The organism is Mucilaginibacter pallidiroseus, assembly GCF_007846085.1.
Taxonomy (GTDB): Bacteria; Bacteroidota; Bacteroidia; order Sphingobacteriales; family Sphingobacteriaceae; genus Mucilaginibacter; species Mucilaginibacter pallidiroseus.
Window position 1 is genome coordinate 1 of record NZ_VOEJ01000008.1, and the last position, 57,671, is coordinate 57,671.

A 57,671-nucleotide genomic window follows, 5' to 3' on the forward strand; every position below is an offset into this window, starting at 1 on the left:
CCCGGAAAGGCTGTCCGCGGTAAGCGGTAAAGCCCTCCAACTTGAATTGGGGGGCTTGGATATTGATTTTAAGACATAACATGCTTTGATCGCATGCAATCACGGCTTTTTAAACTAACTTCGGTCTTTACCGGACAACAGTGAAACAAGTTCAGCATGACATCCTTTTTTTGTTGTCAGCCACGCCTGTATATTAACTATAAGCTCCATTTTTCTTTCCATTCGATGATCATGTTGTCGCCGTCAAAGCGAATGGGCAGCCAGATGTATCTCCCGTCGATGGCATTTTTTGGTGCCCATTTATCGGCCATAAATATAAAGCTGTCGGGTTTGCCGGCTACGGGTAACACATAGGTGCTTTGCCCGCCAAAAGTGATGTTCGCTTTGTCGCCGATGCAAGGATTACCGTGGAATATCCAAGGGCCCAAGATAGATTTTGCCGATAGCCACCTTGCCGGGTTAGGTGCCCAGCCCGTAGTGCCCGAGCCGATAAGGTAGTAAGTGCCTTTACGTTTAAATATAGCCGGGGCCTCGGTTGCCATATCCGGGTACACGCGTACAAACTTGCCGGTGTGCCCGGTGTAGTCGGCCGTTAGCTCGGCTATGTGTAAGGTTGCGTTCTCTTCCGATGAAAATATATGGTAAGCCTTGCCGTCGTCATCAACAAAAACCGTCATATCGCGGGCCATTTGCCCGCCGGGCAGGTCACGGCAAAAAAAGGTTTCACTTTCATTTTTGGTGTTTTTGCAATCCAATTGCTCGCTTGCCGGTGTGCCAGCCGGGTAAAATGGCATAACACCGGGGTTGGGCCTGTAACTTTTAATATAGCGGAAAGGGCCGGTTGGCTTATCGCTCACTGCTACCCCTGCACGGGCGGCCTTGTAACCCTGCCCGCGCAGCTCCAGGTGAAACCACATTACATACTTGCGCGTTTTTGCATTATATACCACTTTGGGCCTTTCCAAAATGCATCCTTTTGCAATATCGCTGGTGCTATCATTTGATATGGGCAGGGCAATACCTTCGTCAGACCAGTTATACAAATCTTTTGATGAATAGCAATGCACACCCACCATGGCGCGGTTGCCCGCATCTCCTTCAACCTTGTGTTCGCCGTACCAGTAGTAAGTGCCGTTTTGGTATAACATGCCACCGCCGTGGGCATTGATGTGCACACCTTTGTTATCATACCATAAGCTACCCGGCTCAAACGCGGTAAGCTTTGTTTTCGGCACATTGCTGAAATGTTTTTGCAAGCGTTGCATTTCTGCAGCGGTAATAGGTATTACAGTACCATGCCTTGGTTTAAAATCCATGGTCACTTCCTGGTCAACCACTTTAAAATTTTCCAAATCGGTGGTTTTTGTAAACTGGTAGCGGCCTTTGGTGTAAACATCATACATCAATATGTAACCGCTGCCATCGTTCAGTTTAAACGTGCTTGCGCCCTCAACAGGGTCTTTGGTCTGCTGTATAAATTTACCGTTGGTAACATAACCGCTTGTAAGCTTGTCAGATTTTGCAATGCGTATGCCCAAACCATCGCTTTCGGTTTTATAAAAAAGGTGATACTTACCGTCTTTAACTACAATATCAGCATCAATGCAGGCACCGTTATTGGGTTCAAAGAAAAGCTGCCTGGGTTCGGTTTCCAACCCGGTAAAGTCTTTATTGGCGTAGCTATAGTATATAACATCGGGCCCTTTTCCAAAGCGCATCGACCAATATATCATGTACTTACCAGCCTGGCTGTCATAAATGGTTTGCGGTGCCCAAACACGGTTAACATCTGCAAACTTCTTAAACGTTTGGGGGATATTGACAACCGTTTTACGCCAGTTGATGAGATCGGTTGATTGCATTAACACCATAGCATGGTTAGCTTCCCAGCCATTTTTAACGGAGTTCATGTCCGTTGCAACCATATAAAATGTTTTGCCATCTTCGGCGCGCAAAATATGCGGGTCGCGCACGCCGCCAGAAGAGCTGCCAGTGGCAGGGACTATAATTGGCTTGTTTTGATTGATGGCATTAAAGTGGTATCCATCTTTACTAAGGGCAAAGCGAATGGCCTCCTGCTGGCTGCCCTCGCCGTTAAAGTAAGTGAATAAATATCCGGCGTAAGGTTGTTTTTTGTTTTGCTGTGCAATTGCCGTTGTGGCGGAGTAAATTGCCGTGATGACAAGTAGCAGTAAGCGGCGGTGCAGGTTTTTTAAAGTCATTTTGATGGTTTTGTAAAAACTGCCAAAAATTACACAAATAAATGTAATTTGCACATTTAATAACTCGCCCTGATGCACAAATTTCACTACCTGCCAATTTTTCTATTGTTGTTATCCGGTAATGCCATTGCGCAAACACCGTCTGCACCGGTTTTAACCATAACCATTAACGCACGGGATACTGCGCAGCGCATAGATAATATTGGGGCATCGGGCTGCTGGTTTTCTGAAGGGATAGGCAAGTACTGGCCGGTAGCAAAACGCGAAAAGATAGCCGAATTATTATTCAGCAAAAAAATGGATGCTCGGGGCAATCCGCTGGGTATAGGGCTATCGGCATGGCGGTTTAACATTGGCGGCGGAACAGCAGAACATGGCGATAGCAGCGGTATAAAAGATTTCAGGCGGCGTGCTGAAAGTTTTATAGCCGCCGATGGTACGTATGATTGGAACAAGCAGGCAGGCTATCAATGGTTTTTGCGCAAGGCCAGGCAATTTGGTGTTGAAAATTTGATTGCCTTTTCCAACACGCCACCTGTGCACTTTACATCAAACGGGTACGGTTATAAAACTGTTAAAAGCCCTGCATCAAATTTAAGGCCTGATAAATACGCTGCTTACGCCGACTTTTTAGCTACTGTAGCGCAGCATTTTGATAAAGAGGGACTTCATTTTAAATACATAAGTCCTGTAAATGAGCCACAGTGGGAGTGGTACGGCAAGCCCGGCCAAATGGACCAGGAAGGCAGCCCATGGACCAACCAGGAGATTCAGAAAATTACTATGGAACTGGACAAGGCGTTAACGGCAAAGAAACTTACAAGCAAAATACTAACTACCGAAGCCGGTATGCTCAATTATTTGTATGAAGGTAAATCGGCAGCGGGCAGCCAGATCCAGGAGTTGTTTAACCCTGCCGGGCGATACACCATTACCGGGTTAAAGCATGTGCCGCCAATTGTTGCCGGGCACAGCTACTTTACTGATGCTAACGACAGCACTATGGTAGTTACCCGTAAAAGATTGGCGGATACGGCTGCAAAATATAAAACTGCTTATTGGGAATCTGAATACTCCATGCTTGGCGACGGGTTTAGAGAAGGTACAAAACAATCGCGCATTGCTATAGATTGCGCCCTGTTTTTGGCCAAGGTAATAAACCGCGACCTTACCATCGGCAACGCAGCCGCCTGGCAACTATGGAATGCCTATGAGCCGGGCAAGGAAGATGTAGATACACGTTACTACCTCATTGCCCTCAAGCCCAATGAAGCCTACACCGACGGCGACTTTACCGCGACCAAAAACCTATGGGCAATGGGTAATTACAGCCGCTTTATAAGGCCGGGAATGCAGCGCATCAAAACAGGCAGAAGTGATGGCTTATCTGACATTCAGGCGGGCCAGGATGTAATGGTATCGGCATTTAAAGGGAAAGATGGCGTGGTAGTAATTGTGCTGATTAATTACACAACCACAGGCAGGCAAATACAGCTTAAGCCCGAGAACTTTAAGCTGCCACGAAAGATAAGAAGCTACACAACATCGGCACAAGATAACCTTGCCGCCGCACTTGTAAATAAGTGGGAAGAGCCGTTTACCTTAAAACCAAGGTCAATAACTACGCTGGTTTTTAAAAACTGATAATGTTGCTTAGCGCGTTGCGGCTATTTGTTTAGCCTTGGGCGTTTACTACGATTGCCTGTATCATTATTGCTGCTGCCGCTACCCCGGTATGATGATGAGCCAGGTTTGTTGTATGATGACGATGATGAGCCCGACTTGTTGTAACCGCCGCCACCCATGGGTTTGCGTTTAAATGCAGGTTTTGCCGGTGTGGCATCGGCTATTTTGGCATCAATGGTTAAATCGCCATATTGCAGGCCGTTCACACCCTCAATAATGGCTTCGGCAACCTCATTATCCTGCACTTCAATAAATGCGTATCCTTTTCCAATTTTTGTGGCCCGGTCCCTAACTATGGTCATGGTTAAAACATCACCGTACGGAAAAATGATCCGTGCCAGTGATAACTCATCTACGTTTTTTGGAAGCCCTCCAATGTACAGCTTTGTTGTCATAAAGTGTGGGCAGTAAAGTTATCAAATATATTGGCCGTAATACTAAATTATATTAAACGGCCTCAACCCAAACTTATACCAACCCTTATATTTAATGTAATGCATACTATACATAATTTGTTTAGATATGTTTCATTGACATAAAATAAACTCAAACTTAGTTACCGGCGCAGGCCTATTATTTGTTACACTGCTCAAAATTAATTAACCTAACTTTGCCAACGTGGAAAATAAAGACGAAAAGGTAAGGCAAAAAATATTGGCCGCCGCTAAAACTGCTTTTCTTAAAAGTGGGTACAACAAAGTATCCATGAATGATATTGCTATTGAAGCAGGTATTGGCCGCAGTACGCTTTACTACTATTATTTAAACAAGCAAGACACCTTTAACGCGCTCATGGTAAAAGAGAGCAAGCATATTTTTGAAGGCACCTACCAGCGCATTAGCAATAAAAATTCATTTCATGATAACCTGCATATTTACAACCGCTTCAAGCTCGATTGTATAGACGGTATTATTAAAAAATACGAGTTACTTATGGCCGATTTGCACAACAAGCCTGAAAATTTTGACGGTTTTAAGCAAGAAATAAGGGTAGAAGAAGAAGCTATATTTAAGCAGTTGCTAATATGGGGAATTCAAAACCATGATGTGGCTCCCGTAAGCGACGAAGATATAGACCATCTTGCATCCACCTTGAATACAGCGGTTAATAGCCTGCAGGAAGAAACTTTTAAAGGTGAGGGAGTTGATACCGCAAACCGCCTGGCCTGGCTCATCAGGATTTTATCTAAGGGCATCAAGTAGCTTCAATTCTTTCCTTCGTAATTTAGCGTATTAGAGACAGCACAGAAATAACATGCTCGTAAAATGTACCTTAAAAGTGCCGTTCTGCCGATTTTAACGCGTATTTAGTCTATAAAAGCAACACTTAGCGTATTATGAGGCGTGTTAAAACGTAACAGAAACCTAATTTTGTTGTCATAGTGTCATTAAAATTTATTTAAAGATGCGGAGTTTATAAAATTCGACATTTTGAATAGATTTGTCGAAAATTAAAAATTTGGCAAAGTTTTCTTTTCTTTTAAAAGGATATTCAGGGCGAATTATACAATAGCTTACACTAACATGCTTTATCATCCCAAATCAATCTACATCATGAAAACCAGGGCGTTAATTTTAACATCCATCAGTTCGGCCGTGTTGTTGTTGGCCTCATGCGGGGGCGGCAACCAGCAGGCGGGCGGCGCTGCGGCAGGTGGTGCACCACCTGTACAAAGCTATCCTGTGTTTAAAGTAACACAACAAACAGCAACAATAAATAGCCAATATCCGGCCACTTTGCAGGGTCAGCAAAACATCGAGATCCGCCCGAAGATTGACGGATATATCGAGCAGATTTTTATTGATGAGGGTGCTGTTGTAATAAAGGGTCAGTTGCTTTTTCGTATAAATGCACCACAGTACCAGCAAGACGTGAATAATTCTGCCGCGGCAATAAGCAGCGCACAGGCAGATGTTAGCGCAGCACAATTGCAGGTAAACAAGGTAAAGCCACTGGTTGAGAAGGATATCATCAGCAAGTTCGACCTTGAATCGGCACAATATACACTGCAGGCACGCAAGGCAGCTTTGGCACAGGCAAAGGCCAACCTCAATAATGCCAAAACCAATTTGGCGTATACAAACGTTACCAGCCCGGTAAACGGCGTGGTGGGCACCATTCCTTACAAGTTAGGAAGTTTGGTAAACAGCAATACAGCGCAGCCGCTTACAACGGTATCAAACATTGGTAATATCTATGCATACTTCTCGCTCAACGAGAAGCAATTGCTTGATTTTGGCCGCAAGTACGAAGGTGAAACAATAGCAGCTAAGCTTAGCAAACTGCCCGAGGTATCACTTATTTTGAGCGATGGCAGTACTTTTTCTGAAAAAGGCAAAGTGCAAACTGTAAGCGGTCTTATCAATACCCAAACAGGTTCCGCAAGTTTTAGGGCTTCATTTCCTAATCCGCTGGGCATATTGCGCAGCGGCGGTAGTGCTAAAGTGAGCATCCCTGAAACCATCAAAGACGCTATACTGGTTCCGCAAAAATCAACCTACGAGTTGCAGGGTAAGCGTTTTGTATACGTAGTTGATGCAAATGGCAAAATAAAAAGCACCGAGATTGAGATAGTTGACCAGCCCGCGGGCCAATACTTTGTAGTTACCAAGGGTATTAATGCAGGCGATACCGTAGTGTTTGAAAGTACCGCCTCATTGATGGATGGCACGCCGATTAAAGCTGATATGCAACCCGACAGCAAAGTGTATCAGGACTTAAAATAATTGTATCTACAAGTTGCGCTTCCGCCCGGCTTGTTTACAGTAACAATAAACAATCATGTTAAAAATATTCATAGAAAGGCCGGTACTATCTACTGTAATATCGGTCATCTTAGTTATACTTGGTATACTGGGGTTAACCACGCTGCCCATATCCCAATACCCCGAAATTGCACCGCCAACGGTGCTGGTTTCTGCCTCATACCAGGGTGCCAACGCCGACGTGGTTATGAACAGCGTTGTTGTTCCGCTTGAGGAGCAGATAAACGGTGTAGAGAACATGACCTATATGACCTCGTCTGCAGGTAATGACGGCTCTGCAAGAATCACTGTTTATTTCAAACAAGGTACCGACCCCGATCTGGCTGCGGTAAACGTGCAAAACCGGGTATCAAAAGCAACCCCTTTGTTACCTGCCGACGTTACTAAAGCAGGTGTATCTACCACCAAACAGCAAAGCAGTATGGTTATGGTATTTACGCTAAACAGCACAAATAAATCATTCGATGAGACCTTTTTGCAAAACTATGCCAACATCAACGTGCTGCCGCAGGTAAAACGTATTAGCGGTGTGGGCGAAGCTACTGCATTTGGCTCGCGCGATTACTCGATGCGTATATGGCTTAAGCCCGATGTAATGGCCACTTATGGCCTGGTGCCCGATGATGTCAATGCCGCATTGGCCGAACAGAATATTGAAGCCGCACCGGGTAAGATTGGTGAAAATAGTAATCAGTCGTTCGAGTATGTAATGAAATACAAGGGCCGCCTTAAAACCCAGGCCGAGTACGAGAACATCGTAATACGCTCGGCAGCCAACGAGCAAATATTGCGCCTTAAGGATGTAGCCCGTATCGAGCTTGGCTCATTAAGCTATTCGGTTGAAACTGCAACTGATGGTAAGCCATCTATAGCCATAGCGGTTTACCAATCGGCCGGTTCAAACGCCCATGAAATGATCAAGAATTGCGAAGCTACGTTAAACGCAGCCGCAAAAGCTTTCCCTCCGGGGGTAACATGGGCGCCTATATTTACCGCCAATGAATTTTTGGATGTGTCTATTGAGAAGGTAATCCACACGCTCATTGAAGCATTTATCCTGGTGTTTATAGTGGTATTCATCTTCCTGCAAGATTTCCGCTCAACGTTGATACCCGCAATTGCGGTTCCAGTGGCCATTGTGGGTACATTCTTCTTTTTACAATTATTTGGCTTCACCATAAACCTGCTCACGCTGTTTGCATTAGTGCTTGCCATAGGTATTGTTGTGGATGATGCCATTGTGGTGGTTGAGGCCGTACACGCCAAGTTGGGCAACGGTGTAAAGAATGCCAAAAAGGCAACTATGCAGGCCATGAGTGAGATAAGCGGCGCAGTGGTATCAATTACCCTGGTAATGGCTGCAGTGTTTATTCCGGTTACTTTTATTACAGGTTCGTCGGGTGTATTTTACAAGCAGTTTGGTTTAACGCTTGCCATCGCCATCATGATATCTGCGGTAAACGCACTAACACTGAGCCCTGCACTTTGCGCCCTGTTGTTAAAGCCTCATGCAGAAGGCGAGCATCACAACAAAAGTTTTTTACAGCGCTTTTATACCGCCTTTAACGTAGGGTTTGATTCGATAACCAATAAATACAAGCGCTCGGTTGGCTTTTTGGCCGCCAAAAAATGGATAGCCGTTGCAGGTATTGCCGTTTTTGGTGTGATATTTTGGTGGTTATTAAAAACCACGCCAAGCGGTTTCGTGCCTAACGAGGATCAGGGCTTTATTATAGCTGATATTACCCTGCCACCAGCATCTTCTCTTGAACGGTCAATTGCTATTGCAGACCAGGTTACCGAAATGGCCAGGAAACTGCCCGAGATGCAATCTGTAACACGCGTAGGTGGGTCGGGCTTATTAAGCGGCGGCGTTGGCGGATCATACGCTATCTTATTTATGAAGCTAAAACCCTGGGACCAGCGCGAAGGTAAAGAGCACGATGTAAATACAGTTACAGGCAAACTGTTCGGCATGACAGCCGGAATAAAGGGAGCGAGTATTATATTCCTGGTGCCGCCAACACTGCAGGGTTTTGGTAACAGCAGTGGTATCGAGTTCCAGGTGCAGGATAAAACCGGCGGCGACATGAACAAGTTTGCCCAGGTAAACGGCAAGTTTTTGGCTGCCCTCAACAAACGCCCCGAAATACAATATGCTACTACATTCTTCAATACCAACTTTCCGCAGTATAAGGTAGATGTAAACGTTGAGAAATGTAAGGAGGCCAATGTGCCTGTAAATGCCGTGCTAAGCACCCTGCAGGGTTACTATGGTGGTTTATATGCATCAAACTTTAACGAGTTTGGTAAGCAATACCGCGTTATGATACAGGCTGATGCTGCTTATCGCGGCACACCCGAGAGCATGAATAACATATACGTGCGTACCAACAACAACGTTATGGCACCTGTATCAGAGTTTGTAACACTAACGCGCGTTTACGGCCCCGAGTCTATCAGCCGTTTTAACTTATACACATCCATTTCGGTGACGGGTGCGCCAAAACCGGGTTACAGTACCGGCGACGCTATCCGTGCCGTGCAAGAAGTGGCTGCTAAAGAATTACCTAACGGATACGGTTACGAGTTTTCGGGACTGAGCCGCGAGGAGATCTCGAGCGGAAGCCAAACGATATTCATTTTCGGGCTTTGCCTTGTGTTCGTGTTCTTCTTGCTTAGTGCACAGTATGAGAGCTACATATTGCCATTCGCAGTATTATTATCTCTTCCGATAGGTTTGGCGGGTGCTTTTATATTCGCCAAAATCTTCGGTATCGAAAATAACATTTACCTGCAAATCACGCTCATTATGCTCATTGGTTTGTTGGCCAAAAATGCCATTCTTATTGTGGAGTTTGCGGTGATGAGGCGCAAAAGCGGCCTTGGTATAGTCGAATCAGCCATTGAAGGTGCGGTGGCTCGTTTGCGCCCAATCCTGATGACATCGTTTGCCTTTATACTTGGCCTTGTGCCTTTAATGCTTGCATCGGGTGCTGGTGCGGCAGGTAACAGATCTATCGGTACGGGTGCTGTAGGCGGTATGCTTATAGGTACATTGCTGGGTGTGTTTGTGATCCCGGCACTGTTCATCATCTTCCAGTCGTTACAGGAACGCATTAGCGGCAAGCCAAGAATAGAGGAAGAGTTAGAAGCCGAGCTACAATAGTTTTTAATCAACCATTTACAATCATTTAACCATGATAACACAATATAAAAAGCAAACTTTAGCCGTGCTGGCAACAGCACTGCTGTTTGCTTCGTGCGTTACCAAAAAGTATCAGCAACCGGGCCTGGCCGTACAAGGCAAGCTTTACCGCGATACTACGGTAACCGATAGTACAACAATCGCTGCCTTGCCTTACAGTCAACTTTTTAGCGACACTGTTTTACGTAGCCTCATCAATGAAGGCATTAAGCAAAATCTTGATCTTAAAACGGCAGTGCAACGCATCAATGAGGCCCAGGCAACATTGGGTGAAAGCAACGCAGCATTCTTCCCCAGCCTAAGTGTTGCGCCACAGGTTACGAGGGTTAAACAATCAAGGGCTGCTTTGAACTTTCCGGCAGAGTTTGTTGGCGCGTTTCCGTTAAGCACAACTACATACCAGATTGGCCTTAACATGAGCTGGGAAGCCGATATCTGGGGCAAACTAAGCAGCGCTAAAAGAGCCGCCTTGGCCAGCCTGTTACAAAGTGACGCAGCAAGGCGCGCCGTGCAAACACAGTTGATAGCCAATATTGCAAACAACTACTATAATCTGCTTGCGCTTGATCAGCAGCTGCGTATCACAGAGCAAACACTAAAAAACCGTATAGCCGACGTGGAAACCATGAAGGCGCTTAAGGAAAGTGCCGTGGTTACAGGCGCTGCCGTTGTGCAAAGCGAAGCCAACCGTTATGCCGCCGAGGTTACCATCCCCGACCTTAAACGCAGCATTCGCGAAACCGAAAATGCGCTGAGTATTTTACTGGCCCGCAGTCCGGGTTCCATTAACCGATCGACACTTGAGGCGCAGATGCCGTATAGCGATTTGAAAACCGGGGTGCCTTCGCAGTTGCTGAAGAACAGGCCTGATGTGCAACAGGCCGAGTTTGCCTTCCGTGCATCTTTCGAGAATACCAACCTGGCGCGTACTTATTTTTATCCATCATTAACTTTAACAGCGCAGGGCGGGGTATCGTCATTGCATATCAAAAACCTGTTCGATCATTCGATATTTTATAACATCGTTGGCGGTTTAACACAGCCTATATTTAATAAGGGCCAGAACAAGGCACGCCTGCGCATTGCCAAAGCACAGCAGGAAGAAGCTTATTATGCTTTCCAACAATCGCTTTTAACGGCAGGTGGCGAGGTATCAAACGCGTTATATGCCTATCAAACGGCTATTGAAAAGCAAGGCAGCCGTGTAAACCAGTTAAAGGCGCTGCAAAAATCTGTTGAGTTTACCAAAGAGTTGCTGCGCTACAGCTCGGCAACAAACTATACCGATGTACTAACATCTGAGCAGGCCCTTTTGGCTGCGCAACTGAGCAGTGTTAACGATAAACTGCAGGAGCTGCAATCAATAGTAAACCTTTACCGCGCCTTAGGCGGCGGCTGGCAATAGCCTTACAAATTCGCCCTACAATCACACATATAATTAATGCATGCCGGTGCTCCAGATTTTTCTGCAGCGCCGGTTTTGTTTTAATACACTACTATTATAAACTGTATTTTTGAAGTGGTAATATCCTTTCTAATTTCATGACTAAGCTTTTCTTATCCGTAGCCTTTGTATTATCAACAATAACTTTGCAGGCACAAGTGCTGCGCAAGCGCACTACGCTGCTTATGGGTGGCCGTTTTGATATTACTATAGTGGCTGCAGATTCGCTTACGGCAGAGCAAAACATCGATACCGTGATTGCCGAAGTGACGAGGATAGAAAACCTGATATCCGACTGGCGCAGTTATACCCAGGTTTCGCACGTAAATCAAAATGCAGGCATCGCCCCGGTTAAGGTTGATAAGGAAGTGTTTGATCTGGCTAAACGGGCTATTCATCTTTCCCAGGTTACAAATGGAGCTTTCGATATCAGTTTTGCCGCCATGGACAGGATTTGGAAGTTTGATGGCTCCATGACGGCTATGCCAACGGCCGAAGCAATAAAGCAATCGGTAGCCAAAGTTGGTTATAAAGACATTGTGCTCGACTCAGTAAACTCTACCATTTTTTTGCGTCGGCCCGGTATGAAAATAGGTTTCGGTGCGCTGGGTGAGGGCTACGCCGCTGATCGTTGCCGCGACATGATGGTTGCCCGGGGCATTAAAGCCGGCATTGTAAATGGCTCGGGCGATATGCGCACCTGGGGCACCCAGCCCAACGGCAAACCTTGGACCATTGGCATAACCAACCCCAAGCATAAAGATAAGCTGCTGGCCATTGTGCCCCTGCACCATGGGGCGGTGGTGACATCAGGCAATTATGAGAAATTTGTGGTGTTTAACGGAAAGCGTTATTCCCATATCATCAACCCAAAAACTGGTTACCCCGCAACAGGGCTTACCAGCGTAACTGTTTTCGGCCCAAGTGCCGAGGTTGCCAACGGTTTCAGTACGTCAATGATGGTATTGGGAAAAGATGCCGGGTTGGCTCTGCTAAAAAAATATCCTGCATATAGTTGTATCATAATCACGGATGATGGTAAAGTGATTACAACAGCTAATTTTGATATCAAAAAGTAGAAGTTGTAGATGTTCAAGGGCATATTGGGTAGCCCCTAACGGGGCAAAAACATTGGCCGGGTGTTTTCTACAAAGCGGTTTTCCCTACGGGAAATGAAATCGATTGAAACATTGAAGGATTTATTATTTATCTTCCGCAGCTTGCTCCGTAGGAGCTACCGCTTTATAGAAAGCTAACAAGTTGTTTTTATGTTCCGTTAGGAACAACCCTTTAACAAAAACAATTAATAGCAATCCATTTTAACCTGCCCGTGCGATTGATAATGACTTATGCTTTTGCCCGTATGTTTGCTGCAGATACTTTCGAGCGTATCAATCACATCCGTTTGCATGGCTAATGATCCGCAAATCATGATGGTGCCGCCGCCTGTCAAAACTTCCGCCATTAACGCCGCATCGCGCAATATTAACTGGTTCACGTATTGCTTTTCACCTTCGCGTGAGAAAGCAACGTTAAGCTTTTGCAATTTGCCGACAGCTTCGCTCTCATCAAGGAAACGCTTATAAACACCGAAAGATGCGCTGCTGCGGAAGCCGCAATACAAGTAGCAGGTTGATTTTTTGTTCTGGGCAATCATCCCTAAAAACGGAGCTATACCCGTACCGTTTGAAATCAAAACTACGGTTCCACCATTTTTAGGGAAATGAAAATGACTGTTACGCACAATGCGGGCATTGATAGTTTGCCCAATGGTGAGTTTATGCAGGTAGCCTGACCCAAAGCCGTTGTTATGCAGCTTTACACTTAATTGAACATTCCCATCTATTACGCCAATAGAGTACAGGCGTTCTCGGTGGTCATTTGCCGGGTATATAGCAAGCAAATCGCCGGACGTGACCTTGCTGCCCCGGGCGGGCTGCAATTTTAGGATAAATGTATCTTGGTTTGGCGTCGATGTATTATCAACTATTTTAAACTTTTGCAGCTTGCCCGGCAGTGTTGCCAGTGAAGCAGGTGATACATCAAGTTCTACGCCGCTTTGCTGTGACCAGGCTGCTGTCCACAAAGCAAAATCCTCCGGAGATTTATCGTTGATGGTATGAATTTCAGTGAGAGGTGTTGCCCACGCTTGCTTTTCCAAAAGGTTATTAACTTCAAAAGCAAATTTGCAAAAATCAGGGTAGGAGTGCGAACCAAAACCTACCACAGAAAACTTCAAGCTATTAGGCTGCTGGTACTTTGCTAATAAACCTTCGAATTTCGACGCATTGGTGGGTGCATCGCCAATGCCATAGGTAGCGGTCAATATTATCAAATGCTCGGCATTTTGGTAAGATCTATAGTTGTTAAGTTCAGTCAAAAAAACCTTTTCGCCTTGCTTTACCAATTCCTGCTGTACCGCTTTTGCAAAGCGAAAAGTACTGCCGTTTTCCGAACCCACAAGTATCACAAACCGCGCCTCATCAGCCTTAGATTTATTATCAAATTTGTTTTGCCTCCTTTTAAAGGTGATTACAAAGCCCGAATAGATAAAGAACAGGATATTGCCCGAGGCTATAATTAGTACAATGGCCCAAACTATTCCAATCCGCCCGGTATGCAGACTCAAGCTTAGGTTGCTGAGTATTTGCGTAGTGGGATAAAGTTGCTGGGTTATCACATCGCCTGTTATTTGGTTTACTGTCACCTCGCGGTCGGTAAGTTTCAGGGTGTAATAATCTTCCACATCTTCCGAGAATGGAAACTCTACACTTTGCACTTGTGATAGCATTGTGTTGTTGAAAACTGCAAAATCGGCGGCCTTGCGCTCGGGCTTTGATTTCAGTGCATCAAAATCAACGTCATGTTTTATTTTGATGGTTTTAATGATATTAAACCTGCCAAGCGACATGTACGTCCCCGTAACCGCAATCACCAATATAGGTATCAATGATAGCCTGCCTAACACAACATGGTAGTACTGCGCAAAATTTTCCTTCACTATTTTAGCGAAAAAGCGCTTCAGGCTACGTTGCCGCTGGAGTATCAATGCCGTACCGGATATGGTTATCAGCATCAGCAAAAAAGCGGTTAGGCCCATAAAGAACCGACCGATCTCATGCAGAAAAAGCGACCGGTGCAATGTTGTCATCCACTGAAAAAACTCGCTTTGTTTGGTGGGTTTTCCCAATACCTTGCCTGTACGCGGGTCGATGTATGCAGTAAGCCCTTTGCCCTCATCATCTGTAGCCTTAATGGTCACAAATTGGTTGGCGTCAACGGTAAGTTCGCTTATATCAGGATAGGCTTTGCGTAGTGCAGGCAGGGTTTGTGCAAGGGTGATCTGATCAAAATTGTCGGCACGGTAGGGCAGTGTCTTTTGAGAAATCGGCTCAAAAGCCAGGAATATTCCGGTGATGGAAGCAAGGGTAAGCAGTAAAAAAGAAGATACAGCTAAGGTTAAGTGGCTGTATCTCCATATTGAAATTGTCATTAATACGAACTGATGTTATATGGCGCTGAAACGTACGTAACGGATATAGCCTGTGCCTTCGCTTTTGCCTGCCAATGCTTCTGTAGTTAGCGGAATTTCCAAATCTTTAACGTTGTATTTTTGATCCTCAACGGCACTTTCAAACCTGATTTTGTAACCTGCGTTGATCTTTGCATTATCTATTTCAATAACGCCAACACTGCGGTCACCACCTGTTACGGACGCGCCTGTAATTGCGCTGATATTGTCAGTATTTTTCGATTGAAATTTGTGCCACTCTTTTAGGTCGTGATACCATTTTTTATTCTGACCCAATATGTAAAGTGTTTTTACATAGGCGTCTTTGCTATCAATTAATGACACGGCTATGTAGGCGCCTTCGCCCATATAGTTGGTCATCTGTATCATGCATTTATATTTAGATGTGCCGGTTTTTTGGGCAAAAAGGGTAAGCGGACTGGTTAGCAACACTGCCAATACCAGCATATATAATTTACGCATATTATTATTTTAGGAAAGTTACTGATACCTTGTTTTTTGATAATGATTCGTTTTCGCTGGCCAGGTCAAAGGCGGTTTCTTTAAAGTCGGTAGCTATTTCTTTCTTGGCACCTATCGAAACAAGGTACTTTAAAATGGCATCGTCTTTTGATAACATGGCTGCTTTATGCAGGGCGGTAAAACCTTCTTTGTTTTTGGCGTTAACATCAACATTGAGGCTTTCAATACGCCTTAGCAAGGCCAAATCATTTTTAGCAACGGCCATGTGGTACAATGTATTCCCATTTTTTTGAGGCGCATTTACGGCAAAGCCTTTATCCTGTAACACTTTCAATTTGGCTTCAAAAGATTCTGCGCGCTGCGGCGAGTAAGACTGCATGAGATAGGCAGCAAGGTTATCGCCGCTGGCGTCAGTTACGTTTACATTAGCTCCTTTGCTGATCAGGTAACTTACAACCGCAGCCGAGTTACCGCGCACGGCATAAGCCAAAGCAGTTACACCTTTTTTATTGGCCAGGTTTATATTTTTTACTGATGATGCAAGTAATGCAATGGTAGCCGTATCGCTGTTTGATGCTGCAGCAAGCATAAATGGCGTGTTTCCTTCGTCATCGGCCTGGTTCACGTTAACACCTTTGCTTAAGAAGTACTTAATAATATCCAACTGCCCCGGCCTGCGCACAACTGCGTGCAAAGCGGTTTCGCCGTTTTTGCCTACGGCAGTGGGTTTTATTTTAAGGCTTTCCAGGTATTGGTAAACCTCGATGCCATTGGCGCCGCGACGGGTTCCCTGTGCCGCCATCAGCATGGCGTTGTCAGTATAGGGCACACCTTTTTCTTTTAAGGCTTTCATCATATCGATGTTACCTGCACGTGCCGCATAGTTGAAGGCCGTGTTACCTGCGGCGTCAACACTTTTAATATCAAGTCCTTTTGATACAAAGTAATTGGTTAAAACCATGTCTTTATCATTGGCTACGCCAAGTAACAAGGCATTGGCACCATCGGGCGTAAGGCTGGTTTTTGCGTTTACGCCATTAGCAAAGCAGAGGTCGTAAATTTTGGTATTGGTTTGCCCGGCGGTGGCGGCAAAGTTTAGCACACTATAACCGTGCGCATCATCAATATTGATTTTGGAGCCTTTGCTAAGCAAGTATTCTATGATCTCGACATTGCCGCGGTAAGCCGCCCAGTGCATGTAAATTCGGCCGTCGTGCGTTATTTTATCTACCGGGTTACCAGGCTGGTCAATCAGATATTTGATGGTTTCATTTGGTGCGTCGGCATTAATAGCCATAACAACCGGGTCGAAGGCGCTCCCATTTTTTTGAGCCGGATCAGCACCCTTGTCAACCTCGGCCTTTACAGCGGCAGCGCTGGGTTTGCTTTTCCAGAAAGATTGATCGAGCAGCGGGTTTTGTTGCGCCTGCGCGGACAGTGTAACCATCACCAGTATGGCAATTAATATTCTTTTCATTTTTGACCGTTATTAAACTAAGTTGCCTGCTTTTGCAATGCATGGCGAAGTTAATAAGAATCATTCTAAACAAAAATAGTTGGTGCAGTAATAGTTTTGCTATAAATCTGGCGAAGATATTTTTTGGGTATCTACATTGCCTGCAAACTTTTCAAGCAAAATGGTAAGCTTTGGATTGATGATGTTTTGGCAAAAAGGCTTATTGGGATTGCTGTAATAATAATCCAGGTAGTTTGATGTGTTGAGTTTGAATGATACCAGCGAAAGTACTTTAGTAATTACAGGTGCAGCAAATTCTGCCTGTAAGGTTTCAATGATTGCGGCTGCTTGCTCAGCCTGACCATGTGATGTGGCGTACACAGCCGAGCGGTACTTGCCCCGCATACTATGGATAGCCGTACAGCTATGTGTGTAAAGGTGTATGCTGATGAGCGTTTGCAAAGAGATAACTTGCGCATCAAAGTGAACAACCACGGCTTCCGAAAAAGCGTCATCAGGCTCAAAAGAAGCAATCCAGCCTTGTTCAACCAGGCTTACACCTTTAAGCGATTGAAAGATGGCCTCGGTACACCAATGGCAGCTGCCGCCAAACCCAATAGTATCCATGATATGTATTTAACAAAACACAAGCCAAGTACTTTAGAATAAGCTAACCTGCTCGGCGGTATCGCCCTGCTCATAGTTACGTATTAGCATAATAATGTCCGCTCCATAGCTGTTTACCTTATGCGGACCAACGCCTTTTATGCCGCTAAGGGTCTTAAGCGTGGCGGGTAATTTTTCGGCAATGGTCGCAAGCGCTTTTTCGGTAAGTACCATATTTGGCATAACCTGTTCTTTGGAGGCAACTTTGTCGCGCCAGGTTAGTAGCTGCTCATAAAGTTTCTCATTGGGCAGGGCGTTAAGCGCTTTAAGGTAAGAACCCTCGTAATTGTTAATCTTATTTTTGATGGCATCAAGGTATGCCATTGTGCTAAATTCATTTGCGGAAAAATACTCCATCAATTTAACCCGGTTCATGAGCCAAATAATAAGTTGATCGGCCTTGCCGGCTTTTTCTTTTGATTGCGCAACTATGGTGGGCAGTTGCCTGTGCGCCTGCTCAACGGCTTGTGTAAGTTTATCCCGGAAATATTTAGCTGCTTGCGTGCTCCGGGCGGGATTAAGCTGGCGGTTGAATTTTTCGGCAACTTCAAAAACGTCTTTTGGTAGTTCGGGAAGCAAGTAGGCAAATCCTTTCAATTTATCTTTCAACTGCTCAAAGTTGAACAACTCGCTTAACAGGAACTGGCTGTAGCGTTGCTGGTCATGGCTTAGCCGGTCGGCGTTCGGCAGCAGGGCCTCAGCCTGTCGGTTGAAGCGAGCAACGGCCGGGTCGCCAATAATGTTACGGGCCGATACCGGATTGCGCAGCACCATGCCCGGTAAACTGCGGCAGCGGCTAAGTGCCACGTATGCCTGCCCATGAGCAAATGATTCGGACACATCAATAATCGCTTTTTCGAAAGTAAGGCCCTGGCTTTTGTGTATAGTAATGGCCCATGCCAGCTTTAAAGGTACCTGTGCAAAACTGCCCGAATTACTTTCGTTGATGTCTTCGCCATCCATCTGATATTTGATGTTGGTCCACTCAACTGCTTCGACGGCAATTTCGCGTTTGTCGCCGCAATCAACATAAACAGTACCTTCGTTTATAAGGCTTACCCTGCCTATTTTACCATTGTAATAAAGCTTTTCGGCCGAGCTATCGTTTTTAACAAACATTACCTGCGCGCCAGCTTTTAATTTCAGCGTGGTTTCGGTAGGGTAGGCATCGCGCGGAAAGTCGCCACGCACAGTAGCCTTAAACTCAATCTCGGTGCCTTGCAGGTTGTTTAGCATTTCATCATTAACGGTTTGGGCAATGCTGTTATGCGTAGTTAGGGTTATGTACGGGTCATTTTCGTTTGGTCGGAAGTTGGGTATATAGCGTTCGTTCAACAAGGCCAGGCTGTCCGGGCTGATCTGCTGGTTTCGTACTTCGTTCAGGATATCAACAAAGGCCTGTTCCTTTTGCCTGAAGACATGATTTAATTCGATGCGCACGTAATTGGCCCGCTGCATTACATGGCTGCTAAAAAAGTACGGCGTTTGGTAGTAGGGGCGCAAAATGTTCCACTCATCGTCTTTAATAATGGGGCTTAACTGCGACAGATCACCTATGAGCAGCAGTTGTACACCTCCAAAGGGATGTTTGTTGCCTTTTACGTTGCGAAGGATAAGATCGATCTGATCCAGCACATCCGGCCGCACCATACTTATTTCATCGATGATGAGCAGCTCAAGGTTGGCAAGCAATTCTTTTTTTTCAGGATTGTAGTGTGCCTCGGGCTGTTCGTCGCCGGATGGAATTACAGGTGCGAACGAAAGTTGAAAAAAGGAGTGGATGGTCATGCCCCCCGCATTGATGGCGGCCACACCTGTAGGCGCCACAACGGCCAGCTTTTTACCCGACGTTTTGCGCAGGTTTTGTAAAAACGTGGTTTTGCCCGTGCCCGCCTTACCTGTTAAAAATACAACTGTGTTGGTGCTTTCAAGGTAATCATAAGCCAATTGCATTAAAGGGTTTTTGTCTTCCATCTGTGATGCGAAATTACGAGAGTATGATGTAAATGAAAGACTATGGATATTTATTTGTCGGCCAGATTAAGCAGAAGCATTTTGTTAGATAAAGAGTGCTGCTAAAATTTTAATTTCGTACAAAATTCTATTCTTATGAATGAGCAAGTATCAGCACTTATCTCCGATCTTAAAAATGGTTCCATCACATTTGCGGATGTGATTAAGTTTATTGAAAGCCAGTATACACATACGCCAACTGCTTTTAAAAACGGTGAGGCCTACAACGAGGAAACCCAAAACCAGGGCAGCGCCAAAGTATTTGCCTTTGCGCAACTTAACCAGCTTGACCAGGAAGACACCCTACAGCTATTTGCCGAACATTATAAAGCCGTTTTTAATAGCCCTGATGGCACAGATCATCAAAACATAAGGCAGTTTATGGCCAACGGTTGGGCAGGCATTGCTTTTGAAGGTGAACCGCTTACTGAAAAGTAAAGGTTTTAACGGCTTGCTGTGATTAATGTATTACAGCAAGCTAATACTCCCACACACTTTCATATCCGCCTAAGTTTTCTACGTAAGCAATCATGTCTGCATAGAAAGGTGTTTGAGCAAGCGTAGCGCTATCGCCAATTAAAACCAACTTTAGGCGGGCGCGGGTCATGGCAACGTTCATGCGGCGATAGTCTGAAAGAAAGCCAATCGTACCGTCGGCGTTGCTGCGGGTAAGTGATATGTAGACCACATCACGCTCCTGCCCCTGAAAACCGTCGACTGTATTGACCTCCACCCTTTTACCTGAAAGCAACTCTTTCAATAGGTTAACCTGCTCCTTGTATGGGGCTATAACCGCTACGCTTACATCGGCGTAATTCATGGCTTCAATGTGGCGAACAACAAAGGCAGCCTCTTCGGGATTTATTGTACTGGTACCTTCGGCTTGTTCCTCGTACCCGGCACCGGCAGTGTCAATAAAAGTAATGGGCTTATCGTTTTCCTTTAAAGTACGATGCGCAACTGAAGCATGTGCAACCAACTTATCGCCATAAAACTTTAAAGACGAAAAGCCCATGATCTGAGTGTTCATCCGGTACTGCTCATTTAAAAGTGTTACTGCTGAGGGATGCAGAGCAACGGCCTTCTCGAGCAGGGTAGTGGTAAGGGCGCTCTTTTGAGATTTTACTGTTGGCGGTAATTGCAAATGATCACCAGCAAGTACAAGCCGACCGGCTTTTAAAATGGGGATCCATGCAGCCGGTTCAAGGGCTTGGCCGGCTTCATCCATGATAACAGTATTAAACTTTAATTTACTTATGGTGTGATGATCTGCACCAACAAGGGTGGCGGTAATTACCTGCGCTTTGCTTATCACGTCATCGCTCACAAACTCCTCTATCTTGGCAACATCGCGCATAATGCGGTGCGCTTCGTCAAATAGCGCTTTGCGTTGTTCGCGCTCGGCTTTGCCAAAATTACGCTTGTACTTATGGGCCATGTTCTTAAACTCGGCAGCCATTTTTTTAAGCTTTTTTACTTCTTTAATTTGTTGATGCCCGGCCATACGGCTATCAAGCGTGAGTTTTTGCAAACGCTCGGTTACCCGCACAGGATTGCCTATCCGCAAAACGTTCAGGCCGTTTTCTGATAGCTTCTCGCTTAGCAAATCTACGGCCGTGTTGCTTGGTGCGACAACTAATATCTGCGGCTCGCCGCATTCTACAAGGGCACTTATTGCAGCTACCAAGGTAGTGGTTTTACCTGTTCCCGGAGGGCCATGCACAATGGCCAGATCCTTCGCGCCTAAAATATGAGCCACTGCGGTTTGCTGAGATGCGTTGACCTTCGGGTTTTGATAATCAACTTGTGTAAACTGCGGGCTTTCATTTCCTGTTAAAACCTTAACCAGATGGCTATCGCTTTGCTCTGCTCTTTTTAAGGCACCACGCATTTGCTCGTAGCTGTAAACATCAAACAATAAATCGATGCCCAACTTACCGTTGCTTGCCCAATCGGGTAGCTCTTCTGTTTGTAGTGTTATGCGCATGCGGTCGCCGCCAACATAGGTTACTGTTCCCTTAATCCTGTCGTCGGCATCATGGTTGGAGAACAGTGCAACCTGGCTGCCAAAACGGATCTGATAAGAGATTTCTTTATGTGTGGTGCGCTCAACTTCAATGCTCAGGTAGTCGCCACGGGTGGGTTCGGTATTGCGTATAGCAATAGGGTACCATGCCAAACCGCCAGCCCTGCGTTGTGCTGCCAATGTGCCGTTTGTAAAGCTATTAAACTGCGCCTCGTCTGCAGCGCGTTCGGTATCAAGTTGATTTAAGAGCTGTTTAAAGTAGTCGGCCATTTACGCGTAGCTTAAAAGTGCAAGATTAATAAACATCGGTTTAAAAATTCGCTAAGTACCTAAATATTTAAACAGTGTTTGAAAGCAAAAAAAGTCCCGGAGCCATGTCCGGGACTTAAATCAGCATTATATGTTGGGGGTGTTTAGAACGAGTAACGTAGGCCAAACTGCATTTGCCAGCGTGATGCAAACAAATCTACAGAATATGGCAGGCCCGGGTCAGCAAAGGTGTACTTAGGATAAGTAGTTGCCGCTGCTGCAAATGCTGGTGTTGTACTTGGCGTTAAACCAATGCTTGCTGTTGAGTTGAAAGTGTTGGCCGAGAAATAGTACTGGCCCCACTTTTTGTTAAGCAAATTGGTAAGATTAACAATGTCATAAGTAAATGTCAAAACCTGTTTACGTTTGCCCTGGCCAAACTTAAAGTCCTGTGAGAAACGGAAATCAAGGTTATTGTTCCATGGTGTGTAAGCCGCGTTTCGCTCGGTGAACAAGCCGCGGCGGCTGCTCAGGTATTTGCTTTTGTCGATGTAGGCATCAAACGCAGCGGCTTGTTGTGCTGCGGTAGCACCGCCAACAATGTTATTAAAGAAATTGATGGTTTCGCCGGTCTTAGGGATGTAGGCTAAACTAACCTGCTGGCCGGTACCATCGATAGCACTAGGCAGGAAACCATAAGTGTACGGATTGCCCGATTGTGCGCTCAGGAAAAAGGTAAAGTTGGCAGTGTATTTCTTCTCGCTATCCCAGTTAACCATGTAGTTGATGTTTGATACGATGCGGTGGCGTATATCAAAGTTTGAGTTAGCTAAACCCGGGTTGTTTGGATTAAGCGCCTGGTTAAGCTGCCAGTTAGATTCCATTGAGTTTCGGATACCGTTGGTAACATCTTTTGAGTGTCCGTAGGTATACGCTACCGAAGCATTTAAGCCAAACGGAAATTGTTTGGCTACCTGCGCGGTTAAGCTATAACGATAACCCTGGTTGGTGTTTGATAAAAGATAAGCGTTTGTATACGATGGATTAACGGCCGTGTTAACAAATATTGGCTGTTGCTTATTTACATCGTACGGGTAGTACGTAACCTGGTCGGTAGTATTTACCTGCTGGAATTTAAGGTCGCGGATAACTTTTGTGTAAATACCTTCTACAGTAAATTTCCATTTGTCGGCAGTGGTGTAGTCATAAGCTAAGTTACTGCGCCATACCTGCGGCATTTTGAAATTATTGTCAATCAAATCAACCTGGGTAGGGCCATCGGCACCGGTATTAACCGGGTTTAATGTTTGCTGTTTTACAAAGTTTAAGCCGCCTGTTGATGATGATTGTACCGGGTTGGTGCCGGGTGTAAATACGTATTTTGAAGAGCGTTTATCAAATGCCCCATAGGTATCGCCATTGTTGTAAAACGCATAGCCAAACCATGCAAAAGGCACACGACCGGTAAACAAACCGCTACCGCCACGCAGTATGGCAGTTTGATCGCCGTTGATATCATAATTGAACGACACGCGCGGGTTGATCTGCACATTACCCAGGTAATCGTTTTTAATGTTAGCCGGTTTGGTATAGGTAAATGTAGTGCCGTAATTAGGATCAACCGGGGCGTTGGTTGTTTTGGTGCTCAGCGGTTGCTTGGTTGGTACATCGGCATAATCAAATCTTAGGCCTGCGGTAAGCTTAAACTTGTCTGATATTTGTATCTCATCCTGGCCGTAAAAGCTCAGTAGGTTAACGTTGAACTTGGCAGATGGGTTATCAAGTATATAATCGCGGGTGTTGTTGGTGTAGTTATAATTCGCCCTTACGCGTGACGGGTTGTTTGCCAGGAAGTTTGCAATGCTGCTGTAAGCCACCCGGCCGTTCCATGCGTTAACAAAATTGTAGGTGATATTATAAAACTCGTTATGTGTACCTACGGTAAAGGTATGTATACCTTTGTTTATGGTTAAGTTATCAGTAAACTCAGCGGTTTTTTGGCGCATATCAAATATAGACGCTTCGCGGTCGGTACCTAAAAATATAGTGGTGCCGGGTGTGCGGCCTGTAATTTCTATCTGCGGCAATGAAGGGTCCGAATTTGGATCGCGGAAATCGTGAACGTTTGAATAGCCCAACAGCAGGTTATTGCTGATGTTATTTGATAACCTTGACTTCAGCTCCGCAACGGTAGAAGTAGAGTTGTTGTGCGATGTGTAATCAATACCACTGAAGCGGAAGTTTTGCTGATCACGCTCCAGGTTAGTTGCTGTTGAAGTGATGGTATTGTTGCGTAGCGTAAGCTGGTTGTTATCGTTAATATTCCAGTCTAAACGGTTAAAGTATTTATTAGAGCGCGAAAAGATGGATGTATTATCATAGGTACCAATGTTATTAATGCCGTAGCTGGCCATTTTGTTGGTGATATCAATAGCATCCTGTTTGGTTAAGATATTGGCGGAACCCGCTGTACCTGCACCTGCAATAACCGGATCCTGCCTGCGTGCAAGCTCGGCATTGGTAAAAAAGAATAGCTTGTTTTTAATTAGCGGGAACCCAACCCGAATACCTGTTTGGTAATCATGAAAAGTTGATGGCAGGTTCGAGCCGTCGCCACCAGAGGCAGCTTTGGCATTGTTGGGGCCCACTAAAAAAGCACCGCGTCCGTAACCGTAAACAGACCCGGTAACATCATTTGTACCGCTACGGGTAACAGCGTTTATACTGCCGCCTAATACGTTACCAATTTTAATATCATATGGAGCAACAAGCACCTGTATATCCTGTATTGCATCTAATGATACCGGGCTGGTGCGTGTGCTGCTGCCTACCTGGCCCGATGCGTTTGACTGCCCGCCCAACGATGGGCTGAAGCCGATTGCATCGTTATTAATGGCACCATCAAGGGTTACGTTATTGTAGCGGTAATTAGTACCCTGGAAAGAATTGTTATTACTTTGAGGCGTAGTGCGCGTTAAATCTTGTAAACTGCGGTTTATGGTAGGCATATTACGGATCTGGCTTTGGCTTATGCGCGTGCTTGCGCCGGTTTTTGCCGGCCCGCCCGTTGCCGTTACCCTAACTTCTTTTAACGACGTGGTTTCGTCACTAAGCATAAAGTTGAATGTGGCGTTGCCTAATGAAAGTGTTACATCGGTATGCTCATCTTTTTTGTAACCGATGAACGAAGCCGAAATAGTGTAAGGCCCGCCTGCGCTGATGTTGTTTACAGAGTAGCGCCCGTCGGCATTGGTTTGTGTGCCGTACCGTGTGCCTGTGCTGGTATTAAGCAGGGAAATGGTTACGCCCGGCATCGACGCTCCCTTTTGATCCACAACCTTACCGCTTATAACCGCGGTAGTAATTTGTGCGTAAGCTGCGGATGTCATCATAAAAATGACGAGCAGTATGTACAGTTTTTTCATTTTGTATGGGTATTAATTCCATGCAAAAATCTTTACACACTGTTAATGCTTTGTTAACGGCAGATTAGAAAGTAATTAGAAAATTATAATGTGCTAAAATAAGCGCCGTAAATTCATTTAAAAAGTAAACGCATCGATTTCCTCGATGCGTTTGTCAGCGGGCAACTAATGATGTTAATAGCTCAACACTCAGCCACTATGACCAAAAGCCTTGTGCTTTTATCTGGGCGGACTTATAGCCTTGTTGTTTGAGCAGTTTACGCAGCCCGGTAACCATAGTGTTGTTTCCTGCCAGGTAAAAAATAGTGTTTTCCAGGCTGTACTGCTGACCGAGTACCCATTCCATCAAGCTGTTATGTCCATAAGTGTCTTTACGGGCAAGTGGCTCCACTGGTGTCCAAAAGTATTCATGGAAAAGTTTGCGATGGTCGTCATCGGCAATTACTATCCCGCCAGAGAAACGGGTATTGGGCAGCACCATTTTTTGCAGGGCAAGAATGTGGCCAATACTACTTTCGTCGCCCAGGGCTATCACGGCAGCGGTTTTATCAGGTTGGTGTGATGTGAAGCCGATCTTTTTAACATAGTTTATGGTATCGCCCTTGCTTAACTTTCGCGCCCATTTACTACCCGGACCGTTGTGCACCGCATCTACATAAATGGTGCAGGTATGGGTTTCGGCATCCCAACCAGATGGTGTATAATCGCGAAAGGTAAACCCATCTACCCTGAATTTGATATAGGGTACGTGATCCCAGTTATTCATTTCGGTATAGGGCAAATGCAGGTCTATTTCTATTAGGGTTGACGGAATCCAGGCACGTACTTCGAGCACTGTACCTATCTCCAGCAACCGCGCTTCCATAAGCTTAGCTGCCCTTTGTTTTAATTTGCTTAGCGTGGACGTTTCCATGTGAGATAAATTTAATAACACAAAGAAACAAGCCCTTTAAAGGATATTCAAGGTTAAGCATGTGGTATTGATTGGACTATTTGCGGTATTGCGCGCGGAAGGCAAGCGGCGTTAATCCTACCGACTTTTTAAACAGGCGCGAGAAGTAAGTATGACCTTCATAGCCAAGTTTGTGCGCAATTTCTTTTACATTCTCGCTGCTGTAGTATAGTAGCCTCTTAGCTTCCAAAACAACTTCGTTCAATATCCAGTAGCTAACCGGCAAACCGGTGGTTTTTTTGAGTGACTCATTCAAATAGCTTTCAGAAACATTAAGCATATCTGCATAAGCCGATGGGCTTTTAACGGTAACCATGTATTGAACAAGCAGCCGTTTAAACTGCTGAGACAGCAATACCGGCCTTGACACCTTAATAGCGGTTTGGCAGGCATCAGCATAACAGCTTGCCGCGATTCCTAAAAATGATTGTAGCAAAGAAAGCAATACAGGTGTATTGAATGCCCCGGTTTTGGACGCGTTGTAACGTTGGCCTAACAAATTAAGAAGGGTGGTGCTTTGCTGCATTAGTGCACCATCTAACTGGCAAGGTTGCTGAATTTGAAGCATGCCCTCGAAAACCTCACGATAATCTGCCGGAATCAGAGAAGCATCTACCGCCAGGAACCAGCCCGCTGCCCGCTCGTTATCAATGGCTTGATGCACTTGGCCCGGCAGAATATAGTATAATGTGTTGCGGGTAAAGGTTACCTTCTCAAAATCTATTAAAAGTGATGCGTCGCCACCATCAACCACAAAAAATATGTAGTGATCGTCCCGGTGTATGCCCATCACTTCATCATCAGCCGGCATATCACCCAAATTATAGCGCCATAATTCCATACCCATGTCGGTACGGTCTTTAAGCTGATGGATTGGGATATTTTTCATTTGGGTTTATGCAAAGGTATGTATTATGCAACTTAGCTCAAGTAACGCTGTTTTATTGTTGGGCAAGAATAATAACGCTTGTATTTTACTTCATCATTGATGTAACTTATTTAACTCGAAATTTAAATATTTACCCGTGCGCGAAATAAAATTCAGGCACAACACGTTTCTGCACATAACTATGGTTAAAAGTTGGTTAAGCACTTGTTTTATTATTACTGCAATAATTTTTTCGGGCTGCAGGCTCATTCCATCGATAGGCAGAAATCCTAAAGGAGATGACCTTACCCAATTGCAAAAATTGCCTAACTACAAGAACGGTGAATTTGAAAATCTTGCCGAGCGCGCCGACTCATTGACCAAGCATAAGTGGGTATTTTTAAATAAACGTCCTAAAACAGTCAGGCCGTCGCATGCATTACCCTCCATTAAAACCGATCTTAATAAACTGCCAGTAGGCTCTGCGCCGGTTGTTGTTTGGTTTGGTCATTCATCCCTGCTTATAAAAACCCAGCAAGCCAATATCCTTATCGACCCCATATTTAACAACCATGCGGGCCCGGTGCCAGGCTTAATTAAAGCATTTCCCGGTACAAATAACTATCGGCCCGAAGATATGCCCACGGTAGATGTGCTTATAATTTCGCACGATCATTACGATCATCTGGATTATTACACTTTTAAAAAGCTGAAAGATCGGATTAAGTTAGCTGTGGTGCCGATGGGGGTAGGGGCAAGCCTTGTTTATTGGGGATTTGATCGCAAAAAAATTATTGAGCTAAACTGGGACCAGTGTGCTACATTGCCAAATGGCGTTCAGATAACCGCAACCTTTGCACAGCACCGTAGCAACCGCACTTATGCTACCGAGAATAAAACACTTTGGGCATCATTTGTTATACAAACCGGCCAATACAAACTATTTTACAGCGGAGATAGCGGTTATGGGCCACATTTTAAGCAGATTGGAAAACAGTTCGGTCCGTTTGATCTGGCATTTTTAGAATGCGGGCAATACAGCCCCAATTGGCCCTGGACACATCTTTGGCTTGGGCAAGCTGCACAGGCAGCGGCTGATTTGGATGCAAAAATGTTACAGCCCATTCATTGGGCCAAATTTGTTGGGGCGGACCACCCCTGGAACGAAGCAATTAATAAACTCGTACCGGAAGCTGCCGAAAAAGGTGTTCCTATAAACGTGCCGCGTATAGGTGAGCCATATACAATTGGCTCGCCGCCAAAAACCATGGTTTGGTGGAACTTTGATTAATCGAAGTTGATCAAAAACAGAAAAGCCTCTTAATTTTCATTAAGAGGCTTTTAATTGCCAGTTGGGTCGGCTTTGTGATCCCGCTGGGACTCGAACCCAGGACCCCAACATTAAAAGTGTTATGCTCTACCGGCTGAGCTACGGAATCATACTTTAAACTTGATTGGGATGTAATATCCTTTTCCTTTAAAGTGGTGCAAATATAGGATTATTAGGAATTGCCTGCAAACGTTATTTTAAAATAAATTTCGTACTTAAATTAAGCGCCTAATAGCCAGTTGTTAAAATTTAAAAAGTCCGATTCTGCCTCTATCACCAGCGAATAAAATAAGCTTTCCATTTGTTGATTTGCGGCAAACATTGTAGCTAACATCGTCAAACTTTGTCCATGTCTTGCCCCCATCCGTTGTAATATTGCTGCCGGAAGTGCCCGTTGATATATAAATAGCGCCTTTTATATGTTCCACACATGACTGGTATCCCGCAGGCCCTTTTACAGGAAAAAGGCCTTGTTGTGCTTTTTTTGATTTTGAAATTACATAAGCTACCGAATCTGTGATTGTGTCTTTTGCATAATTACCACCTACTACAATCATCGGTTTCTCTGTACCTGATAATGAAAATGCCCCCATGCTTGGGCTTCCGTTTGTTAGGGGTAGTTTGATTGCCGCCCATTTTATATTCTTTACTGGAGATATCAACAAGCGGCTTACGCTACCACCGGTAACAACGCCAATGTTTTTACTTACACGTAAACACGTTCCACTTGCTGCAAACGCTGCCTCGCCTTTTAGTGCGTCGGGCGCATTTTTAACTGGTAACCAGTCTTCGCCTGCATTTAGCGTCTCAAGCATCAAAAACTTACCGTTTATGGGGTCTCCTAAAATAAAACCATGGTTTTTATCGCTGAAAGCTATGGCGTCTAAAAAGTAGGTTGTGTCGGTTATGTTAAATTTAACAGCCCAGTTTTTGCCACCATCTAACGTTTTTAAGATTACAGCCGGTGTACCGGATCCAATGATCACCGCTTCCTTCTCAGAAAATGCCTCAATTCCTCGAAAATCGCTTTTCTCAAAACCTTTAACCTGTTGCCACTTCCATGAAAGCCCACCATCAATTGTTAAACCCACTGACCCTTTAGTGCCGCTTACCCAGGCTACCTGTTCGTTAACAATGCTCATACCCCTTATGCTTACATTAACTGATTGGCTGATAGGTGTAATTTGCTGCGCTTTTAACATTAGATTTATGACGCAAAACGTAAAAATGAGGATAACATTAAGATAGCTTTTCATGGGGTTGCTTGTATGCTTAAGAGGCTAATAAGGTATTGCAAATTACCTTTTAAGCATAGCTTTTACAACCGTCAGCTTATTTTATATTTATTTTTGTGGCATAGTATAAACACCTATATTTGCCACCTCTGTAAAAGCCCGGATGGCGAAATTGGTAAACGTTGCGGTCTCAGAAGCCGTTGAGAATTGTCTCTTGAGAGTTCGAGTCTCTCTTCGGGCACATCTAAAAAGTCTTAAGTCATAACTTGCAAATGCATATTACAACTTAAGACTTTTAAATACAGACAAGCCCGGGTGGCGAAATTGGTAGACGCACCATCTTGAGGGGGTGGCATTCGTAAGGATGTACGAGTTCGAATCTCGTTCCGGGCACTTTCCTGTTTAATTGTTTTTCTTGAACTTCTTTTGGTAATACCACTCAACTATAAATACCCCGTCGCCCCAGGTCAATTTTCCGTCAGCTGTTATCTGAGCTACTAAAACCGATATGTTATGTAAGTAAGCACTTTTTAGTTGCCCGTCAATTTTGTTAAGGGCGGTTACTGCATTTAGTAATACTTTGTCGCTACTTTCATCATCTTCAAACTTTTGCGAGAGCTTTAAATTTACAAGTATCTTAGGTATTGCAGCCCGCAGAGCAATTTTAAGATTATCATCTAAATTACCTGGAATTATTGCAGTTAGGATATCAATAGCAGGTGACTCAATAACCTTCTTAAGGTTTTCGGTAATAGTTACTGCGGTGTTAACCGCGTTTTGCAAATCGCCCGGAAACTTCGTGAACATTGCTTTTATGTTATTCCATAGCTTTTTAATGAAAGAACTAATAGTCATGGTTGTTAATATTTAATATTTTTAATTTGCTCTACCTCTCGTTGCAAGAGCGCAACCTGTCCTTCAAGTACCTTTAATCGAATCTCATTGACCCGGTTCTGTGCATCCTGCCTTACTTTTAGATCAAGAATGTCTCCTTTGAGCTCGAAGTAGGTCGTCATGACGGCAAATACAATACTTGCTGTACTCGAGATAGTAATGATTATATTCTTTATCGTGATGCCTTTTAACTGGCGATGTTCTAACGATGTCATGCTTTTAAAAATAATGCGCGCTCCTTTTCGCGCCTTTTTACAAGTGTGTTGCTTACTACCTTCTTTCCTGTTTTAGGATCTGTTATTTTATTCCATAGTAAAAACTGATCTGCAGCACCCTGATAGTCGCCTGAATTTAGTTTTGTAAGCAATGCGGATTTACGCATTATACCTACGCCTACATTGTAAGTTATAGAGACAAGCGAATTAAATTGATTTGTTGTCAATTCTACTTTTACCGATCTGCTTACGGCCTCAGTATAAATTTTTAAGGTGCTTAAAAGCAACGACTCAGCTTTATGTACGTCAGCTAACTTATCGCCTAGCATTACTGATTTACCATTTTCATACCTTGTAGAACCATAGCCTATGGTCCACACGCCGGCTATATCCTGGTATGCTGTGAGCCGCAACCCTTCAAAATCCTTAATTAGTTTTAATCCTTCCTCACTCACTATCATGATGCGTTTGTTTAAGATTTAAAGATTGCTTCACAGAAAACTGTGAGATGATTACAATTGCACTTCCAAAAGATATTATTGCAGCAGTCAAATCATGGGGAACAGTTTCAAGTTCTGACAGAGACGAGCCTATTGCCGTTATGATAAACCCTATAAGTTGCGCACATTTGAAAAATAGGGGAGTTTCGCTTTTAAATCGCTGCCAAGCCGATAAGTTGTTTTTCATACGCTTTTTATTTTTTAATTGGCGGTTTTGTAGCTCGCAGACTATCAGCTACAAACTGCTGACGATATTGATATGCAACACCATTTATGATTGATGCAAAAACCTGTTGAGCTTCATCCAACTTATCCATAGGAAGCTTAATAGTCTTCAAATAAGGTATTACCCCGGCTTGCGAGCTTTGTAGTAAAAGGCTTATCTGTTCGCCGTTTAAGGCAAATTGATAGATGCGGTTATCAGCAGCCCTGTATTTACCAGCCGTATCTGCAGCGGCCCTTTTTTGGGTTGATTGAGCGAAGCTTGATAGGGTTGCAAGTACGAATAGTGCTGCGAAAGATATTTTTCTCATATTTTAAATTATAAATAGATTGTAGACTTGAAAAGTTATAAAGCTGTAGTTTGAAGAGTACCGCCATTTGCTACGGTAACGCGGTATCTCGTACCGTCAGGCGATTTTAATATCAGACCACGGTCGCTGGCCAGGACGCTGATATCAGTGGTCGCGCTGATCGAGCCGACCACCTGCAGCTTGCCGGTGCCGGCATCTGTAGTACCACCAACTACTAGGTTTCCGGTATTTGTAAACCATCGTCCCTGATCCGTGCCGTTTAATCTAAAGTTTAAGTAAGTATTAGCACCCGTTCTGTTTATCTCATTCGTATATACAGACAGCCAGTTATTGTTCGCACCCCCTAAAAGTAGATTGCCGTTTGAGGCTGGTATCAAAGCGCCGTTTATCGAGGTTTGCCCATTAACTTGTAATCTACTAACTCCATCAGTTGTTACACTACCTATTAATACCTGACCTGACCCAGTTCCATTTATTGCAACATTGCTATTTTCTGAACCAGAACCTGATATCCTGGCGTTAGTTGCATCGGCCCAAAGCCTGATATTGGTACCAGCCGTACTAAATATTGAAGCTCCACCGCTAACACCATCAACCGATTGATAAATCGTGAATTTTGAGTTTGGCACGCCGTTTCCGATCACAGTATTACTACTGATAAAAGCTTGGCCTGTAACCTCAACGTCTCCAGCAAATCCCGCGGCATAGTTATTAGTTATAGTAGTGTTTGAACCAGCTGCAGCCCATCTAAAATAGTTACCATACATCTTAGTTATGGTAGTTAGGTTGCTATGAGCAACCGTTGCCTGACCGTAGCCATTAACTGTAGCCTGAGCAATTGTGCTTCCAGTGGCACTTGATGTATAAGTATTATTTTGTTGGTTGATGCCAAGGCCTGAAAGATTAAAGCTGCCGGAAGTATTTATTGGGGCTGTGCCAATATAAACCGCTGCTGGAATTAAGGAACCTTGGGTGCTATTTAAAGCGGTACGCCCTACAATCACCGATTGCCCATTCACCTGTAATTTACTTGAACCATCATCGGTTGTTGTACCAATCAAAAGGTTTCCATTAGCGGGCGATATTCTTAATTTCTCTAGACCGCCAATGTTAAATACAATACCATTCCCATTGGTGGTGTTTAGCGTTATGGATGTGTTTGATTGCAAACTATTGCTGTAAACATTAAGGAAATTACCACCGGAATTACCTAAGCTGTAAGTTGCATTAGTGGTCGGTATCAAACTACCTCCAAAATTTGTTTGTGTACTAAATGTATGCTGGCCTGTCCAGGTTGGTGTAATTGCCTTGTTTATGACCGCCGCAGCACTTCCGGGGCCTGCGGCAATTACTTCTCCTGTTAAAGCCGTTAGGTAGTTACCTGCAGCTTGTTTGTTGGCAAATGTATTATAATCTGACGATGTCAAATAGCCGTCCTGGTTGGTTCCTGACTGAGCAATTGAATATGCGCCATTGCTGTAAGACAGCGGCCCTGTGGCAGAAAATAAGCCTTTAACGAATGTTTGATCAAGCAAAAATAAGTTAGCGTTTGCTATCAAGCCGGTGCCGGCACCATAGGTACCCGGACCGCTGATCTGCGAGAACGTAATATTATCAGTCCCGATTATAGGGTTTGCATCACCTGTGTAAGTCCATTGGCTATATTTTGTACCTGTGCTGCCAAGTGATATGGAAACGGTCAACCCCGTCAGCTCTTCGCCGCTATCGGCATCAGTCGATCTGATCCAGGGGCCCGACTGCATTAACCATATACCGTTCTCTGTTTGGTTGGTCTGATTTGTTAGCAAATACCTACCATTAGCTACGCCCGATACGCCGTCAATATTTTGTATACCGGATAGTGTGACATTGCCCGGTGCTTTTGCACGAACCGAGCTCTTCCAGGATAACCCGTTGTACAGGTTATAAAGCTGATTCCTGGTGACCGCTTCCATATCGGCAACGGCGTCGTGCGCAAGGTAAACGCTGCCGGTGAAGGTTGTGCCGTCTTTACGCGCATATTGTGCAGTATCGCTGATGGTAGTGTATCGAGCGTCCGCAGTCTGTAAATTCAGAATGCCTGTAGGGCCTGTCGGGTTAGACACAAAGCCCGGGCCTTTTATAACCAAACCGTCCTCAATTGAAGAGTAAAAGCCTTGATTTTGTATATCAACCAATGTGAGGCGCGTTTTGCCGCCTACACTAAAATTAGCCGTACCGCCCGATGTACTTAAATTGATGCCGCCGCCAACCGCGCCGATTGTTGCCCAGTTTTGATTATTATAATTACCAAAGCTTATTGATTGCCTGGTTATAGAAGTATAATCATTTGGGCTTGATGGGGTCGTGCTTTTTATAAAAATATTGCCGTCAGTTACAGTTTGATCACCAGTAAAGCTATTGGCACCAGTACTTTCAACAAATTTATTACCCTGCCTATAAAGCCCATCGGTTTTAAATTGATAGTCTACCGAGCCGCTTTGCGTTTGCAAACTAAAGTTATCGCCAGCGTACATATTCCATTGTACATTTGACAATGATGATCTCCAACTAAATTGGTTGCCTTCTTGGTAAACGCCAATATCTTTTCCAGCACCACCATTAAATGATACACTACCATCAAATGCCGTTGTTCCATTAAAGTCATTTTGGCCATTATGAATACCTGTGCCATTATGTTGAAAATATCCTTGTATACCCGTTTGTAGGAGATTGGTTACACCACTCGCTACATTTATGGCGGTATCACCTGTGCCCTGTATATTAATACCGCTACCTGTGCCACCCGTTTGGATAGCATAACCGCCAGTTGCTGTTGTGAAATTTTGGGTTCCAGTAATATTGTTATCGCCATTTTTAGCAACGTATGTATTTGATAATGTTGCGCTATCTGGGCGGTTTAAAAGCAACTTCTTAACGCCGCCAACATCGGGGATTGATCGATCATCAAGCAGCCCGTTAATCGACAGATCTGTTGCATACTTAAACCAAGTATTACCCAATGAGCCATCAAATAATACGGTTTTATCGTAGTTGAATAGTATCGCATTTTGGTTGTAGGTAGTCAAATCTTGCATGGTTAAGCGCATGCCGTCGCCCGTTGAGTTGATTTCGGTTTGTGTGCCTGTGTTGACTCTTCTATTCGTGAAATTTGTCCTGTAAGAGCCTATATCTGCACTAAGTAAATAAGTTCCTTCGGTTTGAGTCGGTCCGTCCCATCCCGAAAAGAATAAACCGTTTAAATTTGGTAAATTAAAAAAAGTGTTTTCGGTTACAACACCTCCTAGTTTAATTACAGCACCTTCCTTTGTTAGGCCGCTGCCAGCTATGGTTGAGGCAGCATTTATAGCACTATCCAATTCCGGCCGTTTCACAAACGTGCTATCGCTGTTGCCGCTCGTGGTTAGCAAATTTTTCCATTCGCCATTTTCATACTTTTGAACAACAAATGATCCGCCACCGGCGCGCTCGCCCCAGCGAAATTGCGGGACCTGATTACGATAGGATGTGTTACCTATAAACGGGCCGTTATTTGATGAGCTTACTTTGTAGTTACCTGCCGAAACGTCCCCTGGTATCAGGGTATCCGCATATGATGATAATGCTATCGTACGGGCACCCAGGTTCTGAAAATTATTGTAGCCTGAGAAAAAATTTGTTCCATCCAGCTTGGCTGCGGAAGCTAAATCATCTTGTAATAGTTTTTTTACCCACTCGCTTCTGGCAAATTTTGCCCATTGGCCGCCGCTGTATAAATAATAGGAAGTATCGGTACCTGCAATTTTTTTATACCATGTAGGGTTAGGGCTTATTACTTTTGCGTCGAGTGGCGGAGCATCCTGGCCGAGTGCAGCCGTGCAACTTACACACAGCAAAAACATATAAATGTATTTTTTCATAGTAGAGTTAAGTTTGAGTATTTAATGATGAGTCGTCCGTCGGGATAGTCTGGGAGGTCTAATGATATGGCTGTTTGAATGGGCAATCGGCCAGATCTGTCTAAGATTCTTTTGATACCTATGTCCGGCCTGTCCTGATAATTGCCATCATCATCAGTAAATTGAACTATGAATTCGCCGTTACCGTAATTTTCAAAGAACGCTGTTTGCCAGTTATCGACGATAATAGGGTTAGATCCACCGGAAAGAAACTTAAACGCATAGGGCTCCACCGGCTGGAAAAACATATTTACCGGTGTTCCCCAATCGCCCCATACTTTTGGACCAAAGAAATGGTAAGTGGCTGTATTTATGTAAAAATCCCCTTCCGTTCCAAGTGCGTTAGAGGGATTTGTATCACCACTTAAAATCGTTCGTCCGTCTTGGCCGCGCAATCCTGTTTCGCCTGCTAACCCTCTGGGGCCCGGCGGGCCGCTTTGCATCGAGAATGCTTGCTGCCAATTCAAATCGCGTTTCTGGTAGAATATGCCACTAAGGGTATCAATGTAGCTGTCATTGTTTTTACCCAGCGCTATTGCCGGGTTTCCTGCGCCGTAAAGCAGTGTTCCATCAGCCCCGTTTGCCTCCGGGAGAGTGTACACAACTGTCCAGATACCTGATTTTTTTTGAGCAAACTGGCCTGTGCTTGTTTTCAGGAAAACATCTCCGTTTTTACCTGTGTTATTTTGCGGTAATACTGCACCGAAGGTGATTGATGCGCCGGATGTTATGTTTGAGGTGAGGTATTGCAATAGCAAACTTATCGAGAACTGATAATCTACGCCATTGTTAACCAGCACAGAAATATCATTAGCACCTATACCAGGGGTCACAGGCAGTTCGCTTATTTTTTTGTCTACTGCCATGTTAGTTTAAAAAGTCGGTTATAAGTATGGGTATTTCATAGCTGTCTATGTTCAAATTGAAATCAGTGTGATCTACACTTCGGATGCGTGGGCCTGCTTGCCTGCTGCTTTTATTTTTATGATTATAATGCCAGGCATCAAAGTTTTCGTGGTGGTCTATAAGGAAGCGCTCTGTCTCATTGGCATAAGCGTTAGCTGTGCTACGCTGCTGTTGTACAAGTTTTACCACATCCTTTGGCGCTACGGCATCTGCATTTTCATGGCGTTTTATAACAGGGCCGGTAGGGGTATAGTGCACAGCATCAGCTTCAATAAACCTTGCAAACGTGAAGTATGCCATTACCGGCAATAAGCCCTGATATAAAACAATGTTTCCATGATCGTCGAGGTACTCGCAGCCATTTAGTAAATCTTTAAGATGCTGCGGCGCATCGTCGCTTAGTGTGCCATCGGCTGCAAGCACTTTTACTAATTGGTAATATAATATGTACCCCAAAAATGGCTTTAGGTCAAGTTCCTGGGCTTTATTTATAAAAACTTTGATACGCTCAGGCTTTATATTGGATGCAACGTCTTCGTAACGTTGCAACATGGCTGGTGTAATAATTAGTTTTGTTTCCATTGTGTTGATAATTTGTGATTAATGGAAGTAGTGTGAGTGATAAAATGGGTGGCATGGTTAGTTATCCAAACCTTCCCCAACCATAGCTTCTGCTTCTGTTTGTTTAAAGCCATATGCATGAACAAGCGTGGCAATTTTGTTATGCGATGGAATAGCTGATAACAACAACTCGTTTATCGCTGCTCCCGCTTTTAAGGCAAGCGCATCATCTGCTACGTTAGCAGGAACTGGTACTATGTTCCAGTTTCCGGATGGATTTAGATTTGTGTAAAAGTGACCGAATACTTCTGCCATGGTCTCACTTAATTCAATCCTGTCCGCAGCGGTGTTATCATTGAATTCTCTTATTGCTTCTTTTTTTTCGCTGCCGTTACTAAGGCCCGAAGCTTTTTCCGAGTTGATAAGTTCTTTAGGCACTGAAAAGCCTTTTATAATCCGGGCTTCTACAGATCGCTCTGTGCTCTCAAAAAGCTTGTCGTTATTTTGGATTGCATAAGGTTGGAATTCGGGCTTGGCACTTTCATCTTCATATTCTATGACAATAATCTTCTGCGCACTTTTAGCTCCCTGGAAACTCCCAAGATCCTTTTCCAACTGCGAGGGTGCATTTCTGTAGCCTCTGTCCGAACTGTTATCAGCCTCTTCGCGACGTGACTGCATAAACAACATGGTAGATGGTAAAAAACCTGTGGTTACTTCGCGGTTGTTAAAAATTTTAATGCCGGCCTCGGTTTCAAAGTCTTCCCAAACAGAATCAGCCTCAATTAATGGATAATCATCCACTTCGGGGTTAAAATAGTATAGCTGTCCTTTGTATTTATCCCATCCGCCTGCGGCAAACACCTGCTTCTTAATCGTTTCTTCACCCGGGTCATACTTGTCAAGAAATGTAATCTTGCTGCGCATGATGTTTTTCCAGGATCGTCGGCCCCAATCGTTGTAGATGCCAAATTTTTCGGCTGTTTTGGCGTCGTCTGTATCACCCATGCGGATATCTTCGAACTTCACATAGTTTACAGATGAGATTTTAAAGTTGGCGTTGTAGTTAATGTGCAAGCCAAAACCTCTAAAAAGTGCTTTATCGGTAGCAATTGCCTTTAATAGTTTTGCCAATGTAAGCCCGCAACTATTTACAAGTTGCTTACCCAGGTCGGGCTGCTCAAAGCCAATGCCCGCTATAAACTTCGCCCGCTTGTTCCAACAATCTTTTGCCGTTGGCGATTGGCCTACCAGTTCAAGCATGCGTTGTGGGTAGGCGTTGTCCAAATCATAATTAAGTATTCCGAATGTTTGATTAGGCCTTACTAAAATGCGTCGCTGAATTTGTGGTAAATAGGTTTTCATATTTCCGCCTTACCTCCAGGAAGGCTGCTTTTGGCTACTAATTTTGTTATGCGGTTCCTTCTTTTTTTTGTTGCTGATTGCGAGCTGTTCTGCTCTGTAGTCAGCGATGGAAACATAACAAACAGATTTGCGATGTGCGGGTACCGTTTCAAGTACCATGATGCTTCTTCATCGCTTAGGCTCCCGTTACAATGTTTTGCGGCAGAGCCGGGTATAAACTGGTGCAGGCCGGGTTTTAAAATGTATTTATTGGTCATGGATTTTTTGAGTTATCCATGGTTTATAGACCATACCCCATAGGATTATTGTTTGTAAACCATGGACTATGGTCTATTAACTGTGGTAAGATTAGGCTACTAAGTCTTCAATGGCAGCAAGTGTACTTGCGTAGCTGGCTGTGCCGTTTGCCGGGGCTATAGATACGGCACGCGGCGGGTAAGGTTCCCTTAACTTATCGGGGTTGGTAAGTTTTATTTTGTAGCCACCCTCAAGTGCCTCGTCGGCTGCATTGCGTTCGGCTTCTGTTACGATAAGGCCGTTAACGACGCCGAATAGTTCAATTGCCGAATCGCCATCTTTGTAATTATTTACAGCTATAGCGCAAACACGGCCATAGCCCATTGCCATAAGTTGAGCTTTCACATCTACAGATAGGCCTGCAATGTTAAAGTCTATCTCTTCTGTATATCTTGGGCCAACCTGTGTTTTGGCCAGTTTGCTTACAGTGTTGAAACTGTTGTTTGTGCCTTCAAATTTGTAAACCTTAGCAGTTGCCACAGATGTTAAGCCGGTTACGATAAGCGGATTTGTGCTGTCGAAAGTCAGCATAATATCATCCTGATTAAATATGTAAACCACATCCTCGATACCCGACGTAACAGGTGTAGCTGCGCCCAGGCTAAAGCCGGCATTTATTTTATTGTATATTGACATTATAGGAGTTATTGGAGAGTTGTTATTAGGCAGAGCATTTAATTAATAGCTTTTCAAAGTGAATTATGTTTAAGCTATTAATGTACTTTCCCTTAAGCAGATAGGTAAAACAGCTCGTTTGCAAATTTGAAATTCACCGCTGCTTTCATGCGTGCTTTCATGCGCACTACGTTATCATTTGTGTAAGGCTTCATGTAAACGGTTGATAGTTCGGAAGCGTCGCCAAGTAGATCCACGCCCAGGAAAAGGTTTGATGCGCGGGCACCCAAAATGGTGTTTGCCTGCCAATGGTTCATAAGTTGCAGCGGCACGCCTAAATAATCCATTTTCTTAGGGTCCGTAAAGGCGTTCAACACATTCACGGCTTTGTCTGCCTGGGCCTGTGCATAAGCATAACCGACGTGCAATGGTATCTGAAGGTTAAAGTCTTCCTGGCTGCGGTCGGCAGGGTCAAGCTGCGCGTAGATGCCTGTAAGTACATCCAGTACGTTGCTGGCGTTAATATAGCTTACCATTGCAGCAGTTGCGGAACCGGTAAAGGTTGCAGCCTTGCGTGTGTTTACTTCATTATAATTGCGTATCAGCCTGAAAGTAGTTGCGCTTTCTACACGGATAAAGTACGATTGGCCCTGTACATCAATACCCGCGCCGTTTGTTGTGTCTTTAATCGACCCAGTAACCGCGGTAATGCTTACCACATCGCCATCTTTTAGTGTAATTGTGCTGCCTACGGTAACTAAACCCGCTGCACTGATTGCGGTAGCAGCCATCGAGGTATTTGATTTGCTTAAGCCTACTTTGTATACGCCGTTTGCTGAGGCTATGCTTGGCAACAAGCCTGTAAAAGGCGCTGTGAACGCGGCCTCTTTTGTTGCCCCTTTGCCCAGCCAGTATAAGCGTTCGTTGGCTATCTGGATTTTGGTAAGATAGCGCTGCACCATAAAATCGCTCAGGTCAACCACTCCTTCATAGTCCTGAAAAGCACCGGGTTTTAATTGTTGCGACTCCCATGATTGTACCAGCTTGTCCCACTGTTCCTGCTTCATAAATTCGTATACCACGGGGTCAAGGTAGCTTTCGCGCTGTGCCGCAGTTGTGCCCTGGTCGGCAAATATGCCCGATGGGTCTTGCAATACCACGTCATCATCAACATCAAGTATAACCTTGCGCGATTTTACGTCGTTAATAACTGTGAGCAAGCCACGCTTTACCGAGTCGGCCTCGAGCAGCGTGCTGGCCATAAATCCTGCCAGCGCTTCGCCGGCATAAGTGTTGTTTGTAAATGTAAATTGAGCCATAATTTTTAGCTCCCCAACCCCCTAAAGGGAGAGCTTTTGGTTAATGAGGTTTATTTATAGGGATTGTAATGTGATGAGCCGGTAGATTTGAGTGCGTAAACAGCTTTATTTACCTACTGCTTTTTTTACAGCTTGCTTAGCAAGTGCGCTTTGTGGAGCAAAAAAGGGTTGTGCCTCTGTTTTGGCTTTGTTGCTGCGTTTTGAACCTTCGGGAGTGAAGCTGCTTTTGATTTCGTTTTTTACTTCCTCGCGGGTTTTGTTAAGATGCTGGTTTGCCTCTTCAAGTGCAGCTCTGGCCTCGGCCAGTAAGGTGTTTTGGGCATTTAAGCGCGCTTTAATTTCCAGGAAGCGGTTTTGCACTTCGGCAGGCTTGGCGCCTTTTGAAAATTTGCCGGCTCCAATAACTTCATCGTCTTCATCGGTAGTTGCTTTAATGCCCGATAATGATTCGATTTTACCATCTTTAACATCCAATTGCTGCCCGTCGGCAGTGGTGTAGCTGTCGGTTACGGCTGGTTTTGTTAAATCCTCGTCCTGGTAAACTTCGGCACCTTCGCAAATTTCACCGCTGTGGTGCAGCGTTCCTTTGTCAGTAACGGTTTGCTTGTTAATTACGCGTTTAAAAAAGTTCATGATCTTGTCCAGCACCGATGTGGTCCTTTCAATGAGGTCATTGTTTTCCATGTTCATATTGCTTTTTGTTATTAAGATTTTATTGATGCAGCGCTGGTAAACAGCCGGTGCCGTTTCTGTATACTTTTTAATAAGGGCGCTATTTATAACAGTTTGTGTGTAATCTTCCACGGCATCGACAAAGCCAAGACTCAAGGCCTGGTCGGCTGTCATCCAGGTTACGGCGTTGATGAGGCTGTTTACGGTTGCTTCGTCAAGGCCCGACTTGTCCATATAGATCTGTGCCAGGCGTGATTGTACTACGTTCAGCATCTGCACATCCTTTAATAATTCATCAGCGTTGCCGCCGCTACCTACCATGGGTTTATGAATCATGAACAATGCATATTTGCTCATGACTATGCTGCTGCCCGCCATTGCTACTACCGACGCTGCCGATGCCGCCAAAGCGTCAACATAGGTGGTTACCTTGCCGGGATACTTTTTCAACAGATCGTAAATGGCGATGGCATCAAATGCCGACCCACCTACCGAACTGATATGTACCTCGACATCGGCACCGGCAGCTGTATCTAACTGGGTTTTGATGTATGCAGACGACAGGCTGCCCGAGCCTATGCAATCTGTTTCGTTATCATATAAGTATATTTTCATTGTTTGGGATTACAGTATTTGGATTACACTGATTGTTGATGTAATTACACCGATTTCTTTAATGTGAATTACAGTATTTGGATTACACTGATTTTGGTGTAATTACACCGATTGTTTTAATGCCCTGACTTTTATATGACTGCCGTCCCTAAGCCGCATTATGATTTTTTAGGTTGATTGTTTTGAATGCCGTTTGGCATAATTCAAAAGTCGTAATAATTGTTTTGGCAGGTGGTGACGTTGGTTTGTCAGTTCGTCCGAACTCGAATTAAAAGAATATAACTAACTGGGAGCGTTAGATCTTGACAATGGCATCGGCCAGGTTAAGACAGATTTAAGATTGGGATTATCTCCAACCGAACAATACAAATATCGGCATAATTACTTAGCTGAGTGGTGGCGTTGGTTTGTCAGTACCTTCTGAACTTGAATGATAAGAATTTTATGAATTGAAAGAATGCCATTGGTTGGATGCACTGAGCAATGCCTAATAGCTATGATTAAATTCGGACTCCAAATTCAACCGAACAATACAAATATCGGTGTAATTACATAACTGAGTGGTGGCGTTGGTTTGTCAGTGATCTCTGAATCAGAATTAACATAGTTTTAGAAAGTGATGGATAATCCAATTAATTCATAATATTCCTATAATTCAAGTTCCGAACCTATGCAGTAAAGCAATTTAGCGCCCGCCATATAGTTCGTTCGTCTTTTTCAAATTTTACTTCAGCTTCCAGCACCGCCTGGTTTTTTGTAATGCTGCGGGTTTGTACCTGGGCATGTACCCATAGGTAGATCTCGCGGTAGATAAATACCTTCGACGTTATAAAACCGGATTTGTATAAAGTTGATAACGTACCATTATCAAACAATTGGTTTGCAAGGCTAATATTCATGTTGTGTTTGTATGCTGTATGGCATAATTTATTAATTCTTTTTACAGATTCACCCTGTTAACTGTTTGCGCCAAAATGTTCTGCTGATTGTTTACGTCTTTCACATCCACATAAATAGGGGGAAAGTTGTTGATCATTTGATAAGCCAGCGTATTTGCCATTTCTTTAACATCAACAACCGGCTGGCTATAGTAGCGGTTGGCATTGCCACCATCGGTATAAATATCACCAATTGAATATCCTTTGCCGGGATTTGGCATCGAAAAGTCGCGGCCGCCATACGCCACATTAATGGCACTTACTAAGTTGCGTGCCCACGGGTTGCGCATAGCTTCAGATACTACCACAGCCTCGCCGCTGCGCAGGTAAGCATTGGTATTATCGGTACGGCTATAGCCGGGTAGCAAGGCCCCACGCCCGTCAGAGATGAACTGACCGCCTTTGGCAAATTGAGGAGGCTTTTGCGATGCAATAGTAGCAATCTGTACTGCAGTTGATGCTATTATACCCGGAATTACAAAAGGTGCAAGCACACCGGTTTGTGATGTGGCTTTAGTTATAGCCAAAGCACCATTCACCACCGCTTGCAGTACAGACATTCGCTGCTCGGCTTTAAAAGCTTTAATTTTTTCCTGCTCTTCTTTCTTTTTATACTTTTCCTCAACTGCTTTACGCTGCGTAGATGTAAGGCTAGTGTTGCTTAATTCATTTGCCTTATCCTTTTCAAGTCCTTTTATTTTGGCTTCGGTGTTTGCTTTAATATTACTGCCAAGTAAAGAGAAGGCTGCATCAGCGACTTTTTGAGCTGTGTTTACCGCGAATTCCTTACGCTGTTGTTCGTATCGTTCCGATAAATCGCTAAGGTCCTTCTGGTGTTTTTCTTCTATAGCTTTTTTCTTTTCGCTGTTATTACCGGCCATAAAAAGCTCGTAAGCAAATTTGTCGTCAATTAACTTACGTTCTGCTGCTAACTGGTTTCCGGGTAGCTTTATTTTTCTTAATTCCTTTTCATCCTGACTAATGACATCTTTTTTTTGTTGGCCTTCCTTTTCTCTTAAATTCCCGGCGAGCACATCCATCGCCTTTTTCATATCGGCCATGTTTTGTTTGGCAAACAATTCGGCATTGTTGCCAATGTTTTGTTTGTATTTGTGTTGCAGCCGCTCGCTGCGTTTATTGAACTCCTCCTGGCTGATCTCCTTATCTCGCAAAAGCCCGTCCAGCTGCTTAAGTTCAAGATCGTACTGGTTTTTATTAAGCTCAAGGGTTTGCGCAAAATCAATTGATTTAGCCTGCATGAGTTGTTCGGCGTGAGAGGTAATGATATTATGCTTTCTTACAAAATCTTTTTTTAAAATTTCAGTGGTAGTACTGCCAACAAAATTAAGTCCATTTCCATTAGCAACCTCTGCAGCAAGCTTTTGGTAAGTGGCCGCAATATTTACTAAATTTTGCTGATCTTTTTGAATTTGATCTCCCTCTTCTTTACGTCTTTGGTTAGCTTTAGCTTTTAATTCAGCGTCGGCTATTTCTTCGGTGTTTGACATGCCCGCAGCGCCTATCCCCGCAGCTCCAGTATTGCGGTTAAAAAAATCAACCGTTTTGTCCCAAAAGGTTAATACATCTTCATCTTTTTTAAGTTTAATTTGCTCAGCTTCAACAGCTTTTTTTGCCGCCTCTTGTAATGCCATCTGAGCAGTTGCCTTATATAAAGTCATTTTTATATAGGCTGGCCCGTTTTTAAGTAGTTTTCCCTCTACTTCATTTAAAGTATCGGCATGGCCCATCGTTTTGCCAAGCGTATCATTGTATTGCCTAAGTACATCCTGTTTTTTCAAAAAGCCATCTTTTGCCAGGCCAACGTTAATTTTAAGTTCATTAACTTGTTTAATGGCTCCGCTGTACTCTGTGCTACCCACAGCTTTATTCAAGCTCTCTATACTAAGTTTTGACTGGTTGCTGGCATCTTTTCCTTTTCCCAGGCTACTTACCCAGTCAATAATGGCATCACCGTAAGTTGCAAGTAAGGTTACACCAACAGAAATTAGTGTATTCCATGATAGCATGGATGACGCTAACTCCTTTAAAATATTTTTGGGTTTGCCACCTGACTCTGCCAATTGCCGATTTTGCTCATTCAGGTTTTTAATGGATTCTACCACCTCCGGTAGTTTTTCTCCGATAGCCTGTATGCCGGCCTTCATGCCATCAGCAAAAGATGGTAATTTGCTATTTAAACCGACAACGGATTTTTGCAGTTCATCAAGCGCTTCTTTATAAGCTTTTGCCTTATCGATATCATCTTGTGATAAAGGTTTTTGTTCCATAAAATAATTGTGTTATAAATGCAAAATGGCATAATCATAGGAGGTTTTAAATACCTGTTTGTTTTGTAAATATTGTTATTCCAGTTAAAATATTAGACAATCACTTTCGTGGAAATCTTGCATAAGCAGATGCGCTTAAGCAAAAAATTAAATTAGCGTACTATTTGCGTTTATCGAAAGTCATAAAATTTTGTTGATTCCTTTGGCTCAAAGTTATTAGGTAAGCCATAAAGGTTATCATCAATGTACTCATATCCGGCAGGTAGGGTATCACCTTTTGTTGCCTGTGTGATTAACGCACTTTTAAGAGGCTCAATAGCATACAAAGTTGCGTACAGCGTAGAATCGTTATAATGAATAGGAAATATTGTACGCTTAATGTATTTACCAATATATGACGATTTATACTTATATAAACTGTCATTAGTAAATGCTGCCGGCATCAACACAAAATATTGTGAATCATTTTTTGATTTAGCTATTCGCATCAAAAAGAGTTTAGAAGTTGACATGGCAGCGAATGGCCTGTAAGCATATACCTTATCTCCTTTTTTGAAGGGGTTGTATTTAAAATCTTTATAATAAGCATTTATAAGCTTGAAATTATAAAAACTGAAAGCGGTTACACTGAGGCGGCAGTTACACCTAATGATAATGCTACTTTTTTTAATGACATGTTATATACCTATGATGTATTTAAGATGGGTTTACTTTGATTGCTTAGGATTAATAGAATAGTCGGTTATATACAAATTGCTATCTATAAATTTATAGCTCTGTGGCAAATTACCGGCTTTCAACCGGGTTGTATTGACTGCCTTTGGATTCGGCATGATAGCGTAAAGCCTGACTACCGAAGTGGTGTCTGTGCCATTGCTTGCCTTGTATTTAATTGAAATAAGCTTTCTGTTCAAATAATTTCCTATGTAAGCAGACTTATGCTTTATTAAACTATCACTAAGGAAACATTTGCCAGAAAGTACAATCTTTTTTTCTGACGAAGTTTGCGATTCGGCGATCCTGTAAATCGGCAAATCAAAGTTTTTGCTATAATTAAATGCTTCAAACGCATAAAGCCTGCTCCCTGGTGTAAAATCATTGGTTTGCAGATCTTTATAGTACGCTTTAAAGTAGCCAATATTTAAAAAGCCTATAATAGCTGCACCAATAATCAAAATTATACATACATATAGCAGTAGTTTTTTACCTGTCATGGTTTAATACCATTTGACTTTTTAATATCTGTTAATTTCAAGTCAAGGTTAAGGCTCTTGAAGGATTCCAAGTCACGTATGCCATCAGTATAATTGATAAAGTTTATTCTGCCCGAAAGGTTCTTTTGTATATTTCCGCTTACAAATACTTCATCTCCTTTTTGTAGTTTTTTGACGGCTTCCATCAACTTAGCATCTTTTGGGTTGACAAGAGAAACAAACATAGGGTTAGTGTATTCAGGGCCAGCGGCTTCGTGCCAGTTTCCGATAGGTAAAAACACGTCTACCTTTACATAGTCAACCGGTTCCGATTTTACTTCAATATTTTGAACAATCCCCACCCAGTTATTAACCGAAAGATTGTTTATTATATACTTCTCAACTTCTGCTTTGCCTTTTTCAAACGACTCTTTTTTAGTTATCTCATTTATTTGAGCATCGTAAACAGAGTCGGTTTTAACAAGCTCCCTTAAAAAAGATTGTTCAGCAGCAGGCATAGGTTTATCGGTATACCTTGCTTCGGGCGGGGGAGTGCATGCAATTAAAATAAAAGGAAGGACAAACGGGAATAAGCGTTTTGTGATCATTGTAGGTTTTGCTAATTTTATTGGTAAATATAAATATAACTTTTCAAATTACGACCGTATCATTTAGAATATTTATCTTAGAATTTGAAATTTCTAAACCTTATACATGAAAATATCATTCAATCTATTTGTATTCCTAATTGCGATTTTGGTTGTAAGCTGCCAAAACACTGGCAACAAGCATACTGGATCTTCATTGGCCCAACCTGCAGATGCTAAAGTCGTGGACATGCGTCCTGCCGCCCAAGTGGCATTTTTAAATAAAATAGAGGCGGCTTCAGCATATGAGCATCAATCAAATGCTATTGCAAAAGACCAAAGCATAACTGCTTATAATAAATATGCGAAAGACAGTCTTAAAAACATTAATGATTGGGTTTTACAGGTAGTCGAAATTAATGACAATGCTTATGATGTAAATAGTGTAATTAAAGTGCTTGGCAATACGGATGATATACCTGTATATAATTTAATGTTAGTCTCTGAAATAAAAGACGATCCTAGTACTGATACAATTGGGATTAACAACCGTGTAGATTTCACTTATACTATCCCGAAAAATCCCAAAACCGACGAACTTAAAAACAATCTTAAAATAATCAAGAGTTTAAAAGCCGGAGATATGGTAGTTGTTTCGGGCTCGCTTATGCATGTTAATGAAAAGGGTAAACTTGACTATGCCGCGTTTTTTGAAAATTCGATGCCGTGGAATGTCGATTTGCTTATAAAGTCAATCAGGAAAAAGGAGTAGTTGTAAAGCCCTTACCCCAGTTTGATTAACTCAACCTTTACCGGCTGGCCTTTACGCCAGCCATCTATTTTGTTGATGTAATAATAGGCGCTGTCTTGTTCCAGGTAAACCGGTATCAGCAGGTCCAGCTCCAAAATATCTCTAGGCGTTAGTAAAAAATAACGTTCAACCTTTTTGGTTTGCTGCAAAATCTTTTCAAGTTCGGGATAATATTTAACTCGCAGATCGTCCCATTTAAGGCTTTCTTTTTCTTCCGGCCGGTAAAAGTATGGCACTGATACGGTTGCGTTAACAATATTGCTTAAATCACCATCGGTAAATTTAATTGATCGGTTGTTGTAGCTGCGCAGATCTATCTTTTTGTCTATCAATATCCTTGGCGATACTGCAATATTAAAGTCATCATTGTCGGCCTCTGCCTCAATCATCTTTATTTGCGCAATGGTACCGCCAATGTAAGGGCGGTTAAGTGTGCCTGCAAATTGGCTTTCAAACAAATCCATCGAGGCCTGGAGTGTTTTATCAGCTACATTTATTTTTGCATCGGCAAAGCCTTTTGGCAGCACTGCATCGTCTTCTTTATGCTTCATGTAATTCACTTGTGCATAATTGCCAAGCTGAAAGGTTACCGATTTGCCTTGATCAAGGCATTTTCCGGTCCAGTTTCTGGCAATAGCGATGTTATTTACAATAGTTTTGAAAGACGCAAAATTAACCGTGCGGGCAATGCTGTCTGTTTGGCAAATGATGCCAAAACGTTGCAAAATATCTTTCAGTAAATCTTTTTGGCTGATGTCCGGAAATATGCGCTCGCACTGTACATCCTGCCCGTAAAGTACCGTTTGCGCAGTAGGCGTAATTACAAGGGAAGCGCCGGCGTAAATGGTAAAATATGCAGGCCTGTCTCCTTTAAATTCATAGTCGATACTGATTTGATTGCCAATAGCAAGGTCGGCTGTTGCAGACATTACAGTGTTCGCGATATCAACATACCCTCTGATATTACCACCGCTGCCGCTAAGGCGCTCAAAGCCGCTGCTAAAGTCGAAAGTAGTCTCCGTAAGCGCTATCCTGGTACCCGCATCGTTGTAGGTAATATATATTTTTAAAAGCGATGGATGCTTCCCGGTAACCTTTCCCTCAAACCGTATTTTAGGTATTGTGAGCTTTATTTCAACATTACTAATTTGCTGTGAAGTGAAGGTAGTACCACCATAAAACTGGCGCGCCGGGTCATTGTTTATCGTATTGAAAGGTATTGTTCCGGTATTATCATTAATTGGTACATGGCTCACGTTTAAATTTTGCATAATAGCCGCATTAAGACCATACTCTCGAGGCTCGTTTTGAAAATCTGTGCCATGTTCAAAAGAACTGTTGCTGAATTGGGCAATCAATTTAGGGTACAGCGGATCATCAAGCAAGGCACCCGCAGCTTTGTAACCGGTTGTTTCCAACATTGTATCAATCAATGTTTTAATAAAAAAGCCAGGACGCAAGTTCCTTACGTTTATTTCGCACTGACCTAATTCATTGTAAACAAGTTTACCATAATCAACAACCGGCCATATCCAGCCCTCTGTTTTAGTTTGGGAGTTGACTACGTTAGCAAGTGTCCATTTATGCTGGTGTTTTTTAAATGGTTTGCTTTTACCATATGGTGTTTGATCGTCGCCCATTTCATAGATCTTGCCACTTATGGCATCAAAAAAGTCGACGTTGCCGCTCAGGATCGTGATGTTGGCGCTGCTTTGCTCAACACTGTTTAAAACGGCTGTTCCGTAGGGAATAATCTCGAGTCCGTCCTGCATCACGCGTGCTTCATAATTGTTGTATGGCTTGCAATTGGTAAATGCAATATCATCCGGATAGCCCAGTATTTGCCGGTTGCGCTGGGTTAGCGGCAGCTTAAACTGGTTGCTGGTATTACCCTGCTGATTTTTGACTTCGGCAAGGTTATTTATCTGAAAAGTAAGTGCAATGGGACTATCGTCGGCCAGGTCAACAAGTTCGTTATTGATGTAAAGTTGAAGTTGGTTCATGGTTTGCTGATGGTTAATGGTTCATAGATCATGGTAAAAGCTATTGGCTATGAACCATGTACCGTAGGCTAAAGCCTATTGTGCCTGGACATTTATTGCAGGGAGGTTAAATGTTATGCTGAAGGGCGCGCGGCCGTTGCGGGTTTCATATTCGGCATAGGTGGCGGTATTAATAACCACTGTTTGCCATTTTACCGGATTTTTGTTTACCAGCATCTGCACCTTTGGCGAGTACTTAATGGACTGTAGGCCTTTAATGTCGTCTACAGAAAGATCCTCGGCCATCACCTTAACCTTGTTCCCAGCCGACTTGCTAATCACTTCGTCAATTCCCTGTTGGTTTTGCCAGTCGCTCACATAGTTTTTGATAATCACGGCGTTCTGCACGTCAAGGCTAACTTCTTGATTAAAAACGAAGCGGTAGTAGTTCCACGAGCCACTTAAGCCTATCCAACGCAGGTAAACCGATTGGTCATCAACCGCGTCATCAATCCTTACAGTTTGGGTTTGCGTTACAGCTTCGCTCGTACCGCCGTCGATGTATTTTAGCGTGAGATTGAGATAATATACATCGTCATTGAAGTTTTGGCTGATGAGCAAACGGTTCAGGCCAAGTTGTGCAGGCACTGGTATATTTGCAACACCCTGCCGGGCTATTACCAACCGGCTGCCATCATTATTTAATAACCATGAACCATCTTCATTAAGCAAGTAAGTAGTTTGCGGGCCGCCCGGTAGCGGTTTACGGTTAATGTCGAGCAAGACCATCTCGCAGAATATGTCTTTACCCATGAGGTGTTCGCTGTAAATAAAGCTGATATCAAACGGGTAACCGTTGCTGTACGCAGGCTCGTTAAAGTCGGTGATCCATTTTGCTTTGGTAGAACCCTGCGGCACACTTGCAAAAGGGACGTAAGAAGCTAAGTTCCCACTATAGTGATCTCCCAGCTGTTTTGCTGCATAAACCACATAATATGGCTGGGGCATCTGTACATAAGCAGATGTTTTTTCTGTGGTGCCCTCGTCCCAAGCTTCGGCGTAGGATACTGTATAGCTGGCGCTCAGGTTATCGTCCCGATAGTTGGCAAGCGCATAATTGCTCTCGTCAACGGGACGCAGCACGCTTTGCAAAAAATTGGAGATATCGGCTCGTGTTGTGCCCTGGGCGTTTGGCCGGTTTGTGGCTTTTATTACACTTAGCTGTCCCGTCAGTTTATCGGTATAAGTAATTTTGGTAATGATGCGATAGTAGGGCCTTAAGCGGTTGATGTTGATAAAGCCGGTAGCGTTACCGCTATAGGGGATATCAATTATGAGCCCATTGTATCCATTACTACCGGTAACTTTGTAGACGCCGTTATAAACGCCCGCTTTAAGGTATATGTAATCATCCTTTTGTACTGCTGAGATATTCTCACTAATGGTTACTATAGCATTCCCCGTAGCAGTATCCTGTTGTACGCTGTTTACACTAAAATCTTTACGCTGATACGTAAATACAATAGGGTTGAAGGCTGCGCTCCACCTGGAGATGTTGCCGCCCGGTAAGGTAACCGAAGGGTCTGAAACCAGCAGATTATTCAGCACCGGGATGGATACGTCTTTTATGCCTGTGCAGTTATTAGCATCTTTAACGTAAACGGTTCTCGCGCCCCCGCTAAGCCCCGTAAATACGGCCGAATTTTGATATGTGTTGCCGTCCAGGCTGTACAGGATAGGCAGGTAGGACGAACTTGCCTGCACAACTATGACAGCATCTGCCGCGCCGGGTGCCGACTCTGACTGGCGGACTTCCACGCTTGTGATGGAAAGGTCGCAGCCATATGGCGTATCTTCATATTCGAGCGTTTCGCCTTGGCCTGTTATTAAAAACGAGGTGTAGTAGGGGTTAAGCGGATCACTGTCGCTAATTTTACCGGTATATATTGCCTGGCTTTGGCCGGCAATATTAATGGTGTAGTTTTTAAGTATGCCATTGTTATTTACCTGGTAACTAATAGCGATGTTATTGCCATTGGTTAACTGCCCGGTTGCCGGGTTTATTATTTTTATGTAAACACGCCCGTTTACCTGTGTACCTACCACATAGGTGCTCGACATGTCGATGAGTGCTAAAACAGCCATTGATGTTGATTTGAATTGAATGAAGTGTTAAAGTATGTCTTGGTACATGCGGTTAAGCGTTATGGTTAGCCCCACGCCGGTTGTATTTACATCGTGCTTATTGTATACCGGCAGGCATTTGGCTTTTTCGCCGGTTTTGACTTTGAAGAACCGGCCTTCTCTATCGCGATATTTTGATGCTTTTACAATAAACTCATTAGCCATCAGCAGGGCTTGTTGCACAAAGCTTTCGTTGTCTGCAGTGAATTGTCCAAAGTCAGTTTTGTACAAAAATTCGATATATAAAATAAAGCTATTACTTACCGAGCCGTTTACCCCCGGCATTAAAGTAATGGGCTGCAATGGATACAACATTACGCATGGAAACGCAGCATCATCTGCAAGAGTATTAAGTTCTTTTTCGGTACCGTATAAAAAAGAGGGGGCGGCTGTAAGGCTTTGTGCAATAGCTTCAATTTGGTTGCGCATTTGGATATAGTTGGGTTTATTTAATTGGCCGTCATCATTTCGCTGTAGCGTTTTTGGTATTCGGCTTCAGTTTTGTTCAGCAAAAGTTTTGTAAGTACCCGCTCATAGGGCATGGCAAGTATGGTATCCCATTTTGTGATGTCGCCACCGGCAAGGGAATTTATTGTATTAATGTATTTAAAGGTTTCAAAGGCCTTTATACCGGCTCTTTTCTCAATAGCTGTAACAGCCGTTGCCAGTAGCTTAGTTTCGGTTTGTATAAGTTGGGATAACTCATAAAAAAATGTTTGGCAATTGGTAGTGCCTCCGTTACCTTTAACTGTTTTATTGTTTCAGCAAAATTGGCCGCTTCATACTCGTTATACCGCTTCCCGGTTGCTCTGCTATAGAAATAGTACCCCAATACTTTGCAGCACGCGGTAAGCGATGGATTAAAATAATCCTGCCATGCCTCTTCACCGTAAATGTCTACAAACCGGGCAACCTCCTCGGCTATTACGTCACGGGCAGCCATAAAAGCCCCCGTTGGTTCTACAGACAAATTATTGATCACGTTAAGTGTTGCCTTCTTTTTGCCTACAGTTAATCCGATTTTTTTAGGGATATCGTCGCTATCATACAAGTACTTAATTTGGTGCGAAAGCGATAATATTACATCGGCCAGATTTAAAAAGTCATCAGCGCTCTTTACAGTTTGTAAATCTGTGACAGATATGCCAGTCAGAATACTTATGGCCTGCAAATCGCTCATGTCATTGGTTTCCTGTAACTCTATCATTTGCCCCAGCGTTATTTCATCAAGGCGCGATGGCATGCTGATAGTTAATGTGCCGTGTGTTGTAATAAGTGTTTTTTCTATCATATCGGGTTTGCTTCTTTACTATGGTTTTAATATCAGGTTAATGGTAAGCGGTTCAGGATAGGCCAAGCAGTTCATTAAGCAGGCTATGGCTCTCCGGCCCAGGTTGGTAAGGAAGTTTGGTATTAAGCGTTTTGCTGGCCTTGTTATTCAGCTTGTTTAGGGCTACATAACGCAGCGGGTCAATAAGGTGGTTACATGCATCAACTGGTTGGTTAATAGCTTTGCCGCTGTTATCGGTGCGCCATTTGTATCGTTCAAATTCTTTCCGCAGGTTAGTACTGCGGCGGGTTATATTGATCTTGTAGCGCTTAAGTATATCAATGGAGTGTTGTACGCTGTCGGGCCCTTTTTTTGCACCCGTGATCATCCAGCCCAGGCGCTTCAGTTCCTCTATAGATTTTGGTTCGGCGCTATCGGCTATAATGGGAGTGGTATAATTAATACCTGCCTGCTTGAGCTTTTCGGAAATATCGGTGTTGGTAAGGCCCGTTTGGTAAAGCACTTCGTCTACCCAAAGTTCACCGTTTTGCAGGTAAACCAGCACGCAACCTGTTTCATCATTAGTGAAACCGAAATCAAGCCCCGCTGCTATGAGCTTAGCACCGATTGGTATCGCTTCGCAGATATGCCAGTTGTTGAAAACCAAACCGGTGATACGGCCTGTAAGCCCCCGGGCGTATACTTTCCATAATTCAATATCCTGTTGCTTAAGTGCCTCAATCTTTTGCCTTACTTCATAAGCAAGGAATGGATTGTGCCTATGGTCGGATATCAGAAATTGCACGTTTGGCTTACCCAGCAAATTATTATGTACCCAAAAGCTGTTGTTGGGATTATAGTCGATAAATATGCGTTTCCGGGTACGTAAAGACAGTTCTGCAAATATATCCCATTGTATGCCGTTGGCTTCGTTTATAAACAGATAGTCGCGCTTTCCGGATTTTGCGTCCTGTGCGTTTGCATAGCTTTTATACTCAATCAAACTACCGTTTGTAAACTCGTAAACCCTATCGGTTTTATTGAAGTTTTTTACCATGCGCTGCAACACTGCTGATGCAGCATGTATTGCCTGTGCATCGCGCAGTACACCGGCCTTTAAATTAGGTATATCCTGGCCAACCACTGTAATAACCTGCTTTTCATTTTCGCAGGCCAGGCAAAAAAGTACCTGTTGTATAGCATATGTTTTGCCCGAACTTGTGCCTCCCTGGTTTACAACAACCTGGGCTGTAGAGTAATAATTACTGTTAAATAATATGGTGGTATGCATGTTACATGTTAAAGTCTTGGCTAAAACTTTATTGATAAATAGGAGCTATTGCCATAGCTGGCGCAATGCAAACGGAGTTCATTAAATAATGCTTATTGAAGCCGGTGTTTTTCCTTCAATTCAATTGCGGATACTTAAAGCTCAACTTCCTTCTCGTTAGCTGCCACATTCGGGCCTGATTGTACCACTTCCACAACAATGCTTTTCGGTAATATTTCAGTGTAAGGGGTGGTTTCACTTTTATCAGTCCATCCCATTTTTTTAAGCGCAAATATTGCTCCTGTGGGTGCCTGCATGTGCAGTTTGCGTTCATATTCTTTCTCGATACGCAACCTGGCTTTGATTATATGTTTGCGGTGCTTGCCCTTGCGCTCATATTCCTCAAACTCTTGTTGGCTATTAAAGCCCAGGTGCAGCATTAAGCCGGTAAACAAAGCAGGTTCAGGTTCACGGTCCCAAATCTTTTCGGTTTTGGATGGCGTATTTTTTTTGGAGTCGGTGGCAATTGGATTTTCGTAATGAAAACTGCCCTGGATATGGTCAAAATAACTTTCAATTAAAGCCACGCATCCGGCAGTGGTTAATGGTAAAGGCATAAAATATAATATTGTGATAAATATGCCGGTTAGCAAATTAGTTATACAAATGTACGAAATTAATTTTGATATTGCTAATATTATTAGAATTTTTTGTTATGTTTATCTGCGTGGAAAGGTTAAATAAATGTTAAATTTTGCTGATGGTATTGCTTGGCACTTAAATTTGGCATTTATTTTCGTATGTTTAGTGAGTCGTCATAAACATGAATAAAGGTTTTGCCAATTTCGTAGTGTGTTTGCTCCTCGCTTTAATGGGGTTTGTTTCTGCCTGTCAAAAAGACGATAGCAGCAATACCCAGGCGGTTGATCAAAAATTGCAGGCTGCAAAAGCAGATAGTGCGCTTGCTGTTGAGTCGCCGGGGAACTACCTCGCGTCAACAGGTAGCCTTAAACTCAAGCTTGGCGACTCTGTTTACATATTTAATGCATCGCAGGATTCTGTAGCCTTTGTTAGCATGAACGTAGGCAACAATGATTATTTTGGTATAACGGCAATCAACAAAGCTCATAATTTGAGTTTTGGCATCAGTGCGAAGGGGGCAGCCGCTACCGGTGTTACCCGCGACGTAGAGGGCAGCCAGCTGCTGTTGAATCACGACGCGTTACATAGCGAACAATATTCGCTTACCCAATATACAAAGCCGGGCGATGCAGGCAAGATCCAATTAACCGCCTATAGCGCAGACACTATACTGGCCCGCGGGACCTTCTTTGTTTTTATGGCAAAGGATGACAAGAAGGATACCCCCATACAAAGGGTTGAAGGCAGTTTTGAACTTCTCGTAAAGAAGCTGTCAAAGTAATTTTAAGCGGCTTTAAAGACTGATTGTCTGCATGGTGTCTCAATGACACGTAATTGTAAAAATGATGTCTCTGCAATGGTATTCACTGCGTTTGTACCCACAAAATGGCTTATTTTTGTACCTTTGTATAAAACAAAGGAGATTAATGAAAGTATTTATTGGAGGCCTTCCATTAGAAGTAAGTGAGGCCGAATTAAACGCTGTTTTTGAAGATTTTGGGCCGGTTAAATCGCTCAGGATTGTTAAAGATCGCGAAACAAAAGAAAGCAGAGGCTTTGGCTTTGTTGAAATGGTGAATGAGGATGAAGCTAAAGAAGCTATCAGATGCATGAACGGACAAAGCTATTATGGCAAACGCATTACAGTAAATGTTGCTGAAGACAAAGGCCCGGGTTTTACGGGTGGTGGTAACAGAGGTTTTAGCCGTAATTAATTTACGCCCCATACATATTCTTTTTAAAGTCGGCTTGGGCCGGCTTTTTTTATGCTCGGAATTTTGCATTTTAGTGTTTTGAAGCGCCTATTTGTTTAAATAATAATTAGTAATCTTGTAATGCAACCTAACCTTAAATATATTGCAGTTAAAAGCAAAAATTAACAAGCTTTGGGCCAACATTACGGGCCATGCTTCCCAATTTCCGCTCGAAACAAGAATATTTCATTCGCTTTGCGTAATAGCGACTATAGCATTGGGCTATAACGTGCCTTTTAATTACCTTATTGGTTTGCAAGTGGTTTCGTTAATGAGCTTTGTAGCTATGCTATTTTTTATGCTGCTTTACTACCGCTCACGCTACCACGGCAAGGTAAATTCTTCCCTTGTAATCTTCGCATTAACCGGTAACATCCTGTTTGTATTTAACTACATATACAACTCCGGCACAAACGGCCCTACAGATTTGTTGATGGGCCTGTGTATTATGCTGGTGCTTTGTGTTGCGCCTAAAAGACAACAGCGTTTTTGGGTGGCACTCAATCTGCTTATCCTTATCGGTTTGCACGCCCTTGAGTATTACCTGCCAAATGTTATACCCGATACATATGTTAGCCGCCGGGCAAGGTATATAGATGTTACATCAGCTTATGTTGTTTTTGTATTTGTGCTGTATTACACCATTGCCTACTTGCGACGGAACTACGATTTCGAAAAAAATTCTGCGGCTAACAAGGCTATTGCCATTGAGCGGCAAAATGCCGAGATGACCCACGTAAATCATGAGCTTGCCCGCATAAATACCGAGCGCAACAAGCTGCTGTTTATCATCGCTCATGATCTGCGTTCGCCTTTGGGTAATATTCAAAACTACCTGGAGTTAGTCAATGATAATGAACTCGATAGCGATGATCGTCGGTCGGTAGAGAGCGATCTGCTTAACGTTACCCGTGGTACCATCGAAATGCTTGGCAAAATGCTTATGTGGTCAAAGGCACAAATGGACGGCGTAAACGTTAAGCTTGGCTACATTAACCTTAGTGATGCCCTTTACAATACCGTTGAGCTTGAAAAGTCCTTAGCTGCAAAAAAATCCATCACGTTCAATGTCGATCTTGATTGGGGAGCCCGTATAGTGGCCGACAGCGATATGCTGCAACTGGTTATACGTAACTTGCTAAACAATGCCATTAAATTTACACCTAACGGCGGTATCATTAGTTTTAAGGCCAAGCAAATAGGCGCGGAGTGCTGGCTCATAATCCGCGACAATGGCGTGGGAATACCAGAAAGTATGCACGCCGGTCTGTTCTCCTTCCAGG

48 protein-coding genes and 3 tRNA genes (1 of these 51 running past the window's edge) are annotated in these 57,671 nt (G+C 43.6%); 14 read left to right on the forward strand and 37 right to left on the reverse strand.

Annotation, left to right across the window (positions count from 1 at the left end):
* Positions 1–197 precede the first annotated feature (197 nt).
* The gene (locus FPZ43_RS19595; protein WP_146382853.1) at positions 198–2,222 is read right to left on the reverse strand and encodes a family 43 glycosylhydrolase; all 2,025 of its coding nucleotides are present in this window, start codon (positions 2,220–2,222) and stop codon (positions 198–200) included.
* Between the two features lie 72 nt (positions 2,223–2,294).
* Between FPZ43_RS19595 and FPZ43_RS15535 the strand changes: the two genes are divergently transcribed.
* Entirely contained in the window at positions 2,295–3,866 is a 1,572-nt protein-coding gene (locus FPZ43_RS15535; RefSeq protein ID WP_146382854.1) for a glycoside hydrolase, read from the forward strand.
* A 23-nt stretch (positions 3,867–3,889) separates the two neighbouring features.
* Here FPZ43_RS15535 and FPZ43_RS15540 read toward each other — a convergent pair whose 3' ends face one another.
* A complete protein-coding gene (locus tag FPZ43_RS15540; RefSeq protein ID WP_146382855.1) occupies positions 3,890–4,303 on the reverse strand; it encodes an RNA recognition motif domain-containing protein in 414 nt (137 codons plus the stop codon).
* A gap of 223 nt (positions 4,304–4,526) precedes the next feature.
* Here FPZ43_RS15540 and FPZ43_RS15545 point away from each other — a divergent pair, with 223 nt between their 5' ends.
* The 5 genes from FPZ43_RS15545 (at position 4,527) to FPZ43_RS15565 (ending at position 12,405) form a co-directional block, all read left to right on the forward strand.
* Positions 4,527–5,111 carry a TetR/AcrR family transcriptional regulator gene (locus FPZ43_RS15545; protein ID WP_146382856.1) on the forward strand — a complete coding sequence of 195 codons (585 nt, stop codon included), beginning with the start codon at positions 4,527–4,529 and terminating at the stop codon, positions 5,109–5,111.
* A 351-nt stretch (positions 5,112–5,462) separates the two neighbouring features.
* Positions 5,463–6,635, forward strand: coding sequence for an efflux RND transporter periplasmic adaptor subunit (locus tag FPZ43_RS15550; protein ID WP_146382857.1), 1,173 nt, complete (start codon positions 5,463–5,465; stop codon positions 6,633–6,635).
* A 55-nt stretch (positions 6,636–6,690) separates the two neighbouring features.
* A complete protein-coding gene (locus FPZ43_RS15555; RefSeq protein WP_146382858.1) occupies positions 6,691–9,843 on the forward strand; it encodes an efflux RND transporter permease subunit in 3,153 nt (1,050 codons plus the stop codon).
* A 31-nt stretch (positions 9,844–9,874) separates the two neighbouring features.
* Positions 9,875–11,287 carry an efflux transporter outer membrane subunit gene (locus FPZ43_RS15560; protein WP_146382859.1) on the forward strand — a complete coding sequence of 471 codons (1,413 nt, stop codon included), beginning with the start codon at positions 9,875–9,877 and terminating at the stop codon, positions 11,285–11,287.
* Between the two features lie 137 nt (positions 11,288–11,424).
* Complete coding sequence (locus FPZ43_RS15565) at positions 11,425–12,405, forward strand: FAD:protein FMN transferase (RefSeq protein WP_146382860.1); 981 nt, start codon at positions 11,425–11,427, stop codon at positions 12,403–12,405.
* A gap of 224 nt (positions 12,406–12,629) precedes the next feature.
* Here FPZ43_RS15565 and FPZ43_RS15570 read toward each other — a convergent pair whose 3' ends face one another.
* The 5 genes from FPZ43_RS15570 to FPZ43_RS15590 form a co-directional block, all read right to left on the reverse strand.
* On the reverse strand, positions 12,630–14,819 hold the full coding sequence (locus tag FPZ43_RS15570) for a PepSY domain-containing protein (protein ID WP_146382861.1): 2,190 nt from the start codon (positions 14,817–14,819) through the stop codon (positions 12,630–12,632).
* A gap of 15 nt (positions 14,820–14,834) precedes the next feature.
* The gene (locus tag FPZ43_RS15575) at positions 14,835–15,320 is read right to left on the reverse strand and encodes a DUF2271 domain-containing protein (RefSeq protein ID WP_146382862.1); all 486 of its coding nucleotides are present in this window, start codon (positions 15,318–15,320) and stop codon (positions 14,835–14,837) included.
* Positions 15,321–15,324: 4 nt separating this feature from the next.
* Positions 15,325–16,797, reverse strand: coding sequence for an ankyrin repeat domain-containing protein (locus FPZ43_RS15580; RefSeq protein WP_146382863.1), 1,473 nt, complete (start codon positions 16,795–16,797; stop codon positions 15,325–15,327).
* A gap of 99 nt (positions 16,798–16,896) precedes the next feature.
* Entirely contained in the window at positions 16,897–17,403 is a 507-nt protein-coding gene (locus tag FPZ43_RS15585) for a peptide-methionine (S)-S-oxide reductase (protein WP_146382864.1), read from the reverse strand.
* A gap of 33 nt (positions 17,404–17,436) precedes the next feature.
* Positions 17,437–19,416, reverse strand: a complete 1,980-nt coding sequence (locus FPZ43_RS15590) for an HRDC domain-containing protein (RefSeq protein ID WP_146382865.1) — start codon at positions 19,414–19,416, stop codon at positions 17,437–17,439.
* Positions 19,417–19,551: 135 nt separating this feature from the next.
* Between FPZ43_RS15590 and FPZ43_RS15595 the strand changes: the two genes are divergently transcribed.
* Positions 19,552–19,893, forward strand: coding sequence for a HopJ type III effector protein (locus FPZ43_RS15595; RefSeq protein WP_146382866.1), 342 nt, complete (start codon positions 19,552–19,554; stop codon positions 19,891–19,893).
* Between the two features lie 40 nt (positions 19,894–19,933).
* Here the strand turns inward: FPZ43_RS15595 and FPZ43_RS15600 are convergent, their stop codons facing one another.
* From FPZ43_RS15600 to FPZ43_RS15615, 4 genes are all read right to left on the reverse strand, one after another.
* Positions 19,934–21,751, reverse strand: coding sequence for an AAA domain-containing protein (locus FPZ43_RS15600; protein ID WP_146382867.1), 1,818 nt, complete (start codon positions 21,749–21,751; stop codon positions 19,934–19,936).
* 143 nt (positions 21,752–21,894) lie between these two features.
* Positions 21,895–25,155 (reverse strand): TonB-dependent receptor, encoded by a 3,261-nt coding sequence (locus FPZ43_RS15605; RefSeq protein ID WP_146382868.1) that lies wholly within the window; start codon positions 25,153–25,155, stop codon positions 21,895–21,897.
* Positions 25,156–25,351: 196 nt separating this feature from the next.
* Positions 25,352–26,068 (reverse strand): SIP domain-containing protein, encoded by a 717-nt coding sequence (locus tag FPZ43_RS15610; protein ID WP_146382869.1) that lies wholly within the window; start codon positions 26,066–26,068, stop codon positions 25,352–25,354.
* Between the two features lie 76 nt (positions 26,069–26,144).
* The gene (locus FPZ43_RS15615; protein ID WP_146382870.1) at positions 26,145–26,996 is read right to left on the reverse strand and encodes a helix-turn-helix domain-containing protein; all 852 of its coding nucleotides are present in this window, start codon (positions 26,994–26,996) and stop codon (positions 26,145–26,147) included.
* 181 nt (positions 26,997–27,177) lie between these two features.
* On the opposite strand from FPZ43_RS15615, the gene FPZ43_RS15620 reads away from it, so the two are divergent.
* Complete coding sequence (locus FPZ43_RS15620; protein ID WP_146382871.1) at positions 27,178–28,266, forward strand: MBL fold metallo-hydrolase; 1,089 nt, start codon at positions 27,178–27,180, stop codon at positions 28,264–28,266.
* A gap of 75 nt (positions 28,267–28,341) precedes the next feature.
* On the opposite strand, the gene FPZ43_RS15625 is transcribed toward FPZ43_RS15620, so the two are convergent.
* Both FPZ43_RS15625 and FPZ43_RS15630 read right to left on the reverse strand, forming a co-directional pair.
* Positions 28,342–28,414: transfer RNA gene (locus FPZ43_RS15625), tRNA-Lys, on the reverse strand.
* 133 nt (positions 28,415–28,547) lie between these two features.
* Positions 28,548–29,507: a WD40/YVTN/BNR-like repeat-containing protein gene (locus FPZ43_RS15630; RefSeq protein WP_186461863.1), complete on the reverse strand. Its 960-nt coding sequence runs from the start codon at positions 29,505–29,507 to the stop codon at positions 28,548–28,550.
* A gap of 190 nt (positions 29,508–29,697) precedes the next feature.
* Between FPZ43_RS15630 and FPZ43_RS15635 the strand changes: the two genes are divergently transcribed.
* A tRNA-Leu gene (locus tag FPZ43_RS15635) sits at positions 29,698–29,781 on the forward strand.
* A gap of 68 nt (positions 29,782–29,849) precedes the next feature.
* A tRNA-Leu gene (locus FPZ43_RS15640) sits at positions 29,850–29,933 on the forward strand.
* A gap of 9 nt (positions 29,934–29,942) precedes the next feature.
* On the opposite strand, the gene FPZ43_RS15645 is transcribed toward FPZ43_RS15640, so the two are convergent.
* The 18 genes from FPZ43_RS15645 to FPZ43_RS15730 form a co-directional block, all read right to left on the reverse strand.
* Positions 29,943–30,395: a hypothetical protein gene (locus FPZ43_RS15645; RefSeq protein WP_146382873.1), complete on the reverse strand. Its 453-nt coding sequence runs from the start codon at positions 30,393–30,395 to the stop codon at positions 29,943–29,945.
* A gap of 5 nt (positions 30,396–30,400) precedes the next feature.
* Entirely contained in the window at positions 30,401–30,649 is a 249-nt protein-coding gene (locus FPZ43_RS15650; protein ID WP_146382874.1) for a hypothetical protein, read from the reverse strand.
* On the reverse strand, positions 30,646–31,110 hold the full coding sequence (locus FPZ43_RS15655; RefSeq protein ID WP_146382875.1) for a lysozyme: 465 nt from the start codon (positions 31,108–31,110) through the stop codon (positions 30,646–30,648). Before FPZ43_RS15655 ends, FPZ43_RS15650 begins: the two co-directional genes overlap by 4 nt.
* Complete coding sequence (locus FPZ43_RS15660; protein ID WP_146382876.1) at positions 31,097–31,336, reverse strand: hypothetical protein; 240 nt, start codon at positions 31,334–31,336, stop codon at positions 31,097–31,099. Before FPZ43_RS15660 ends, FPZ43_RS15655 begins: the two co-directional genes overlap by 14 nt.
* A 7-nt stretch (positions 31,337–31,343) precedes the next feature.
* Positions 31,344–31,682 carry a lysozyme inhibitor LprI family protein gene (locus FPZ43_RS15665; RefSeq protein WP_146382877.1) on the reverse strand — a complete coding sequence of 113 codons (339 nt, stop codon included), beginning with the start codon at positions 31,680–31,682 and terminating at the stop codon, positions 31,344–31,346.
* Between the two features lie 35 nt (positions 31,683–31,717).
* Complete coding sequence (locus FPZ43_RS15670; protein ID WP_146382878.1) at positions 31,718–35,581, reverse strand: beta strand repeat-containing protein; 3,864 nt, start codon at positions 35,579–35,581, stop codon at positions 31,718–31,720.
* A complete protein-coding gene (locus tag FPZ43_RS15675; protein WP_146382879.1) occupies positions 35,578–36,486 on the reverse strand; it encodes a hypothetical protein in 909 nt (302 codons plus the stop codon). Before FPZ43_RS15675 ends, FPZ43_RS15670 begins: the two co-directional genes overlap by 4 nt.
* Before the next feature lies 1 nt (position 36,487).
* Positions 36,488–37,108, reverse strand: a complete 621-nt coding sequence (locus FPZ43_RS15680) for a DUF6712 family protein (protein WP_146382880.1) — start codon at positions 37,106–37,108, stop codon at positions 36,488–36,490.
* Positions 37,109–37,165: 57 nt separating this feature from the next.
* A complete protein-coding gene (locus tag FPZ43_RS15685) occupies positions 37,166–38,452 on the reverse strand; it encodes a hypothetical protein (RefSeq protein WP_146382881.1) in 1,287 nt (428 codons plus the stop codon).
* On the reverse strand, positions 38,449–38,709 hold the full coding sequence (locus FPZ43_RS15690) for a hypothetical protein (RefSeq protein WP_146382882.1): 261 nt from the start codon (positions 38,707–38,709) through the stop codon (positions 38,449–38,451). Before FPZ43_RS15690 ends, FPZ43_RS15685 begins: the two co-directional genes overlap by 4 nt.
* A gap of 91 nt (positions 38,710–38,800) precedes the next feature.
* The gene (locus tag FPZ43_RS15695; RefSeq protein WP_146382883.1) at positions 38,801–39,385 is read right to left on the reverse strand and encodes a hypothetical protein; all 585 of its coding nucleotides are present in this window, start codon (positions 39,383–39,385) and stop codon (positions 38,801–38,803) included.
* A 92-nt stretch (positions 39,386–39,477) separates the two neighbouring features.
* The gene (locus FPZ43_RS15700) at positions 39,478–40,683 is read right to left on the reverse strand and encodes a hypothetical protein (RefSeq protein WP_146382884.1); all 1,206 of its coding nucleotides are present in this window, start codon (positions 40,681–40,683) and stop codon (positions 39,478–39,480) included.
* Positions 40,684–40,788: 105 nt separating this feature from the next.
* Positions 40,789–41,970 (reverse strand): head maturation protease, ClpP-related, encoded by a 1,182-nt coding sequence (locus FPZ43_RS15705; protein ID WP_146382885.1) that lies wholly within the window; start codon positions 41,968–41,970, stop codon positions 40,789–40,791.
* Positions 41,971–42,638: 668 nt separating this feature from the next.
* Positions 42,639–42,869 carry a hypothetical protein gene (locus FPZ43_RS15710; protein WP_146382886.1) on the reverse strand — a complete coding sequence of 77 codons (231 nt, stop codon included), beginning with the start codon at positions 42,867–42,869 and terminating at the stop codon, positions 42,639–42,641.
* Between the two features lie 41 nt (positions 42,870–42,910).
* On the reverse strand, positions 42,911–45,196 hold the full coding sequence (locus FPZ43_RS15715; RefSeq protein ID WP_146382887.1) for a hypothetical protein: 2,286 nt from the start codon (positions 45,194–45,196) through the stop codon (positions 42,911–42,913).
* 170 nt (positions 45,197–45,366) lie between these two features.
* Positions 45,367–45,708 (reverse strand): hypothetical protein, encoded by a 342-nt coding sequence (locus tag FPZ43_RS15720; protein ID WP_186461864.1) that lies wholly within the window; start codon positions 45,706–45,708, stop codon positions 45,367–45,369.
* 195 nt (positions 45,709–45,903) lie between these two features.
* Positions 45,904–46,410: a hypothetical protein gene (locus tag FPZ43_RS15725; RefSeq protein WP_146382889.1), complete on the reverse strand. Its 507-nt coding sequence runs from the start codon at positions 46,408–46,410 to the stop codon at positions 45,904–45,906.
* Positions 46,407–46,907 (reverse strand): hypothetical protein, encoded by a 501-nt coding sequence (locus FPZ43_RS15730; protein ID WP_146382890.1) that lies wholly within the window; start codon positions 46,905–46,907, stop codon positions 46,407–46,409. The genes FPZ43_RS15725 and FPZ43_RS15730 overlap by 4 nt, the downstream gene beginning before the upstream one ends.
* Before the next feature lie 196 nt (positions 46,908–47,103).
* Here FPZ43_RS15730 and FPZ43_RS15735 point away from each other — a divergent pair, with 196 nt between their 5' ends.
* Positions 47,104–47,748 (forward strand): hypothetical protein, encoded by a 645-nt coding sequence (locus FPZ43_RS15735; protein WP_146382891.1) that lies wholly within the window; start codon positions 47,104–47,106, stop codon positions 47,746–47,748.
* Between the two features lie 11 nt (positions 47,749–47,759).
* Here FPZ43_RS15735 and FPZ43_RS15740 read toward each other — a convergent pair whose 3' ends face one another.
* The 6 genes from FPZ43_RS15740 to FPZ43_RS15765 all read right to left on the reverse strand — a co-directional run bounded on the left by FPZ43_RS15740 (position 47,760) and on the right by FPZ43_RS15765 (position 55,110).
* Positions 47,760–49,790 carry a hypothetical protein gene (locus FPZ43_RS15740; protein WP_146382892.1) on the reverse strand — a complete coding sequence of 677 codons (2,031 nt, stop codon included), beginning with the start codon at positions 49,788–49,790 and terminating at the stop codon, positions 47,760–47,762.
* A gap of 75 nt (positions 49,791–49,865) precedes the next feature.
* Positions 49,866–51,914, reverse strand: coding sequence for a hypothetical protein (locus FPZ43_RS15745; RefSeq protein ID WP_146382893.1), 2,049 nt, complete (start codon positions 51,912–51,914; stop codon positions 49,866–49,868).
* 27 nt (positions 51,915–51,941) lie between these two features.
* Positions 51,942–52,382, reverse strand: a complete 441-nt coding sequence (locus tag FPZ43_RS15750) for a hypothetical protein (protein ID WP_146382894.1) — start codon at positions 52,380–52,382, stop codon at positions 51,942–51,944.
* Positions 52,383–52,578: 196 nt separating this feature from the next.
* Entirely contained in the window at positions 52,579–53,244 is a 666-nt protein-coding gene (locus FPZ43_RS15755; RefSeq protein WP_146382895.1) for a hypothetical protein, read from the reverse strand.
* Positions 53,245–53,296: 52 nt separating this feature from the next.
* Positions 53,297–54,514, reverse strand: coding sequence for a PBSX family phage terminase large subunit (locus FPZ43_RS15760; protein WP_146382896.1), 1,218 nt, complete (start codon positions 54,512–54,514; stop codon positions 53,297–53,299).
* A gap of 134 nt (positions 54,515–54,648) precedes the next feature.
* A complete protein-coding gene (locus FPZ43_RS15765) occupies positions 54,649–55,110 on the reverse strand; it encodes a terminase small subunit (protein ID WP_146382897.1) in 462 nt (153 codons plus the stop codon).
* A 206-nt stretch (positions 55,111–55,316) separates the two neighbouring features.
* Between FPZ43_RS15765 and FPZ43_RS15770 the strand changes: the two genes are divergently transcribed.
* The 3 genes from FPZ43_RS15770 to FPZ43_RS15780 form a co-directional block, all read left to right on the forward strand.
* Positions 55,317–55,916, forward strand: a complete 600-nt coding sequence (locus FPZ43_RS15770; RefSeq protein WP_146382898.1) for a hypothetical protein — start codon at positions 55,317–55,319, stop codon at positions 55,914–55,916.
* Positions 55,917–56,061: 145 nt separating this feature from the next.
* Positions 56,062–56,349 carry an RNA recognition motif domain-containing protein gene (locus FPZ43_RS15775; RefSeq protein ID WP_146382899.1) on the forward strand — a complete coding sequence of 96 codons (288 nt, stop codon included), beginning with the start codon at positions 56,062–56,064 and terminating at the stop codon, positions 56,347–56,349.
* A gap of 142 nt (positions 56,350–56,491) precedes the next feature.
* Positions 56,492–57,671, forward strand: the 5' portion of a protein-coding gene (locus tag FPZ43_RS15780) for a sensor histidine kinase (protein WP_146382900.1). 155 nt of this gene lie beyond the right edge of the window; 1,180 of the gene's 1,335 nt are visible here — the first part of the coding sequence; the start codon lies at positions 56,492–56,494; the stop codon falls past the right edge of the window.

Coding starts and splice junctions, on each gene's coding strand:
- FPZ43_RS15680 (WP_146382880.1), bottom strand. CDS start 37,108: ATGGAAACAAAACTAATTATTACACCAGCCATGTTGCAACGTTACGAA.
- FPZ43_RS15700 (WP_146382884.1), bottom strand. CDS start 40,683: ATGGCTCAATTTACATTTACAAACAACACTTATGCCGGCGAAGCGCTG.
- FPZ43_RS15570 (WP_146382861.1), bottom strand. CDS start 14,819: ATGACAATTTCAATATGGAGATACAGCCACTTAACCTTAGCTGTATCT.
- FPZ43_RS15715 (WP_146382887.1), bottom strand. CDS start 45,196: ATGGAACAAAAACCTTTATCACAAGATGATATCGATAAGGCAAAAGCT.
- FPZ43_RS15535 (WP_146382854.1), top strand. CDS start 2,295: ATGCACAAATTTCACTACCTGCCAATTTTTCTATTGTTGTTATCCGGT.
- FPZ43_RS15580 (WP_146382863.1), bottom strand. CDS start 16,797: ATGAAAAGAATATTAATTGCCATACTGGTGATGGTTACACTGTCCGCG.
- FPZ43_RS15565 (WP_146382860.1), top strand. CDS start 11,425: ATGACTAAGCTTTTCTTATCCGTAGCCTTTGTATTATCAACAATAACT.
- FPZ43_RS15540 (WP_146382855.1), bottom strand. CDS start 4,303: ATGACAACAAAGCTGTACATTGGAGGGCTTCCAAAAAACGTAGATGAG.
- FPZ43_RS15650 (WP_146382874.1), bottom strand. CDS start 30,649: ATGACATCGTTAGAACATCGCCAGTTAAAAGGCATCACGATAAAGAAT.
- FPZ43_RS15595 (WP_146382866.1), top strand. CDS start 19,552: ATGAATGAGCAAGTATCAGCACTTATCTCCGATCTTAAAAATGGTTCC.
- FPZ43_RS15645 (WP_146382873.1), bottom strand. CDS start 30,395: ATGACTATTAGTTCTTTCATTAAAAAGCTATGGAATAACATAAAAGCA.
- FPZ43_RS15610 (WP_146382869.1), bottom strand. CDS start 26,068: ATGGAAACGTCCACGCTAAGCAAATTAAAACAAAGGGCAGCTAAGCTT.
- FPZ43_RS15770 (WP_146382898.1), top strand. CDS start 55,317: ATGAATAAAGGTTTTGCCAATTTCGTAGTGTGTTTGCTCCTCGCTTTA.
- FPZ43_RS15695 (WP_146382883.1), bottom strand. CDS start 39,385: ATGTCAATATACAATAAAATAAATGCCGGCTTTAGCCTGGGCGCAGCT.
- FPZ43_RS15775 (WP_146382899.1), top strand. CDS start 56,062: ATGAAAGTATTTATTGGAGGCCTTCCATTAGAAGTAAGTGAGGCCGAA.
- FPZ43_RS15585 (WP_146382864.1), bottom strand. CDS start 17,403: ATGGATACTATTGGGTTTGGCGGCAGCTGCCATTGGTGTACCGAGGCC.
- FPZ43_RS15725 (WP_146382889.1), bottom strand. CDS start 46,410: ATGACAGGTAAAAAACTACTGCTATATGTATGTATAATTTTGATTATT.
- FPZ43_RS15745 (WP_146382893.1), bottom strand. CDS start 51,914: ATGGCTGTTTTAGCACTCATCGACATGTCGAGCACCTATGTGGTAGGT.
- FPZ43_RS15620 (WP_146382871.1), top strand. CDS start 27,178: ATGGTTAAAAGTTGGTTAAGCACTTGTTTTATTATTACTGCAATAATT.
- FPZ43_RS15740 (WP_146382892.1), bottom strand. CDS start 49,790: ATGAACCAACTTCAACTTTACATCAATAACGAACTTGTTGACCTGGCC.
- FPZ43_RS15730 (WP_146382890.1), bottom strand. CDS start 46,907: ATGCCTGCTGCTGAACAATCTTTTTTAAGGGAGCTTGTTAAAACCGAC.
- FPZ43_RS15660 (WP_146382876.1), bottom strand. CDS start 31,336: ATGAAAAACAACTTATCGGCTTGGCAGCGATTTAAAAGCGAAACTCCC.
- FPZ43_RS15705 (WP_146382885.1), bottom strand. CDS start 41,970: ATGAAAATATACTTATATGATAACGAAACAGATTGCATAGGCTCGGGC.
- FPZ43_RS15675 (WP_146382879.1), bottom strand. CDS start 36,486: ATGGCAGTAGACAAAAAAATAAGCGAACTGCCTGTGACCCCTGGTATA.
- FPZ43_RS15755 (WP_146382895.1), bottom strand. CDS start 53,244: ATGATAGAAAAAACACTTATTACAACACACGGCACATTAACTATCAGC.
- FPZ43_RS15615 (WP_146382870.1), bottom strand. CDS start 26,996: ATGAAAAATATCCCAATCCATCAGCTTAAAGACCGTACCGACATGGGT.
- FPZ43_RS15605 (WP_146382868.1), bottom strand. CDS start 25,155: ATGAAAAAACTGTACATACTGCTCGTCATTTTTATGATGACATCCGCA.
- FPZ43_RS15765 (WP_146382897.1), bottom strand. CDS start 55,110: ATGCCTTTACCATTAACCACTGCCGGATGCGTGGCTTTAATTGAAAGT.
- FPZ43_RS19595 (WP_146382853.1), bottom strand. CDS start 2,222: ATGACTTTAAAAAACCTGCACCGCCGCTTACTGCTACTTGTCATCACG.
- FPZ43_RS15665 (WP_146382877.1), bottom strand. CDS start 31,682: ATGAGAAAAATATCTTTCGCAGCACTATTCGTACTTGCAACCCTATCA.
- FPZ43_RS15590 (WP_146382865.1), bottom strand. CDS start 19,416: ATGGAAGACAAAAACCCTTTAATGCAATTGGCTTATGATTACCTTGAA.
- FPZ43_RS15555 (WP_146382858.1), top strand. CDS start 6,691: ATGTTAAAAATATTCATAGAAAGGCCGGTACTATCTACTGTAATATCG.
- FPZ43_RS15735 (WP_146382891.1), top strand. CDS start 47,104: ATGAAAATATCATTCAATCTATTTGTATTCCTAATTGCGATTTTGGTT.
- FPZ43_RS15750 (WP_146382894.1), bottom strand. CDS start 52,382: ATGCGCAACCAAATTGAAGCTATTGCACAAAGCCTTACAGCCGCCCCC.
- FPZ43_RS15685 (WP_146382881.1), bottom strand. CDS start 38,452: ATGAAAACCTATTTACCACAAATTCAGCGACGCATTTTAGTAAGGCCT.
- FPZ43_RS15575 (WP_146382862.1), bottom strand. CDS start 15,320: ATGCGTAAATTATATATGCTGGTATTGGCAGTGTTGCTAACCAGTCCG.
- FPZ43_RS15710 (WP_146382886.1), bottom strand. CDS start 42,869: ATGAATATTAGCCTTGCAAACCAATTGTTTGATAATGGTACGTTATCA.
- FPZ43_RS15655 (WP_146382875.1), bottom strand. CDS start 31,110: ATGATAGTGAGTGAGGAAGGATTAAAACTAATTAAGGATTTTGAAGGG.
- FPZ43_RS15670 (WP_146382878.1), bottom strand. CDS start 35,581: ATGAAAAAATACATTTATATGTTTTTGCTGTGTGTAAGTTGCACGGCT.
- FPZ43_RS15600 (WP_146382867.1), bottom strand. CDS start 21,751: ATGGCCGACTACTTTAAACAGCTCTTAAATCAACTTGATACCGAACGC.
- FPZ43_RS15560 (WP_146382859.1), top strand. CDS start 9,875: ATGATAACACAATATAAAAAGCAAACTTTAGCCGTGCTGGCAACAGCA.
- FPZ43_RS15630 (WP_186461863.1), bottom strand. CDS start 29,507: ATGTTAAAAGCGCAGCAAATTACACCTATCAGCCAATCAGTTAATGTA.
- FPZ43_RS15760 (WP_146382896.1), bottom strand. CDS start 54,514: ATGCATACCACCATATTATTTAACAGTAATTATTACTCTACAGCCCAG.
- FPZ43_RS15690 (WP_146382882.1), bottom strand. CDS start 38,709: ATGACCAATAAATACATTTTAAAACCCGGCCTGCACCAGTTTATACCC.
- FPZ43_RS15550 (WP_146382857.1), top strand. CDS start 5,463: ATGAAAACCAGGGCGTTAATTTTAACATCCATCAGTTCGGCCGTGTTG.
- FPZ43_RS15720 (WP_186461864.1), bottom strand. CDS start 45,708: ATGTCAACTTCTAAACTCTTTTTGATGCGAATAGCTAAATCAAAAAAT.